The organism is Ezakiella coagulans, assembly GCF_003096635.1.
Lineage (GTDB): Bacteria > Bacillota > Clostridia > Tissierellales > Peptoniphilaceae > Ezakiella > Ezakiella coagulans.
The window spans coordinates 115,343-173,013 of record NZ_QEKV01000003.1 but is presented as its reverse complement, the minus strand read 5'-3'; the positions used below and the strand labels follow the sequence as shown (position 1 = coordinate 173,013).

At 36.8% G+C, this 57,671-nt stretch carries 48 protein-coding genes, 1 tRNA gene and 1 pseudogene (2 of these 50 running past the window's edge); 46 read left to right on the top strand and 4 right to left on the bottom strand.

Annotation, left to right across the window (positions count from 1 at the left end; genetic code table 11):
- The 34 genes and pseudogenes from C7381_RS03630 to C7381_RS03465 form a co-directional block, all read left to right on the top strand.
- Positions 1-538, top strand: partial view of a fumarate hydratase gene (locus C7381_RS03630; protein ID WP_116479922.1) — the 3' portion only. The gene continues 305 nt to the left of window position 1, outside the view; 538 of the gene's 843 nt are visible here — the last part of the coding sequence; its start codon lies off the left edge, out of view; the stop codon is at positions 536-538.
- Between the two features lie 9 nt (positions 539-547).
- Positions 548-1,105: a Fe-S-containing hydro-lyase gene (locus C7381_RS03625; RefSeq protein ID WP_116479921.1), complete on the top strand. Its 558-nt coding sequence runs from the start codon at positions 548-550 to the stop codon at positions 1,103-1,105.
- Positions 1,090-1,368 (top strand): citrate lyase acyl carrier protein, encoded by a 279-nt coding sequence (citD, locus tag C7381_RS03620; RefSeq protein ID WP_034546475.1) that lies wholly within the window; start codon positions 1,090-1,092, stop codon positions 1,366-1,368. Before C7381_RS03625 ends, citD begins: the two co-directional genes overlap by 16 nt.
- A complete protein-coding gene (locus C7381_RS03615; protein WP_116479920.1) occupies positions 1,358-2,218 on the top strand; it encodes an HpcH/HpaI aldolase/citrate lyase family protein in 861 nt (286 codons plus the stop codon). The genes citD and C7381_RS03615 overlap by 11 nt, the downstream gene beginning before the upstream one ends.
- A complete protein-coding gene (gene citF, locus C7381_RS03610) occupies positions 2,202-3,659 on the top strand; it encodes a citrate lyase subunit alpha (RefSeq protein ID WP_116479919.1) in 1,458 nt (485 codons plus the stop codon). The genes C7381_RS03615 and citF overlap by 17 nt, the downstream gene beginning before the upstream one ends.
- A 107-nt stretch (positions 3,660-3,766) precedes the next feature.
- Positions 3,767-5,209, top strand: coding sequence for an alkaline phosphatase (locus C7381_RS03605; protein ID WP_116479918.1), 1,443 nt, complete (start codon positions 3,767-3,769; stop codon positions 5,207-5,209).
- 105 nt (positions 5,210-5,314) lie between these two features.
- Entirely contained in the window at positions 5,315-6,115 is an 801-nt protein-coding gene (locus C7381_RS03600; protein ID WP_116479917.1) for a S1-like domain-containing RNA-binding protein, read from the top strand.
- Between the two features lies 1 nt (position 6,116).
- Positions 6,117-6,638, top strand: coding sequence for a TDE2712 family protein (locus tag C7381_RS03595; protein WP_034546481.1), 522 nt, complete (start codon positions 6,117-6,119; stop codon positions 6,636-6,638).
- A gap of 176 nt (positions 6,639-6,814) precedes the next feature.
- On the top strand, positions 6,815-8,071 hold the full coding sequence (gene uraA, locus C7381_RS03590; RefSeq protein WP_116479916.1) for a uracil permease: 1,257 nt from the start codon (positions 6,815-6,817) through the stop codon (positions 8,069-8,071).
- 101 nt (positions 8,072-8,172) lie between these two features.
- Positions 8,173-8,532: a NusG domain II-containing protein gene (locus C7381_RS03585; RefSeq protein ID WP_165803582.1), complete on the top strand. Its 360-nt coding sequence runs from the start codon at positions 8,173-8,175 to the stop codon at positions 8,530-8,532.
- Position 8,533: 1 nt separating this feature from the next.
- Positions 8,534-9,046: a Gx transporter family protein gene (locus C7381_RS03580; RefSeq protein ID WP_034546487.1), complete on the top strand. Its 513-nt coding sequence runs from the start codon at positions 8,534-8,536 to the stop codon at positions 9,044-9,046.
- On the top strand, positions 9,030-9,842 hold the full coding sequence (locus C7381_RS03575; RefSeq protein WP_116479914.1) for a JAB domain-containing protein: 813 nt from the start codon (positions 9,030-9,032) through the stop codon (positions 9,840-9,842). The genes C7381_RS03580 and C7381_RS03575 overlap by 17 nt, the downstream gene beginning before the upstream one ends.
- A gap of 17 nt (positions 9,843-9,859) precedes the next feature.
- Positions 9,860-10,684, top strand: coding sequence for a rod shape-determining protein MreC (gene mreC / locus C7381_RS03570; protein WP_116479913.1), 825 nt, complete (start codon positions 9,860-9,862; stop codon positions 10,682-10,684).
- Positions 10,684-11,169: a rod shape-determining protein MreD gene (mreD, locus tag C7381_RS03565; RefSeq protein ID WP_116479912.1), complete on the top strand. Its 486-nt coding sequence runs from the start codon at positions 10,684-10,686 to the stop codon at positions 11,167-11,169. The genes mreC and mreD overlap by 1 nt, the downstream gene beginning before the upstream one ends.
- Positions 11,169-14,507, top strand: coding sequence for a penicillin-binding transpeptidase domain-containing protein (locus C7381_RS03560; protein ID WP_116479911.1), 3,339 nt, complete (start codon positions 11,169-11,171; stop codon positions 14,505-14,507). The genes mreD and C7381_RS03560 overlap by 1 nt, the downstream gene beginning before the upstream one ends.
- Positions 14,507-15,547 carry a ribonuclease E/G gene (locus tag C7381_RS03555; protein WP_116479910.1) on the top strand — a complete coding sequence of 347 codons (1,041 nt, stop codon included), beginning with the start codon at positions 14,507-14,509 and terminating at the stop codon, positions 15,545-15,547. Before C7381_RS03560 ends, C7381_RS03555 begins: the two co-directional genes overlap by 1 nt.
- A 17-nt stretch (positions 15,548-15,564) precedes the next feature.
- Positions 15,565-16,179: a hypothetical protein gene (locus tag C7381_RS03550; protein ID WP_116479909.1), complete on the top strand. Its 615-nt coding sequence runs from the start codon at positions 15,565-15,567 to the stop codon at positions 16,177-16,179.
- A 221-nt stretch (positions 16,180-16,400) separates the two neighbouring features.
- Positions 16,401-16,715, top strand: coding sequence for a 50S ribosomal protein L21 (rplU, locus tag C7381_RS03545; RefSeq protein ID WP_034546501.1), 315 nt, complete (start codon positions 16,401-16,403; stop codon positions 16,713-16,715).
- Entirely contained in the window at positions 16,715-17,032 is a 318-nt protein-coding gene (locus C7381_RS03540) for a ribosomal-processing cysteine protease Prp (protein WP_116479908.1), read from the top strand. Before rplU ends, C7381_RS03540 begins: the two co-directional genes overlap by 1 nt.
- Before the next feature lie 2 nt (positions 17,033-17,034).
- Complete coding sequence (gene rpmA, locus C7381_RS03535; RefSeq protein WP_034546506.1) at positions 17,035-17,328, top strand: 50S ribosomal protein L27; 294 nt, start codon at positions 17,035-17,037, stop codon at positions 17,326-17,328.
- 105 nt (positions 17,329-17,433) lie between these two features.
- Positions 17,434-18,693: a GTPase ObgE gene (gene obgE, locus C7381_RS03530; RefSeq protein WP_116479907.1), complete on the top strand. Its 1,260-nt coding sequence runs from the start codon at positions 17,434-17,436 to the stop codon at positions 18,691-18,693.
- 2 nt (positions 18,694-18,695) lie between these two features.
- Positions 18,696-18,992, top strand: coding sequence for a YhbY family RNA-binding protein (locus C7381_RS03525; protein ID WP_116479906.1), 297 nt, complete (start codon positions 18,696-18,698; stop codon positions 18,990-18,992).
- The gene (gene nadD, locus C7381_RS03520; RefSeq protein WP_116479905.1) at positions 18,976-19,557 is read left to right on the top strand and encodes a nicotinate (nicotinamide) nucleotide adenylyltransferase; all 582 of its coding nucleotides are present in this window, start codon (positions 18,976-18,978) and stop codon (positions 19,555-19,557) included. Before C7381_RS03525 ends, nadD begins: the two co-directional genes overlap by 17 nt.
- Positions 19,558-19,564: 7 nt before the next feature.
- Positions 19,565-20,131, top strand: a complete 567-nt coding sequence (yqeK, locus tag C7381_RS03515; RefSeq protein WP_116479904.1) for a bis(5'-nucleosyl)-tetraphosphatase (symmetrical) YqeK — start codon at positions 19,565-19,567, stop codon at positions 20,129-20,131.
- A 3-nt stretch (positions 20,132-20,134) separates the two neighbouring features.
- Positions 20,135-20,479, top strand: a complete 345-nt coding sequence (gene rsfS / locus C7381_RS03510) for a ribosome silencing factor (RefSeq protein ID WP_034546513.1) — start codon at positions 20,135-20,137, stop codon at positions 20,477-20,479.
- Positions 20,480-20,512: 33 nt separating this feature from the next.
- Positions 20,513-20,884, top strand: a complete 372-nt coding sequence (locus C7381_RS03505) for a RidA family protein (RefSeq protein ID WP_034546514.1) — start codon at positions 20,513-20,515, stop codon at positions 20,882-20,884.
- Between the two features lie 129 nt (positions 20,885-21,013).
- Positions 21,014-22,231, top strand: a complete 1,218-nt coding sequence (locus C7381_RS03500) for an AI-2E family transporter (RefSeq protein ID WP_116479903.1) — start codon at positions 21,014-21,016, stop codon at positions 22,229-22,231.
- 64 nt (positions 22,232-22,295) lie between these two features.
- Positions 22,296-24,917: an alanine--tRNA ligase gene (alaS, locus tag C7381_RS03495; RefSeq protein WP_116479902.1), complete on the top strand. Its 2,622-nt coding sequence runs from the start codon at positions 22,296-22,298 to the stop codon at positions 24,915-24,917.
- A gap of 562 nt (positions 24,918-25,479) precedes the next feature.
- A complete protein-coding gene (locus C7381_RS03490; protein ID WP_116479901.1) occupies positions 25,480-36,213 on the top strand; it encodes a SpaA isopeptide-forming pilin-related protein in 10,734 nt (3,577 codons plus the stop codon).
- Positions 36,214-36,548: 335 nt separating this feature from the next.
- A complete protein-coding gene (locus C7381_RS03485) occupies positions 36,549-38,756 on the top strand; it encodes a SpaA isopeptide-forming pilin-related protein (RefSeq protein ID WP_116479900.1) in 2,208 nt (735 codons plus the stop codon).
- A 79-nt stretch (positions 38,757-38,835) separates the two neighbouring features.
- Positions 38,836-39,864 (top strand): prealbumin-like fold domain-containing protein, encoded by a 1,029-nt coding sequence (locus C7381_RS08560; protein WP_165803581.1) that lies wholly within the window; start codon positions 38,836-38,838, stop codon positions 39,862-39,864.
- A gap of 239 nt (positions 39,865-40,103) precedes the next feature.
- A pseudogene (locus C7381_RS08700) lies at positions 40,104-40,904 on the top strand (class C sortase); the annotation flags it as partial.
- Between the two features lie 1,401 nt (positions 40,905-42,305).
- A complete protein-coding gene (locus tag C7381_RS03470) occupies positions 42,306-43,226 on the top strand; it encodes a class C sortase (RefSeq protein WP_116479898.1) in 921 nt (306 codons plus the stop codon).
- A complete protein-coding gene (locus tag C7381_RS03465) occupies positions 43,219-44,103 on the top strand; it encodes a class C sortase (protein ID WP_116479897.1) in 885 nt (294 codons plus the stop codon). Before C7381_RS03470 ends, C7381_RS03465 begins: the two co-directional genes overlap by 8 nt.
- A gap of 1,004 nt (positions 44,104-45,107) precedes the next feature.
- Here the strand turns inward: C7381_RS03465 and rpsR are convergent.
- The 3 genes from rpsR to rpsF are packed head-to-tail and all read right to left on the bottom strand — an operon-like array spanning position 45,108 to position 46,109.
- The gene (gene rpsR, locus C7381_RS03460) at positions 45,108-45,332 is read right to left on the bottom strand and encodes a 30S ribosomal protein S18 (protein WP_034546575.1); all 225 of its coding nucleotides are present in this window, start codon (positions 45,330-45,332) and stop codon (positions 45,108-45,110) included.
- A gap of 19 nt (positions 45,333-45,351) precedes the next feature.
- A complete protein-coding gene (locus tag C7381_RS03455; protein WP_034546577.1) occupies positions 45,352-45,816 on the bottom strand; it encodes a single-stranded DNA-binding protein in 465 nt (154 codons plus the stop codon).
- 11 nt (positions 45,817-45,827) lie between these two features.
- Entirely contained in the window at positions 45,828-46,109 is a 282-nt protein-coding gene (gene rpsF, locus C7381_RS03450; protein ID WP_034546579.1) for a 30S ribosomal protein S6, read from the bottom strand.
- A gap of 220 nt (positions 46,110-46,329) precedes the next feature.
- Between rpsF and C7381_RS03445 the strand changes: the two genes are divergently transcribed.
- Both C7381_RS03445 and C7381_RS03440 read left to right on the top strand, forming a co-directional pair.
- Positions 46,330-46,521 (top strand): type II toxin-antitoxin system HicA family toxin, encoded by a 192-nt coding sequence (locus C7381_RS03445; protein WP_034546581.1) that lies wholly within the window; start codon positions 46,330-46,332, stop codon positions 46,519-46,521.
- Between the two features lie 29 nt (positions 46,522-46,550).
- A complete protein-coding gene (locus C7381_RS03440) occupies positions 46,551-46,940 on the top strand; it encodes a type II toxin-antitoxin system HicB family antitoxin (protein WP_034546583.1) in 390 nt (129 codons plus the stop codon).
- A gap of 407 nt (positions 46,941-47,347) precedes the next feature.
- Here C7381_RS03440 and C7381_RS03430 read toward each other — a convergent pair.
- Positions 47,348-47,434 (bottom strand) — tRNA-Leu (locus C7381_RS03430).
- A gap of 153 nt (positions 47,435-47,587) precedes the next feature.
- Between C7381_RS03430 and polA the strand changes: the two genes are divergently transcribed.
- The 10 genes from polA to C7381_RS03380 all read left to right on the top strand — a co-directional run.
- Positions 47,588-50,182 (top strand): DNA polymerase I, encoded by a 2,595-nt coding sequence (gene polA / locus C7381_RS03425; protein WP_165803580.1) that lies wholly within the window; start codon positions 47,588-47,590, stop codon positions 50,180-50,182.
- The gene (locus C7381_RS03420) at positions 50,172-50,750 is read left to right on the top strand and encodes a dephospho-CoA kinase (protein WP_116479894.1); all 579 of its coding nucleotides are present in this window, start codon (positions 50,172-50,174) and stop codon (positions 50,748-50,750) included. Before polA ends, C7381_RS03420 begins: the two co-directional genes overlap by 11 nt.
- Positions 50,725-51,390 carry a lytic transglycosylase domain-containing protein gene (locus tag C7381_RS03415; RefSeq protein WP_116479893.1) on the top strand — a complete coding sequence of 222 codons (666 nt, stop codon included), beginning with the start codon at positions 50,725-50,727 and terminating at the stop codon, positions 51,388-51,390. Before C7381_RS03420 ends, C7381_RS03415 begins: the two co-directional genes overlap by 26 nt.
- On the top strand, positions 51,380-52,948 hold the full coding sequence (locus C7381_RS03410) for an ABC transporter substrate-binding protein (protein WP_116479892.1): 1,569 nt from the start codon (positions 51,380-51,382) through the stop codon (positions 52,946-52,948). Before C7381_RS03415 ends, C7381_RS03410 begins: the two co-directional genes overlap by 11 nt.
- Positions 52,949-53,186: 238 nt before the next feature.
- Positions 53,187-54,521, top strand: coding sequence for an electron transport complex subunit RsxC (rsxC, locus tag C7381_RS03405; RefSeq protein ID WP_245893716.1), 1,335 nt, complete (start codon positions 53,187-53,189; stop codon positions 54,519-54,521).
- Positions 54,522-54,741: 220 nt separating this feature from the next.
- On the top strand, positions 54,742-55,710 hold the full coding sequence (locus C7381_RS03400; RefSeq protein WP_116479952.1) for an RnfABCDGE type electron transport complex subunit D: 969 nt from the start codon (positions 54,742-54,744) through the stop codon (positions 55,708-55,710).
- Positions 55,710-56,285, top strand: a complete 576-nt coding sequence (locus C7381_RS03395) for an RnfABCDGE type electron transport complex subunit G (RefSeq protein ID WP_116479890.1) — start codon at positions 55,710-55,712, stop codon at positions 56,283-56,285. Before C7381_RS03400 ends, C7381_RS03395 begins: the two co-directional genes overlap by 1 nt.
- Positions 56,275-56,868: an electron transport complex subunit RsxE gene (gene rsxE / locus C7381_RS03390; protein WP_034546143.1), complete on the top strand. Its 594-nt coding sequence runs from the start codon at positions 56,275-56,277 to the stop codon at positions 56,866-56,868. Before C7381_RS03395 ends, rsxE begins: the two co-directional genes overlap by 11 nt.
- A gap of 2 nt (positions 56,869-56,870) precedes the next feature.
- Entirely contained in the window at positions 56,871-57,443 is a 573-nt protein-coding gene (rsxA, locus tag C7381_RS03385) for an electron transport complex subunit RsxA (protein ID WP_116479889.1), read from the top strand.
- 10 nt (positions 57,444-57,453) lie between these two features.
- Positions 57,454-57,671 carry the start of an RnfABCDGE type electron transport complex subunit B gene (locus C7381_RS03380; RefSeq protein WP_034546135.1) on the top strand. 688 nt of this gene lie beyond the right edge of the window, so 218 of the gene's 906 nt are visible here — the first part of the coding sequence; the start codon lies at positions 57,454-57,456; its stop codon lies beyond the right edge, outside the window.

Below are 57,671 nucleotides of genomic sequence, written 5' to 3'. Positions count from 1 at the left end.
AGATGGATATTTGAGAAAGTCCGTAGTTAAGGACCCGATTCAAAGAGTAAACACAAATGACAATACACCGGGACTTATAAACTATGAAATTGTGCCGGGAGATACTTTTGAAATAACGGTTGCAGCTAAAGGATTCGGCTCTGAAAACATGTCAAGACAAAAGATGTTAAGACCGGCAGACGGACTTCAAGGTGTTATAGATTTTGTGGTTGAAACCGCAAAGCTCGCAGGACCTAATGCATGTCCGCCTATTGTTGTGGGCGTAGGTATCGGTGGAAGTTTTGACAGATCAACACTTCTTGCAAAAAAAGCTCTTATGAGAAATCTTGAATCTTACAATGAAGATCCATTTTATAAGGACCTTGAAATAAAACTTGAAGAAATGATTAACAATCTTGGTATCGGACCTCAAGGTTTCGGAGGAAAGACAACTTGTTTGAGAGTTTTAATTGAAAAGTATCCAACGCACATTGCGGGTTTGCCTGTTGCTGTTAATATCAACTGTCATGCAACTCGTCACGAATCAAGGAAGTTTTAGAGGTGTATTATGAAACATTTGACCACTCCATTTACTAAAGAAGACTTAAAAGATTTGAAGTCCGGAGATAACGTTACTATTTCGGGCGTTATTTATACAGCAAGAGACGCAGGTCACGCAAGACTTGTTGAAGATTATAAAGCAGGACGCGAGCTTCCGTTCGATCCTAAGGGAGCATGTATTTATTATGTCGGACCGACACCGACAGCACCTGGAGATGTAATCGGTAGTGCAGGACCAACATCCAGCTACCGTATGGATCCATTTTCTCCTACACTCATGGACTGGGGCGTACTCGGCATGATCGGAAAGGGCAGAAGAAATCAAGAAGTTATCGACAAGATTAAAGAAACAGGTTCTGTTTATTTTGCAGCAATCGGCGGAGCAGCGGCAATTATAAAAGATAGAATAAAAAAATGCGATATCATCGCATACGAAGATTTGGGTGCCGAAGCATTCAGAAGACTTGAAGTTGAAGATTTTCCGGCAACCGTAATTATAGATTCAAATGGAAACAACCTTTATGAAGAAGGTGTGGAGGAGTATCTTAAATGGAAAGAAAAATAGTAACCGAAGCGAGAGCAGGTTCTTACGAAAGCAACGATTTGTTGGTTTCAATAAAGCCGAATAACGAAAAAATAAATTTGGAAATAAGAAGTGTTGTTTCGGATATGTTTTACGATTCGATTGAAAAATCTGTAATGGAAGAACTCGAAGAACTCGGAGTTAAGTCTTGCGATATTTCGATTGATGACAGAGGAGCACTTCCTTTTGCAATCAAAGCAAGAGTGAGAACGGCTGTTATGAGGGGGGCACAAAATGAATTATAAGACGATGCTTTTTATACCGGGAAACAATCCGGGCATGCTTATGAGCATGGATGTTTTGGGAGCAGATGCATATATTGTTGACCTCGAAGACGCTGTTAGCCTCGATAACAAAGATGCGGCAAGGGATATGGTAAAAAGTTATTTGAATACTTTTCAAAAAGATAGACCATATGATGTTTATGTGAGAATAAATCCCCCGGACACTCCGTTTTTTAACGACGATGTCGAAGCATTAAAAGATGCAAAGATAAACGGACTTATGCTTGCAAAGGCCGATCCGGACAATATCGTACTTTTGGATAAAAAACTTGAAGGCACGGATTTAAGAATTTTTGCACTTATTGAAACTGCAAGAAGTCTTGAACTCGCTTACGAAATTCTCTCAAAAGTTAAGAGAACGGAAGGAGTTCTATTGGGTGCTGAAGACCTTACACTCGATTTGGGTGCAAAGAGAACAAAGGCATCTGACGAAATAAAATATGCCAGAGCAAAAATTGTTTCAGCTGCAAAAGCTGCAGGCGTTCAAGCGGTCGACACACCTTGGACAGACACCGACGACATTCCGGGACTAAGACAAGACACTGAACTTGCAAAAGCGATGGGAATGACCGGTAAAGCTCTCATCTCACCTAGACATGTTGACGATGTAAATGAGTTATTTTCTCCGTCAAAAGAAGATATTAACTATGCAAAGCGTGTATTTAAAGCACTCGAAGAAGCTAAAAAAGAAGGTAAAGGTGCATTCAGTCTCGACGGAAAGATGGTCGACAAGCCTATTATTCTAAGAGCTACGGATGTTTTAAAACAAGCCGGAGAATTTACGGAGGAATTAAATGGACTTATTAAATAAAGATATGAGCGCTGAATTTAAGCCTGTAAATAAACTTGAAAAAGAAAACAAGATGGTTCAAAATATTTCTGAACTTTTTGATAAGCTCGAAATAAAAGACGGAGCAACTTTAAGTTTCCACCATCACTTGAGAAACGGTGACTATGTACTAAATATGGTTTTTGAAGAAGTTAAAAGAAGAGGCATCAAAGATATCACTTTGGTTGCTTCCTCAATTTTCCCATGCCACGAACCGATTGTCCCTCTAATAAAAGACGGTACAATCAAAAACGTTATCGTTTCATATATGTCTGGACCGGTTGCTGAGGCAATTTCACACGGAGATTTAAAGGGAACTCTCGTAATGCAATCACACGGCGGTCGTGCAAGAGCAATTATGGAAGGCTCCATAAAAATTGACGTAGCATTTATAGGAGCACCTTCAACAGATATTCACGGAAATATTTCCGCAACTGAAGGAAAAGCTTTCTGTGGAACTTTGGGTTATGCAATTGCCGATTCGATAATGGCTGAAAAGACTGTTGCAATTACAGATACAATTCTTCCGCTCGAAGGAAAGACAGAAATCCCTAGCGAAAGAATCGATTATATTTTAAAAGTTGACTCAATTGGCGATCCGAACGGAATTATTTCGGGAACTACGAGAATCACAAAAGACCCTGTTGGACTTAGAATTGCACAAAAAGCTGTTGAAGTTATGGTTGCAACAGGACTTGTTAAAGAAGGCATGTGCTATCAATCGGGAGCAGGCGGAGTGAGCCTCGCAGTAACGAAATTTTTGGGCGATTATATGGAAAGAGAAGGCATTAAAGGTAAATTTGCATCAGGCGGAGTTACCGGAGACCTTTGCGATATGAAAAACAGAGGACTCTTTGACAGAATCTATGACGTTCAATGTTTCGACCTAAAGAGTGCCGAAGATATCAAAAATGATCCGAGACATATTACAATGTCCGCTGAAAAATATGCATCACCGTACAAAGATGCAATTGTAAACAGTCTTGACTTTGTAATTTTGGGAGCAACTGAAGTTGATACCGATTTTAATGTAAACGTAACCACGGGTCACGACGGTGTTATAATGGGCGGCTCAGGTGGCCACCAAGACACGGCATACGGAGCAAAAGTTTCGATTATCGTATCAAAACTTTTCCAATCGAGAATTCCTCTTATCGTTGACAGAGTTGGAGTTATCTCAACTCCGGGAAGTACAGTTGACGTGCTTGTAACTGAAAGAGGGGTCGCTGTTAATGAAAACAGAACAGACATCATTGAAGCTCTAAAGGCTCATAATATTGAAGTTATGACTATAAAAGAATTAAAAGAACTTTCAGATTCACTCACAGGCGTTCCACAAAAGAAACGCGATGAATCAAAACGCGTAATTGGATATATGGAATATAGAGACGGTCAAGTCTTGGATAAAATCTATAAAGCATAATATGATCCCGGGAGAAAAATCCCGGGATTTTTTACATATAATTAATACTTTGATCAAACCCTTTTTACATGTTGCGGATATAATAAGGTTGTAAAGAGGAGGAAGTTATGTTAAAAGAAACTACTAGAAGAATTGCAATTGTACTTGCTATTATATCAATTGCACTTATTTTTGCTCCATTCGGACAAGCAAAAACAGAAGAAGAGTTACCACTTAAATATATTTTCTTATTTATCGGTGACGGTATGGGATATTCACAAATCAATTTGGCGCAAATGATGGAAGGAAATGAAAAGAAAGGCGAAACAGCCATAAGAGAACTTAGTTTTTCTAAATTTCCATACACCGGAATTGTAAATACACACGATAAGACAAGTCTTATTCCTGACTCTGCATCAACTGCATCAGCAATGTCGACAGGAAACAAAATCCATAGTGGAGTTATTTGTAAAGATACAGATTTAATGAAATCATTCAAAACAATTGCACAAAAGTATAAGGAGGCGGGAAGAAAAGTTGGTATTTTATCCAGTGTTACACTCAACCACGCAACACCTGCAGCATTTTATGCAAGTGTCGACTCGAGAAAGAACTACTACGAAATCGGAAAGCAAATGGCTGACTCAAACTTTGATTATTTCGCAGGGGGCTCCTTAGGTCAAAGAACGGGAAAAGACGGAAAGAGTAAGGATTTATATCAAATTTTAAAAGATAAAGGATACAAAATCACTGAAACAAGAAAAGATTTTGAAAATATTAAAAAGGGAGAAAAAGTATACGCTGTTTCTGAAAGACTTCAAGACAGTGGAGCTATGCCTTATATGATGGACCAAAAGAAGGGCGATATGACTCTTCATGAAATGGTCAAAAAAGGCATTGAAGTGCTCGACAATGAAAAGGGATTTTTCATGATGGCAGAAGGTGGAAAGATAGACTGGGCATGCCACGCAAACGATGCAAGAGCAGCTTACGGAGATGTTTTGGATTTGGAACTTGCTGTTGATGAAGCAATTAAATTCTACAACAAACACCCTAAGGAAACTTTGATTTTGGTTACAGCAGACCACGAAACCGGCGGCATGAGTCTCGGCTATTATCTTACACACTACAACACAAACCTAGAAATCTTAAGAGGTCAAAAAATCAGCCAAGTTGAATTTGACAACAAAATAAAAGCCTTAGGCGAAAAGGTTAAGTTTGAACAAATCAAAAAGATTATAACTGAAAATACTTCACTTAAATTCAGCGGAGATAAAGATGATAAATTTGTTTTGAGTGAAAGAGAAATAAATCTTATAAAAAAATCAATAGAACAATATAACAAGGGTGAAAAAGTTGAAAAGGATGATGATTATACTCTCCAATACGGCGGATATAATCCAATCGCAATTACCATAACAAAACTTGTTGCAAATAAGAGCGGAATAACTTTTGGAACAAATGATCACACAGCTGTCCCAATTCCGGTATATGCAATTGGTAAACATGCAGAACTTTTTACCGGAACATTCCACGATACAAAAATTTATGAAAAAATGTTAGCTAAATAACTTTAATCTCAATTAGCCTCAGGAAGGAACCGATTTTTATCGGTTCTTTTCATTTACTCTTTTATTTTCAAATTTTAAATGTTATAATATATACGAGGTGGTTAAATGATAGCAGAAGTAAGTCGTTTTACAAACGAAGGAATGGTTGTAACTTGCGATTCCAAAACATATAGTATTTTAAGAGGCGGTTTCTCACGTGATATAAAAATCGGAGATAAAATTGAAATAACCGTAGTGGACAAGAAAAATAATATCGCTATTTTGAGCGAAAATAAGGTTGAGGATGGTCGAGTTTTAACTTTAAGAGTAAAAGAAAAATCACGTGTGGGATTTTTCCTAGACACATTCGGTGCAGACGATTTATTTATGCCATTTGCTGAAACTACAGGAAAAGTTAAGCCTGGGGACAGAGTTGTCGTAAAAGTAATGCGCGACAGAAAAGACAGGCTTTTCGGCTCAATGAGGATAAGTGATCATGTTTCAAACAGCCACAACTATGTTGAAAATGACGAGGTTATTGCCACGATTTACAGCGTGCGACAAGGACTTGGAGTTTTCGGAGTTGTCGATGAAGACATCGATGCAAGACTTGATGCAAATGAAATGACAAGGGGTTATGAAGTCGGAGATAAGGAGAAATTTCGAGTGAAATATGTGCTTCCTGACGGAAAAATCTCGCTCACAAAAAGAGAGCGCTCGCATTTGCAAATTGACAAAGATAGTGTTATTATAATGGATGGACTGATGAAAACCGGGAGGCTTTCAATCGGTGATAAGTCGTCACCGGAAGAAATTTTTGAAGTTACCGGTTTGTCCAAGCAAGCATTCAAGAGAGCTTGCGGAAGATTATTAAAACAAGGGCTCATAGAGGTTGGCCCGGTAGAAGTTAGGAGAGTTGAAGATTAATATGAAGATTAATATTAATACGGAAGTAGTTGAAATGATGATCTTCTTTTGGTCATCGGTAGCGGAAAAGGAAAAGGTTGCAGAACCTTATATTATTTCGGTTGCAGAAAGACCTGAAATGAAACTCATTTATGACGATGAATTCAAAGAAGAAGGGGTAAGAAGTGTTTTGTCTGCTATTTCCAACAGAGAACTTTTAAACGGCGGAAGCAAAAGAGACAAACGTTTTTGGAACAATAATATGTGGATGATGGAAGACTTGGGAGTTATGGAGGCCATGATTGCCCCTATGAAGCAACTTAATCTTCAAGAAGATGAAGCTAATCTTTCGACGAAATCCGGATATGACGAAGTGAACGTTATTTTTGTTCCCGGAACAACAGACTTCTTTAAAGTTGTGGGCAACAATCTTGTTGTAAACTTCTTTAAAATCGCAGTTGATATTTTCGGCGGCACCGGTGAAGTTACATTTGACGGAAAAACTTTGAAAGAAGCGATTGAAGATAAAATTAAAACCATGTAATTTTAGAGCCTTATGGCTCTATTTTTTTAAAAAAAATTTTTAGATTTTTATTGACATTAGAATTTATTTCGAGTATAATAGAAAAAATGCCCGAAGCATTCGGGAGAGTTCCGTTGGAACAAAAAAATTTTGATATCGAAGCTTTACTAAGATAAAGCGAGATGAAAGGAGAAAATATGAGAAAGGTTTATCAAGTAGACGAAAGAGTCCCGGGGAAATTATTGGTTCCGTTATCAATTCAGCACACTTTTGCTATGTTCGGAGCATCGGTTTTGGTTCCGATTATTTTCGGAATAAATCCGGCAATTGTTCTTTTTATGAACGGAATTGGCACTCTGATTTTTATTGCGGTTACAAAGGGAAAAGCACCGGCATATCTTGGAAGTAGTTTTGCATTTTTGGCACCGGGTGCAGTAATAATTAATCAAATGGGTTTTGAATACGCCGGAGGTGCCTTTGTGGCGGTCGGAATTATAGGTATGATTATAGCGGCGATTATTTACAAATACGGCACGAGTTGGATTGATATTGTTCTTCCACCTGCAGCAATGGGTTCCGTTGTTGCACTTATAGGTTTCGAACTTGTAGGACTAACAATAAGGGGTGGAGCTATAGGAGCAGAAATCTTGACCGATAACTACAGCACTAAACACTTGGTTGTATTTTTGGTAACTGTGCTTGTCGCAGTATTCGGTTCAGTTTTATTTAGAAAGCTCCTTGCAACGGTTCCAATCCTCATTGCGATAATTGCAGGATATATCACGGCAGTTGCTCTGGGCATGGTGGACTTCACACCGGTTTATGAAGCAAAACTTTTTACAATGCCGGATTTCCATTTTGCAAAATTCAACATTGAATCAATATTAACAATGCTTCCGGTAGTTTTGGTAATTTTGTCGGAGCACATTTCACACCAAGTAGTAACATCAAATATTATCGGTCGAGATCTTATTAAAGATCCTGGTCTTCACCGCTCAATCTTTGCCGATAACTTTTCAACTGCACTCTCCGGTCTTGTAGGTGGAGTTCCTACGACAACATACGGTGAAAATATCGGAGTTATGGCAATCACAGGGGTTTATTCTGTAGAAGTTATCGGAGGAGCTGCGATAATATCTATTATAATGGCATTTATTGGACCTTTGAGTGCTTTCATATCGACAATTCCGGGAGACGTCATCGGTGGCGTTACATTCCTCCTCTATGGAATGATTGGCACAAGCGGAATTAGACTACTTGTTGACCAAAAAGTTGACTACAGTGTGTCAAGAAATCTAATTTTAACATCTGTAATCTTCACAACGGGTCTTTCAGGACTCACAGTGAAATTCGGTGCGATAAATCTTTCGGGTATGGTGCTTGCATCAGTTGTAGCAGTAGTTTTATCACTCGTCTTCTACATGTGTAAAAAATTAAATTTATTAAATGAATAGCAAAATAAAAGTCTTCTCTTGTAAAATGGAGAAGACTTTTAATTTACATAATAATCTTGAATAAACTTTCGATTAATGATAAAATAAAGACGGTGATTGTATTGACAAAACTAGATTTTATAATTATATTTGCTATCATTGTTGTTTCGGTTACTGCCATTTTTACGCTCCCAAAGATTGAAGCGTCGGGCATCGAAGTAAAAGTTGATGGTGAAGTTATATATAGAAAAGATTTTCAAAGTAAACCTATAAAGAAACTTTTTCAAACGAAATATGGGATAAATTTAATTGAAATAGGACCGGATTATGTTGTTATGCTTGAGTCGAACTGTCCGAGACAACTCGCTGTAAAGCAAGGCAAGATTAAGTCGTCGGGTTCAAGTCTCATCTGCATTCCACATCACATGACTGTTACTATTGTCGGCGATGATGAGGATAAGATAGATATGATGGTGAAGTAAAATGAAGACAAATATTACAAAAATCGCACTCTTCGCACTCATTGCTGGTATGATTTCTTTTTTGGAAAATTTTTTTACGCCACTTATTCCGATTCCAGGTATGAAACTTGGGTTTTCAAATATAGTTCTTTTGGTTGGGCTAATATACTTTTCGAAAAAAGAAGTGTTTTTTATTGTACTTATGAAAAGTATTTTGCAAGCACTTATGGGCGGCTCGTTCACAAGCATAATGTATAGTTTGCCATCGGGAATTTTTGCACTTATAGGTATGATAATTGCGATGAAATTAAAACCGCGTGTCAGTTATATAGGAGTTTCTGTGGTTGGAGCTTTCTTTTTTAACTTTTCACAAGTAACCGTTTCATATCTTGTACTAAACAGTTTTATTTATTTCCACTATTTACCGTGGATTGAAATTGTAGGAACTTTTACAGGTACGCTTAATGGGTTTATTGTAAATGAACTCGTAAGAAAAAACACTTTGGGAGTTATTCTAAATGACAAAAAACAGTAATGAAAAGACTGATTTAACAGAGTTTGTGGTCGACTCAGAAAAACTTATGCCACGTGAAAAAATGATGAAGATGGGAGCAAAGAGTCTCGAGCCATGGGAACTGCTTGCTATTCTTTTAAGAACGGGAACAGTGGGTTTAAATGTATTGGAACTTAGTAAAGGGCTTCTTAAATATGGTGGTGGAACACTTTCTTCACTCGTTCAACTTGAAGCACAGGATCTGCAAAATATAAAGGGGTTCGGCGAGCAAAAAATTACTACCATGATGGCGGCTTTTGAGCTTTCAAACAGAGTTGCACTCGAAAGGGCAAAAGACGGAATGTTAGAACTGACCTCTGTAAAAAGTGCTGCAGACTACATCATGCGAAAGCTTGAAAACTACACAGAAGAACATTTTATGGTGCTTGTTTTAAATAACAAAAACTGTCTAATTAATGAAGATATAGCAAGAGTTTCAGAGGACGGATTTATTTTTGATGGCGATGAAATTTTAAAAAATGATGCGAAAAAGACTTCAACCTTTAAATTTTTAGACGAGGAAATAATATCGAAGGGCACTGTAAATCAAACCATTGCAATGCCAAGAGAAGTATTCAGACGTGCTGTAAAACTAGGAGCGACATCGATTATGCTTGCACACAATCATCCAAGCGGCGATCCAACTCCTTCGGGCGATGACATAAGGCTCACTTCAAGAATGGTCGAGTGTGGGAAAGTTCTCGGTATCGAAGTTGTCGATCATATAGTCGTTGGAAATGGAAACTATTATTCTCTGAGACAACATGGGGATATGTAATTTAGAAGAGGAAATCAATGAATTTTAACAATAAATATTTTAAAAATGTAATAATATTCCTTATTTTTGTTGCACTTGTTGTGTTTGTTTTTATAGTAGACAAAAATGTATCTAAGGATAACATTATTAGTAAAGGGATATCGACTGTTGTGAATCCCATTTCGGGATTTTTCAGAAATATTGGAAGTTCTCTAAGAGAGAAGATGGGAGGACTTTCGGACGAAGAAATTAAGGATATTGACGAGCTTAATTTGAAGGTGAAAAAACTCGAGGAAGAAAATCGAAAGCTTAGAGAAGTTGTCATAAGAAGCGAGGCACTTCAAAATGAATATGACATGATAAAGTCTTCAAATTTTGAGCTTATTGCAGCTGATATAACGTCTTTAAACAACAACTCATGGTACGATGTTTTCACTATAAACAGGGGTCTAAAGGACGGAGTCGAAATGGGTGACAGCGTGGTTATGTCCGGCGACAACACATCGGATGCTCTGGAGGGACTTGTAGGGCGTGTAACGGGTGTTTACAGCGATTATAGTGAGATTACTGCAATAACAGACGATACTGTTCGTGTGAGCATACGTGCTTTAAGAAGCGGCGATGGCGGAATTTTAAGTGGAATGAAGTCGGGCGAACTTAAAGCTTATATGTTCGATCAAAACAGTGATGTTATTGTAGGCGACGAAATTATAACATCGGGACTTGGTGGAGTTATAAAGAAAGATATTTTTGTGGGAGAAGTTTCAAAAGTTGAAACGGATGACACTGAAATGAAAAAGCTAGTTTATATTAAGCCGGGTGTAGATTTTAAACATCTAAGAAGAGTTTATGTGGTGAAATAATGTTTGCAAGAATTTTACTGGTGAGTTTGGTTTCACTTTTTATGCAAATAGGATTTTTCTCAGGACTTCTCCCTGAAGTGACGATGCCTGAATTTTTTGTGCCTATGATTATTGTTATGGCACTTGCGATTGGCAAGAAAGAAGCGATAACACTTGCGGCGATTTCAGGCTTTGTTTTGGATATCTATTTTAGACGTGCGTTTGGACTTAGAATCCTTCTTTTTGTTGCTATTGCATTTGTTCTTGGATCTATGAGAGAAAAATTTACGAGAAGATCGATATTTGTTATTTCAGTTGTAACGGCAGTGACAGGAATTTTATATATATTGTCATACGGACTTGGGCTTATGTTTTTGGGTATTGCAACAAAAACGGGAGCGGTATTTTTTAATTTATTCTCGTTTCAAATCCCGATTCAAATAGTTCTAGCCATAATTTACTATATGATTTTTATGCGTAAAAGACACAGAAAGGTGGAGTATTAATGAATAATAAAAACGACAATGCGAATATTCCACTGAGAATGGATATTGTTTTTATTGGAACAGCCATTCTTTTTGTTGTGCTTATTGTACGACTTTTTTTCATGACAATTGTAGAAGGGGATAAATATCGTGAAATTGCGGATAATAGAAGAATAAAAACCATTTATGATACGGCACCGAGAGGAGAAATAAGAGACAGGCATGGGAGACTTCTTGCCGGGAATATTCCTTCTTTTACGGTTCAAGTTTTAAAAGATGAACTCATGCGTCCTAACCAGACCAAAGAGGAAATAAAAAATAGAAATCAAAGACTTTTGACACTTATAAGACTTCTTGAGGAGGACGGCGTATTTTTCCAAGGAGAGTTTCCGCTTGACTTAAACTATTATACATTTGCAAAGGAAGAAATGTATGAAACAAGTGAGGAATCGCCACAGGAAATAATGGTTAAAAAGCTTGAAAATGAAGATGTTTTGAGACAATTTGTCGAGTCGTCAATGAATCTTGACAGATTTCCAAATCACTTTTCATTCAATGTCAAGCAACGTGCACTTAATGCGGTTCGTGAGAAATATATAGATTTTCCGGTTACTTTAAAGGACAATGTTTTTGTGGCTGATGATATTAAACTCGGCACATTTATAAAAGATAAGTCAATGAAGGCGGGATTATCGCCGGAAGAACTTGTATTTGAAATCATAAAGTCAGACATGACAATAAAAAGAAAGATTTTAAACCACCCTATTGCAAGGGCGATTCTTTTTGAAATCGCAGCGAAAAGTGGAACGATATCAAATATAAGAATGAAGCCGGTTTCAATAAGCTATCAAAATGAGCTTTTAATCGACAAGTTAAATCTAATCAAAAATTATCCGGAGCTCAGCATAAAAGATGATGCAAAGACATTTTTTACATTTCTCGGTAAACGTTATGCATTAAAGGAAATTTTAAGTTCGCTGTACGATGAAGGGAAAATGGTTCCGGGCGAAGCTTTTCTTGAAATAGTTCAAAAAAGCGGAAAGGCAAAGAATATTGAAATTTATCTTTCAGAGGACGAAACTGGAGTTTTTTACAAATATAATGATGGAACGGATTCAAAAAATCCGCTTGAAGACTTAATTAATATGGCAAGTGACACGGTCATCGATGATTTTTTACTAAAAGAAGAAATCAGACCTATTGTTCAACGCGAGCTTCTAAAGAAAAATATAAATGCAAAAATTTCGGTTTCAAAAGAAGTTGAGTTTGTTAATGACAAAAATACAAAGAACCTTTACTCAAGATTTAAAGCATATTTTAAAGACCGAGATGATGATACAAATCTTCCTGATGCGGAAGAGCTCTTAGCGGCGGCAAAAGATTATTATGCTATTTCACCGGACATCTCAAACTATGAGGCGAAGGATATATTAAACATATATGACCTTGTTTATAAGCTCGGTGAAAGGGCGTATAAGCCGGTAAACCTTGCATACGGTCTAAAAGATGATACGGTTGCAAAAATCGAAGAAAAAATCGGAGAAAAAAGCGGGATCAGAGTTTCATTGGAACCTGTGAGATACTATCCGCTTGGGCAAACTGCATCTCATATACTTGGATATATGGGAAGAATTGCTACCGACAAAGAAATTGAAAAATATGTAGAAGATAAAAAATATGATAGAAATGAATTTATCGGAAAGACGGGAGTCGAGGAAAGTTTTGAGGAATATCTTCACGGGAAGAGCGGTGAAAAAACTGTCGCTGTCGACTATATAGGAAACACGACTTCTGTTTTAAACGAAACCAAAAGCGTTCCGGGAAACACCCTTTATCTTTCAATCGATTCGAAACTAAATTCGCTTGCGGAGGAATATCTCCAAAAGACAATCGACCGCGTGAGAAGGCGTGCAGTTTATGAAAGCGAATGGGGCGACTATCAAATGGATGGAGAGATCGGAACTAAGAGACCGTTCTCTAATTGTAATGCAGGGGCCGTTGTCGCAATGAATGCGAAGACAGGTGAAGTGCTCGCAATGGCAAGTTATCCGGGATACGACCCTAACCTTTTTGCAACGGGAATAAATGAGTCGGATTGGAAAAACTTTTTCCCTGAAAATGATAATGATCCGCTTGCAGCAAGACCTCTTTACAACATCGCAACTCAAACAGCAGTTCAACCGGGCTCAACATTCAAAATGGTTACCGGATTTGCAGGACTTCAAAAAGGACTGGATCCATACGAAAAAATTTGGGATGGCGGATATGTTGAGGTTGGTGACACAAAGTTCAGGTGTCTTGTTTACACGCTTTCAAAGGCATCGCATGGCAATGTTGACCTTGCTCACGCGATTGAGCATTCGTGCAACTACTATTTTTATACGCTTGCACTTGGAAACAATCAAAGACAAGGTGAAAAGCCGATAAGCACGCATATTTCAATTGAAGATATTAGAAATGCGGCCGAAGAATTTGGGCTTAATGAAAAGACAGGCATCGAAATAAATATTCCGCCGGAAACTGTTGGTTCGGTTCCTGAGGCGGAGCAAAAGGTTTTTACAACAAAATTTTATATTGCAAAATGGCTAAGAGCTAATATAAAAAACTTCTTAGAAACGGACAAGACTGACGAGGAAGTTGAAAAGGATATAAAAGAAATTGCAAATTGGGCCGAAGAAGGAAGATCTCTTTCCAGTGCGGAACTTATAAAACGTCTTGAAAACATGGGATATAACGGCAGCACACCTGTGAAAGGTGAGAGACGCAGCTTGAGCGATGTATTAAAATTTGACTATATAAATCAAGCACCATGGAGTCTTGCCGACACATTAAACGTTACAATCGGTCAAGGCCAGTCGAACTTCACAACGCTTCAAATGGCAAATTATATTGCGACGTTAGTAAATGGTGGAACAAGGAATAAGGTAACAATATTTGACTCGGTTAAGTCATTCGACGGACAACAGGATGTACTTCTTCCGGAAAAAAATCCGGTTAAGATTGATGTAAAAAATCCGGATGGACTTAATCAAATCAAATATGGAATGGAACTCGTATCACGAGTCGGTACAAGTAGACGTGTGTTCAAAGATTTTCCGATTAAGACCGGCTCAAAAACCGGTACTGCACAAAGAGAGGGGATAAATCCGAACACAAATATGCCCTATGATGACTTTGCGTGGTTTGTTTCTTATGCACCTGCAGATGATCCGGAAATTGTTATTGCTTCTGTTCTCTTTCAAGGTGGAACGGGTTCAAATGCCGGGCCGATGGCAAGAGATTTGATGGCGGAATATCTCGGTCTTAATAGAGTGGACACGAAAAACGTCATGCCTTTTAGAAACGAGTTGATAAAATAATGAAATACTATAGACTTAAAAATGAAATTGAGACGGTCACGATTCTTTATGAATTAGACCGTCTTTATCAAATAGTTGTAGAAAAAAATGATGAGATTCCGGTTGGCTCAATTGTACACGGACGCGTAAAGAAAATCGACAAGAAAGCAAGACTAACATTTGTGGACATGGGTGAGAAAGAAGATGCGTTCTGTGCGGAAAAGACCGGACTAAAGGCGGGAGATGATACGTTTTTTAACATACGAAAGACTCCTGATGAAGAAAAGTTCTATACCGTCGACATGGATTTAAAACTCGAGAAAAACTCGAGCTTGCTCAGAATTATTCCGAAAAAATCCGGAGAATTCGAAACAAAATTCGAAAAAAGCTCGATTGGGAGTAGCTTGAAAGACGAAAAAAATAGCGGTATTAAAACGAAAGAAAATTCATGCGATGCTAAAACTAACAAAAACTTATTTGACAAAAATCTCAAAGATGAAAGAATACTTCTCGAAAAGTGGCAGCAGATTTTTTCTATGAAAAACACTCTTCCGATTCCAAAAATTGTCTGCAAAGCTCCGACAAAATCCGAAAAGATTATAGAAGAACAAAATGCGGAGTTATCAAGTGACAAAGACGAAGTGGTAGCACTACTCAAAAACGGTAAACAAAATTTCGAAAGAAGAGTAGATTTGGAAAAGGGATATCTCTATGTTGACACTCTTCCGTATATGACGATTGTCGATGTAAACTCCGGAGATTATTCGGAATTTTTTGACAGCGTTTTAAACCGTATGGAAGTAAATAAAGATGCTATGAAAAAACTCTTGGAGATAATAAAGCTTCGAAATCTCGAAGGAGTTATAATAATGGACATTTTAAAGCTTCCGGGCAATATGAATCGAGAATTTTTGGAATATCTAAAGAGTGAGTACACCGAGATAAATTTTCACGGCATAACGAGACTTGGAATGCTTGAGATGACGATAAAAAAAACAGGCGGCGAAAAAATAACGGCCGAAAAAATTTCGTCGTTGATAGGAACTTTGGAAAATATTTAAACTTATGGGGAATCGACATGAACGAAAAAATCAGAAGAATAGACACATATGACGATGAACGCTTTGATAGAGAAGTTCTTAATGAACATGGTTGTTATATTGTTCAAAATAAATATCCGGTTGAAATAAAAATTACTTCAAGTTATGAGGCCATAATAAAGGGCAATAAAGAATTTTATGACGATGTTATTGAAGAATTTCGTTTTTACTCAAAGCATATTACAACTTTCTATGATAAGGATGGAAATGTTGTAAGATGTTTCGACAGGATTGAGATTTTTAAAATTGAAATCGATAGAATTCAGCCGCTTCAATTCTTTGTTGATGAAAATAAATTAAATGCAGTAAAAACATTTGTTCGCAAAAAAGAAGATGTTATTATTCCACTTGATATATATGACGGCGAATATGTTTGTCTTGACGGACATACAAGACTTTTTCTTGCATATAAGCTCGGATTTTCGCATGTTTACGGCTATATAACGGATGGATTTGAGGGAGAAGAATTTTTTGTTGAAGAAACAAAGAAACGAGGAATAAAAAAAGCGAAGGATATGGCTTTGGTATCTCATGATGAGTATGAAATAAAATGGCACGCATTTTGTGATGATTACTATAAAAATAAAATCTGATTTTTAAATCTGAAGACCATCTTTACTGAACAATTGGTAAAGGTGGTTTTTATTTCTAAAAGTATTAAAAATAAAATTAAAATAAATAAAAAGTATATTTTTTCTTGACAAACAAAAATTTATGTGATATTATATACGAGTAATCTTCCGCTCGAGTCGGGCTTTGAATGACAACTGTCAGCCTTGACATCGGCGAGACTAAATCACTTGGAGGTGTAGATATGTACGCAATAATTGAAACTGGTGGAAAACAATACAAAGTTGAAAAAGACCAAATTCTTCACGTTGAAAACTTAAACATTGAAGAAGGCGGCGAAGTTGTTTTCGACAAAGTTCTTCTTGTATCTGGTGACGATGGGGCGATTACTGTTGGTAAACCATATGTAAAGGGCGCTACTGTAAAGGCTAGCGTTCTAAAGAATGGCAAATCAAAGAAAATCATCGTTTTTAAATATAAGGCCAAGAAGAATCAAAGAAAAAAGAGAGGTCACAGACAACCTTTCACGAGAGTTGAAATCAAAGAATTGGCTATCTAATGATTAAGATAGTGGCCTTCAGGAATAAGGAACACATTGGATTCGAAATAAAGGGACATGCTGACTACGACGATCATGGGTATGATATAGTTTGTGCGGCGGTTTCAATTTTAAGTCATACGATTTATCGCTCGCTTGTGGTCAATTTAGACCTTGAGGATGAACTTGATGTTGAAATAAAAGACGGATTCATGACCCTTTCGCTTGCAAGGCGAGGAGAAGATGTCGACTTGTTGTTCGACACATTTATTGAAGGCATAAGGAGCCTTGAAGAAGGCTATGGAGATTTTATTAAACTTACATTAGAGGAGGAATAAAGATGATAAAATTAAATTTGCAATTATTTTCATCCAAAAAAGGTGCTGCAAGTTCAAAGAACGGTAGAGACTCTATATCAAAACGTCTTGGAGCCAAAAAAGGTGACGGTCAAGCAGTTTTGGCAGGCAACATTATCGTTCGTCAACGTGGAACAAAAATCCATCCGGGCACAAATGTTGGAAAAGGAAAAGACGACACATTATTTGCAATGATTGATGGTGTTGTTAAATTCGAAAGAAAAGACAAAAAGCGCAAACAGGTAAGCGTATATCCACGCGAAGTTGTTAATGCTTAATTAGATAACTCAAGGTCACATATGTGACCTTTTTTTTATAAAAATGAACCCGCTGTTGAAAGTGGAGTTTTGATTTGATATAATTTATGTAAGAGAGGTGAAGAAATGTTTGATATTGTAACTCTTGAGCTGAAGGCCGGAAACGGTGGCGATGGACACATTGGCTGGAGACGTGAAAAATATGAACCGAAAGGCGGACCACACGGCGGTGATGGTGGCAGAGGCGGTTCGATTTATCTTGTCGGTTCCTCGAATTTAAATTCGCTCATTGACTATCGCTACAAGACAAAATTTAAGGCGACAAATGGGCAAAACGGAATGAACAATTTAAAAACGGGAAAAGACGGAGAAGATCTTTTTCTATATGTTCCGCTCGGCACCATAGTAAGGCAAGTCGGCAACGAAGGAATCCTCTATGATTTTAAAGAGGACGGCGAAAAATTTCTTGTCGTTGAAGGTGGCCGTGGTGGTCGCGGGAATTGGCATTTTAGAACCTCAACAAGACAAGCTCCGACATTCATGGAGCCGGGAAGAAAAGGTGAAGAGGCGAGCATTCGTCTTGAACTGAAACTCATTGCAGACGTTGGACTTGTTGGATTTCCAAATGTAGGAAAAAGTTCGCTCCTATCTATTATGAGTGCAGCGAAACCGAAGATTGCTAACTACCATTTTACGACGCTTGAGCCGAATCTTGGAGTTTGCATGATTGAAGAGGGAAAATCTTTTGTAATTGCAGACATTCCGGGAATCATTGAAGGTGCGTCTGAAGGTGCCGGACTCGGTTTTAAGTTTTTGAAACATATAGAAAGAGTTAAACTCTTGGTTCATGTGCTTGATGTGAGTGGCTCAGAAGGTAGAGATCCACTTGAGGACTATTTGAAATTGAGACATGAAATGGAGTCGTTCAGCAAAGAAATAGGGAAAAAAGAAGAAATAATTGTATTAAACAAGTCAGATATTATTGACGAAGAAACGCTCAACGAAAGACGAAAAGAAATCGAGGAAAAAACGGGCAGAAAGACATTTGTGGTTTCTGCAGCAACTCGAATGGGCGTAAAAGAACTTGAATACAAAATTTATGATATAAATAAGAACATACCAGATGTTGTTCTCGATGAGAAAAGAACGCATCTCATTCAAAATGAAAATCCGACAAAGGTTTGGGTTGAAGATGGAGTATTTCACGTTTCTGGTGACAAGGTTGAATATTATTTCAGGTCTACAGATTTCAGTGAGCCAGATTCAGTAAGACGTTTTGACTTATTCCTTGAAAGAGAAGGCATAAATGAAGAGCTTCAAAATCTTGGAATTGAAGATGGAGATACGGTCGACATTCTTGGGTATGAATTTTCACACATGGAGTAAATATGATAACATCAAAAGAAAGAGCATTTCTAAAATCAAAATTAAATACAATGAAGCCGTCGATGAGAATTGGTAAAGACGGCATAAAAGAGGAAACTCTAAAAGCAATTGATTTATATTTGAATAAAAATGAAATAATGAAAATACAAATTTTAAACAATTCTGACGTTGAGGTAATGGAGCTTTTCGGCGAACTTGAAGAAAAGCTCGGAGTTGAATTTTTGGCAAAACTCGGCAGCAATCTTTCTATTTATAGAAAGAGCGAAAAGAACAAATTGTTGCATGAACTTGAAAAATAAAGTCCTAATATACGGCGGCAGTTTTAATCCGCCGACAATTGCTCATGTCATTATGGCAAAATATCTTATGAATGAACTTGAACCTAAGGAACTTTTGGTTGTTCCGACGTATGATCCTCCACACAAGAAAGATGGAGGAATAAATGTTTATGAAAAGTTCGACATGGTAAAGGAAACTTTTGAAGAAATTCCGGGAGTTCATGTTACAGATGTGGAATATAAGATGAAGGGCATAAGTTACACTTATAAAACTGTCGAGACGCTAAGAGAGAAATATGATGAACTGTATCTCGTAATGGGGATGGACAGCTTTCTTTCGTTCCCGAAGTGGGTGAAGCCGGAAAGAATTTTGGAACTTGTAAACATTATAGTTTTAAAACGAGGCGGTTACGAGTTCAAGTCAAATGAATTATATGAGAAAAACAAGAATAAATTTATTTTTTTGAATAACCCTCTGCTTGAAATGTCGAGTACATTTGTGAGAGAACAAATTCATGCAGAAAAAGATGTCAGATTTTTTGTAACAGATAAGACCTACGATTATATTAATGAAATTTTAAGGTGAGGAATATATGTTTGATAGAGATAAAGCTATTGAATATCTTAAAGCACATTTGAGCGAACGTCGCGTTGGGCACTCGATTCGCGTTATGAAGATGTCGATGGAGCTTGCAAAAATTTGGGGAGTCGATGAATCAAAAGCTGAGATTGCGGGGCTTCTACACGATTCCGGTAAGTGGCAATCGAAAGAAGATGCATTGAAAAAGATTGAAAATTTTGGTATAATATTGGAAAATGAACTTGTATATGACTACAATCTGGTTCATGGAATTTTGGGTATGTACATCGCTCAAAATGAGTTTGGAGTGTATGACCACGAAGTTCTTGACGCGATAAGGTATCACATAACAGGCAGACGAAATATGACGATGCTTGAAAAAGTCGTCTATCTTGCGGACAAACTCGAACAAGGCAGAGATTATCCGCGGGTGGATGAGTTTAGAGAATTGGCAAGGAATGATATTGATAAAGCTCTTATTGCAGTCTTTGGAGACACTGTAAAGCTTTTGATAGACAGGGGCGAGTTCATCGCAACCGACACTGTAGAAGCGAGAAATTGGTTGTTATTAAAGGAGTAAATATTGGAAAACACAGATAAAAAACTTGAAATTATAAAAAAGGCAATTGAAAATAAAATCGGTTATGACACCGAAGTCATAGATATCAGGGGCAAGGCTTCGTTTGCGGATTATTTTGTTATAACATCTGCAACAAACAGTACTCAAATGTTTGCGATTGCAGACAATGTTGAGTATGAAATGGAAAAGGAAGGCTTTGAAAAATTGAACAATAGTACAGGAAAAAGCAATGAATGGCTTCTTCTAGACTATGGCGAAGTAATAGTTCACATATTCGATATCAAAGCTAGAAAGTTCTATGATCTCGAAAGACTTTGGACGGAACGCGATATAAAATCAAATAATTAATAAAGCCAAGTGCTTTTATATAAGGAGGATTATATGGAATCAATTAACACAAAAAAAGCTCCGGCAGCAGTCGGACCATATGTACAAGGAATGGTACATGACGGATTAATTTTCACAAGCGGACAACTTCCGATCAATCCTGAAAACGGCGAACTCGTAATGGATATCGAAGCTGCAGCAAAGCAATCTTTAACAAATGTTCTTGAAATTGTTAAAGAAGCAGGCGGTAAGCTTGAAAATATCATTAAAGTAAATATCTATGTAAAGGATATGAATGACTTCGGAAAAGTAAACAAAGTTTATGAAGAATTCTTCGGTAGCCACAAACCGGCAAGAAGCTGTGTTGAAGTAGCTAGACTTCCGAAAGACGGCGTAATCGAAATCGAAGCAATCGCATACAAATAAAATAGAAGACCTCTCGTTTGAAATGTTAAAATTTCAATTCGGGAGGTATTTTTTTAAGAATCTTTATCTTGCAAAAAAATTCAATAAGTAGTATAATTTAATAAATATGTTTTGTGGTGGAGGTGAATAATGGATAAACTAAATCAAGTGCTTAAAATTCAGTTGCCGAGAATGAGTCTTGAAAGCGGAATAAAAATTGCACTCATGATACTTTCTTTAATATTCGTCATGTTTGCGACATATTATATGGTAAATATCGGAAACAATTATGTCGATGATAAAAGGAAAGTGCGACTGGATTTAAGAAAAATTTTAAAATATGTTTTGATTTTTGCCGGCATCACAATAGTTGTTGCGATTTTTAAATCGTACAACAGCCTACGATATCTGTTAAACGCATTTTTGACATCTGTTGTAATAGCGTATGTCCTAAATCCGCTTGTGAAATGGCTAGAAAAAAGATATCCTAAGGTTAAGCGTCAGTGGTGGATACTAATTATATTCCTTGCACTGTTTTTAATTCTCGTATTTATGATGGTGAGCCTATTACCTCGTACAATAAGCGAATTTTCAAAGCTGATAAACAATTTTCCGATATATTTGGAACAGGCGAAAAAAATAATCATTGACCTTTCACACAAACACTTCGGGCGAGATGTTCTAAATCTTGAAAAGTTTCAAGTGCGGGATATATTTGGGAAATTAGGCATGTCAAACTTCGATTTCAGTTCCATGCTGGTCGGTGTAAAGAGTACATTTAGTAAAATCTTCATTGCAATTTTGGTTCCGATTTTTGTTTTTTATCTCTTAAATGATAAGGAAATCTTTATAAAAAAACTTAAAGAACTGATTCCGGATAAATATAGAGAACAATCCATTGAAATTGGAAAGCAAATGGACATGAGCGTATTCAAATATGTAAAAGGTAAAATCCTCATGGCAGTATATGTAGGCGTCGCAGTCGGAATATTTCTCGGAATCATTGGGGTCGACTTCGCACTCGTAATCGGAATAATAACGATGTTTGCGGACATAATCCCATACATCGGACCGTTTTTGGGACTTGCACCCGCGACGGTGTTCGCGCTTCTCGACAGCCCGACAAAAGCGATATTTGTCATAATCATGTTTCTATTCTTGCAATGGACCGAAAATAATATAGTCGGGCCGAAAATCATGAGCGATCAGCTTGGCTATCACCCGATGATTGTTCTTATAATAACGATTGCAGGTGGATTCCTTTTCGGATTCATAGGCATGATATTCGCTCTTCCGCTTGTTATTGCTATTGAAGTTGTCTACAGATACTACATGGAAAATATAAAGGCTAAGAAAAAATTAGATTAAAAGAAAATATGAGCCGTTTAAAACGAAAATCACGGCTCTTTTTATATATTAAAGGAGAATTTTTATGGAAAATATAGAGCTTCACGATATACGTGAGAAATTTTTAAAATTTTTTGAATCCAAGGGACATTTGCTCCATCCTTCATACTCATTGATACCAAAGAATGACAAATCCCTATTATTAATCGGTGCAGGAATGGCACCTCTTAAAAAGTATTTTACAGGCGAAGAAACTCCGCCGGCAAAGAGAATGACAACATCTCAAAAATGCGTAAGAACAGGCGATATAGATAATGTCGGAAAGACGCTTCGTCACCTTACATTCTTTGAGATGCTTGGAAACTTCAGCTTTGGAGACTATTTTAAAACAGAAGCAATACATTGGGCATGGGAGTTTTTGACGGAAGTTATGAAATTGCCTAAGGAAAGACTTTGGGTTTCGGTTTATGAAAAAGACGATGAAGCATATAGAATTTGGCATGATGAAATCGGTGTTCCTGCTGAAAGAATTGTAAAACTTGGAAAAGAAGATAACTTCTGGGAACTAGAAGTCGGTCCTTCGGGTCCGGACTCGGAAATTCACTATGACAAAGGTGAAGAATTCGGATGCGGCAGCCCTGATTGTAAACCGGGCTGTGACTGTGACAGATTCCTCGAAGTTTGGAACCTTGTTTTCACACAGTTTGATAAAGACGTTCATGGTGAATACCATCCTCTTCCACATCCGAACATCGACACGGGCATGGGACTTGAAAGAATCGCATGTATAATGGAAAATGTTGACTCCGTCTATGATATAAAAGCAATCAGAAAAATCATGGACAAAGTTGGAGACATTTGTGGAAAGAAATATGGCGATGATAAAAACGATGATGTTCACTTCAGAATAATCGGTGACCACTCAAGAGCAATCACATTCCTGATTTCAGACGGTGTTGTTCCTTCAAATGAAGGACGCGGATATGTTCTTAGAAAACTTATAAGACGTGCTAGCCGTCACGGAATGCTTCTCGGTATCAAAAAAGGATTCCTCGAAGCACCGGTAACGGAAGTCATTGAAAGCTGGGGCAGGGCATATCCTGAACTCATTGAAAATAAAAAAGTTATACTTGAAGTTTTAAATACAGAAGAAGAAAGATTCCAAAGAACAATTGTACAAGGAACAGAACTTTTGACACAAAAAATTGCCGATTTGAAGGCAAAAATGAAAAAAGTTCTTTCCGGCGAAGATGCATTCGTTCTTTATGACACATACGGATTCCCTGCAGATTTAACCGAAGAAATTTTGGAAGATGAGGGCTTAAGCTACGATAAAGATGGATTTAAAGAAGCGATGGACGAGCAAAGAACTCGTGCAAGAGAAGCACTTGACAAATCCGACTCAGGTTGGAAGAAAGATTCCAAAATGGAATTCGATTCGGAAATCGGAAAATTCTCCGGTTATGAATTGAACGAAACAACTACAAAAATTACAGATATTTATGTTGACGGCAAAAAAACAGATAAACTTCCTCTCAATCAAGAAGGAATTGTAATCCTCGAAGACACGCCGTTCTATGGTGAATCCGGTGGACAAGTTGGAGATATTGGAGAAATCATAGGCGACGACTTTAGACTTGAAGTATTGGATACAAAAAAGACAAAAGACGGACTGTATCTTCAAATTTGTAAAACGGTTGAAGGTGTTGCAAAAAAAGGTGAAGAAGTTTCGACAAAAATCGATGTAAAAAGACGTGATGACATTAGAAGAAATCACTCGGCAACGCATCTTCTTCATGCTGCTCTTCGTCAAGTTTTGGGAACACACGTTCATCAAGCCGGTTCTCTCGTAGATCCTGAAAGACTTCGTTTTGACTTTAGCCACTATCAAGCAATGACTGAAGAAGAAATTAAAGAAGTTGAAAAAATTGTAAACGAAAAAGTTTTGGAATCAATTCCGGTTGTAACAGAAATAAAATCTCTCAAAGAAGCAAAAGCTGAAGGAGTTATGGGACTATTTGAAGATAAATACGGAGACGTTGTAAGAGTTCTTAAAATGGGACCATTCTCAATGGAACTTTGCGGTGGGACACACGTTAGAAACACCTCTGAAATCGGACTTTTTAAAATAGTTTCAGAAACAGGAGTTGCGGCCGGGGTAAGAAGAATTGAAGCTATCACAGGACACGCATCATATAAGTATGTGCTTAAAAATGAAGAACTCATCAAGTCGATTGAAGGCAGAATGAAGACGACGAGAGAAAATATTGAGCAACGTCTCGGCGAAATGGAAAAAATCGAGAAGGAACAAAGAAAAGAAATTGAATCCATCAAAGCAAAACTTCTTGGTAACGCTGCTTCTGACATGACATCAGAAATAAAGGAAATAAACGGCGTCAAAGTTTTGGCTAAAGTTTTTGAAGGAGTCGAAGCAAATGAACTTAAAAACATTGCCGATGAAATAAGAAACAAGGAAGATTCGATACTTGTAATTCTTGCAGCCAAAAATGCCGGCGGACTCAACCTTCTTGTTGCGGCGTCAAAAGGACTTGTAAAGGAAGGAATAAACTCCGGAAATATAGTTAGAAATATTGCTAAAGCCCTTGGAGGAAACGGCGGCGGACGTCCTGACATGGCTATGGCAGGGGCAAAAGATGTTGATAAAGTCAATGACGTCTTCCAAAAAATAGCAGACTATATAAAGTAATGATAATATAAATCGAATATACTAAAATTAACAGAAAATACCCGAAAGTCCAATAGGACGTGAGGGTATTTTTTTGTGTAAAAAATCAATATAGATACAATATATTGTGGTCATATATTCTTTAAAAAACACAGTCACAGTAATAGCAACTCTTTGTAACTATTTTGTCAGAATTTGTGTACTCGAGTTGTATAGTGACTTTGAGCACACTTAGGCACATGTAATATAAAATCTGAAATTGAATAGGAATAGTTAATAAAAAGTAAATATTATTCTTGATGATGAGAATTTTGATATAAAAACAATACAAAAATGCTCGTTAATACTAATTATTTAAGAAAAACGCAACTTAAAAATATATTGAACGAAAAATAAATTAAATAAAAATACATAAAATACAGTAAAACAAAATTTTAATTAAGAAAAATAGAAAATGTTATTATTTCGATTTTTTTTTCATTTTTTTGAAACTTTTTTTAAAAATAGGTTGACACTGACCACAATAAGTTGTATAATAAATGTAATTTACAAATGGATTGTAAGTTGAAAGGAGATCATTCAAGTGAAAAGCCATTCAAAGAGAATTCTATCATTGGTTTTTGCACTTCTGATGTTATTTCAACAAGTAATGTTTGCAGCTCAAACAGTTGACTTGTTCAACCCCGAACTGGGAGCGAAAACTGTTGATTTAATACCGGGTGAAGATGACACCAATACGGTGGACTTATTGACCCCGTCGGAGGAAGATAGCACCAAAACGGTGGATCTACTAAATCCGGAACAACCGAGTGCAACGATTGAACAACAAAAACCTATAATAGAAAAAAATGAAAACAAACCGGTGGACACAATTACACCGAGGGGCGACGATATCGTTCCTGCAGAAGGGAAAAAATCGACAACGACGATTGTAGTCGGGGGAGATGAAATTGAAGAAGGAGAAACAAATGAAAATTCTGAAATTTCTCCTGAAGAAATAATTATTCCTGAAGAAAACGAAAAAGAAGAAAAGAAAGATGCATCTTTCGAAGATGAAGAACATCACGAAAATGCAGGCGTTCTTCCATGGAGCACAGACCTTGTAAAACCTTGGAGCATTTACAGAGCACCGAAAACGGTTTATAGACCTGGAGAAGACTTGGACTTAACAGAACTATTGGTTGAAATTAAAACAGGTCGCTCAGGAAGCTTGTACAACATCGAAGACTTAATCAACGATGAATTTACAATAATAACGAGAACGAGAAAGTCTGATGGACAAAAAGTCAGACTAGACGACAAGATTTACGAAGACGAAACAATGACAATCCACATGGATGGATGTCAAGATTTAACAATTGATTTTACTGTAGATGAAAATCTCAAAGACGAAGCAAAAGCTTTTGAAGCTTTCCAACAAAATTTAATAAGAGAAGAATTCCGTAATGGCTTGGATTTTTCACTTTATTTAATCAAAAAAGGCGAAAAGGAAAATCCTGTTGTAGCCTATTCACTTGATCCACACAAATTAACACCTATTGGAAACGGCGTAGACAAAAAGCTTAAAGATGGACCTCTTTTCGATTTAAAGGATATATATACATGGGATAGATATGATATCGAAACCATTGGAAAAGTAAAGGCAATTCTTGAAAGAAGTGCTGAAACAAAAGAAACTGAAAATATTAGAAAGAAACTTATAACTCAACTCGCAATTTGGAATGTAACATCCAACATCATTCCGGAAGAAATTGATGCAACAGTTTCTGAATCAACGGAAATCGCTCCGGAATTAAAACCGGCAGAGGAAACAAAAGAAAATCCGGAAGAAGACAAAAAAGATGAACCAATCGAAATAACTGAACCAACAACTCCGGAAGAAGAAACTGAAAACATTGAAAAAGAAAACGAGAAAGTTGAAGATACAAAAGACGAAACAGTCGAAATAAAAACTGAAGAAAAAGTTGAAGAAAAAGCTGAGACTGAAGAAAACAAAGAATCTGAAAAGATTGAAGAAAAAGCTCCGGTTCAAAGTTCAGTTCATAAAATTGTTTTTAACGCAAAAGAAATTGACGTTCCTTATGATGACATCGAACTATCTGATGAAGAATATGAACTCTACAAAGAACTCACATCTTTGGAAGCAGTTGAACTTAAGAACGAAGACGAAGATTTAAAAATCTATGAACCTATAATAATAGAAGAAACTGAAAATCAATATGCTGACCTCGTAACAATCGGCGAAAGCGATATCGATTCTATTGAAAGAGTTGCAACAGAAGTCACATTTGACGCAGTTGAATACTCATTCCAAAATCTATATCACACCCTCGAAACGTCAAGCATGTTGGGCTTCGGTCAACCGAGAGACTTCGACGTTCTTCTTAAAGCAACAATGAAAGCTTCTAGAAAAATCGTTAAGGGCGATAAATTCGAAGTTGAAATCCTAAGTAAAACTCTTCCTATATTAAATGGTGAAGAAGGACGTGCAAACGACATTCAAATCGACGGAAAAGTTGTTGCAACAGCTGAATACATTGCTGAAGAACACAAAATCGTCTACACATTTGTAGAAGACCTCGACACGGATAAAGTTGAAATCGAGCAAGAATTCAAACAAATCAAAGAAGAAAAAGCAGCTTTACTCAATATGCTCGACGTAAGTGAAAACTTGATAGCGGATGCAGTTCGCGGCGCTGAAGGAATTGAAGATTCTGAAGGCAATTCGGAAGAACTCGAAATTTCTCCGGAAGATGACAACAACACAATAAAATTGGTACTCGGAAATACACCGGTTCAATATAGTGGAGCTTCATTTGAAACAAAGAAATTCAGATTGAAAACAACAATGACTGCAAAAGCTATTCCGGTTTGGAAGATTCCAAAAGGATGGACATTTGATGTTAATATCGGATCATATTTAAAACCGGAATACGATAATAATTCAAAGCCGATTTTAAAACCACTATATGATCCGGATAACCCAAGAGAGGTAGTTGCCGAACCAAGTTACAATGAAGCAACTCACACAATAACTTACAAATATGTCAAAGATGTTCTTAAAACAAAGAAAATAGATATAGATCAGCTTTTGGCATTTGACACTAAAGCGATTGACGATAAAAAGATAATTGATGTAAATATAACTGTTACACCAAAAGATAACCATGAACAAAGAATGCCGACTATAACGGTAAGAAAAGATGATCCGAGAACAGAAATTCCGTCACTCTTTACTTTAGATGTTAATCAAAATGGGGAACCGAATTTAAATGATGGATACGAATTTTTTGAATATGGACCTTCATATAAAGTTTCGTTCAACGCAGATGCAAGTCCGGTTGTTGAAAATGGAAAAGTTACATCTATAAATTGGACTGTAGTTTTTGATGGTAATGGAGAAAGTTTAAATAGTAAAAATCTAAATCTTATTACAAACTTTACAGCAGTTAGAAATTCAGGACTTAAAGCAATAGAAGAAGTAAATCTTAATGGGCAAGGAGTAACCTTAACTGACAACGATTTGGGAGATAAGTTCCTTATCAATGATTCAAAATATTTTGACGGTCATAACAATTCAGAAAGTGTTTATACATTTAAGTTTAAAACTAAGGTAGATTCTGAGCAAAAAGCTTATGTTCTCGATATAGCCGCAAAGCTTCGTGGTGTAAAGAAGACCGGAGCTGTAAGATTGATTATGCCGGCTTATGAAGGTGCCAGACTTGAAATGGTTTCACCTAACGACATGACCTATTCAAACAGAACTACAATTTCTGGTAAGTTTACATCGGAAGATACTGCTGAATGGATTTTGACAGAAGAAGTTTCGTCGGGCGACAAAGGGACACTACCGCTTATTGAAAGAAATATAAGTGAAAATCAAAAACTTAATTCTTTAAATGTTGCATACTACGGTCTTTACAATAGTCCTGACAGTCCTGATGACGGTAAAATGCATCAAATAAAGGGAAAAATAGAAAAGAATAACCCTATTGCAGCCGGTAAATTAGACGGAGATAAAACATTTACTCCGGGAACAATTGCGGTTTACGAATACAAAACAAAACTTTTAAAATCAGACGAACTGCAAACTTATACACTATCTGATGGAGTTATTTCAAAATATAGAGATGTTGATGTAAATGTTAAATGGTCAAAAAGGGTCACTGACTCAAAATATCCAGGAGAAACAATTACTTTAACTTCAGATGAAAATCCGCCGAAAATTTTTTCAACAACAATTCTAAAGGAAGAAGATAATCCTGTAAAAGGAAATGAAATTGACACAAAAATTAAAGCAGTAAAATTATGGAACATTGATGCAAATGGAAAACCTAAAAAAATTGAATATAGTATAAGTCAAAAATTTGATGAAACAATCGGCACAAATCTTCAATGTGGAGAAGTTTATAAAACTTATGAAATTGCTAGAGGAAGATATGAAATTCAAAACTATATTTCTGAAAAGACAAATTTAAAGCCTGGTGAAATAAATATTAACAAACAAGATGAAAATGGCCGTCCTTTACCGGGTGCAACTTTTAAGATTTATGGATTAAAAAACAATGGTGGAAACAATTCTCCAGACAACTTTGAAATAGAAGGAACATCTGACTCATCAGGTAGTATTAAATTCACTAATATTCCACCGGGAGTTTATACTTTACAAGAGACAAAAGCTCCTGAAGGATATGAACAAAACACGAGAACAGACACTATTACAGTTAGAGATGACGGCAGTGTTGAATGGACAAAGAACCTCATATCGAATGCTGTTTCAGAGAATACAAATCAAGGTACATCATGGAAAAGTGATGTTAAATATTATAATGGCTCGTTCTCATGGCCGGGATATATGAATACACTCGAATATACAGAAGTTGACAAAAATAATAATATCACTTCGTATATCATGTTAAAACCAGATGTAAATTCTTTCGGACCGGGTGGCACAGAATATAGCTCCACAGATAGAAGTACTAGAGTTTCTATGTTTGGCGATAATTTAAATATTACGGCTGTACAAATCTTTGACGTAGGTCCAAGTAAAAGAGAAGACGTTAGAAATGCAATGTATAGCAAGACTGCAAATCAACTTTCACTCGGAAATGACATTAGTGGTATTGACAATAAAAGTGGAAAGATAGTTAAAGAAGCAAATTATACGGATGGATTTCTTGGTAAAAACGTTCACGCGATAATGATTCCTTATAAGAGATTTGGTGTACCTAATCCAAAAGAACCTATTGAGAACTTTAAAGGATGGGCTTTCTTAATAAAAATAACAGGTAAAATCAACGACCAAAATTTAAACAGCACATTTTCATACAGATGGCTAACAATGTCAGAACCTAATGTAAATGTTTTCAATACTAAATTTGATAATGCTAAAATTGAGAAACAAACAAAAATAGAAAGCGATACGCTTATTCCTGCATTAAATAAAAGAAATGCAGCATTTGCTCCGACATTTACTGTTGTAAACACACAAGCTAAAAGAACTACTTTAAATATTCAAAAGCTTGATGATAAGAATAATCAACTTTCAGGCGCTGAATTTAGTTTATATAATTCATTTGGACAAATAATAAGAACCGGAACAACAGAAGTTGGTGGTAAGCTTACTTTTGACAAATTAGCACCGGGGAAATATACTTTGAAAGAAACCAAGTCACCTGGTGGATACTATAATCCTGAATTAACATTTAATGTATTTGTAAATCCTGATGGTTCAATTATTTACGATGCCGTTGATAAAAATGGAAAACAAGTTGAAGAAGGAGATCTCTACAAAGTTGGAGAAAACAATACAGGTGGTACATCAGGCTTACAAGGAACAAAAAGAATAACTGTTATTGGCGAGCCTAGAATGTATCTTAACGAGTCCAATAATTATGGAAAGAGACCGCGCGTTTGGGAAGAAGCAGCTTATGAATCGTACTCGTTTGAAGCTCAATTTAATCTTGAGAATTGTGGGGTTGGAGATTCGTGGGTCATGGACTTTGATGATAACTGGAACTTCACACAATGGTCTGGCGAGCTTCCTGTACTGAAAGTTAACGATCAAGAAGTTGCAAAGGGTGAGATTGACTATAGAAACAATCAAATCAAATATACACTGTCCGACACAGATTATGTAAATAATCATGACAGTTTTCAAGTAAAACTTGAATTAAATAGCATAAGACCGTCAAAGTATTATGTAAAAAACAACGGAATATACAAGTTTAGAGACATAATAAATGTCGGTGAAAATCAAAAGAGGATAGATACAGAAGTTAATGCCGACTTAAAACAATTCTACGGTCAAGACGGAAATGTAAAGTATATTACTGAAAATGTCGACATATATAAGGATAGTTCGGAAAAAAGATATATGATGAGAAACATTGCGTTATTCAATGTTTTTGGAAAAAAATATTCTAATGGCGACACAGTTGCAAGAATATATTATGGTTCAAGTGTAAATAATGGAAGAGAAATTTTGTTTGGAGACAAACAAGAACCTGCTTTTGAACCAACAAAAGTGGTAGTATATGAAGTTCTAGAAACACCAAATCCAGACAATATGCCATTGTCATGTGGTATAAGACCTTCTGAAAATCCTGGCATTTATAAACCTTTAGCAACATTTGATGGCATTAAAGGTAAAAGCAACGGCAAGGTTAGTGACCATGGGGTAACTATTGACTTTGATAAAAGCAGAGTTAATATAAAAGATAAATATCACCCGCAATTATATGATACTCAACAATATCAATTTTTTGTAACATTACCTGTCGAAACTAAAAAAGAAGGTAAAGGATATGTAATTGAGCAGTTTTACGAAATTACGGATCCTACGAAATTTGAAAACACCTACACGCAAACATTTATGGCTCACAAGGCAGGCAATTATTCCAGCATGGGTATTGCTCAAATGAGACCTACATTGAATAAGGGTGCAGCTATCGGTGGAAATGTTATAATACCTCAACCAAAAAATTATGACTTAACTGTTTATAACAAGAAACAACCTGGTGAATTTATTGTAAAAAAGGTCAGCGAAGAAAAAGATAACAATGGAAATAATATTCCATTATCTGGAGCTGAATTTATATTGTTAGATTCAAACGGACGAGTTATAAGAAGAAATTCTTCCAATAAAGAAGGTATTGTTGAGTTTAAGGGGTTAAGCGAAGGAACTTATACACTCAAAGAAACAGTTCCACCTGATAAGCATAAGGCAACTTTACGAACGGTAAATGTAACAGTATCTGCTGAAGGTGTTGTAAGTTTCACAGGAGTAGAAAATGACGATGAAATCTTCCAAGTTCAAACCAATGGTCGAAGTAGAAAGGTACGAAAGACTTCTGAACAATTGAATGAAGAGCAAATGCTTTCTCACCATGGTGGTTATCCGGCTTTTATGAATATTTATTCAAAAGTAATTGAAAAAGATGGCAATCATGTAAAAACGAGAATATATTTGAATCCTGATTCTAATCCGAATTTGGGAAATGGACCAAACAAGAAGACTGTGTTAGAACTATCTGCATCAAATACAAACCAAGATATAACTACAGCTGTTTACAAAGTGCCGAGAGAATCAAAAGGAAACATTGATCAATATTTAAGAACAAATAAAACAATTCCATCGACCCAAGAAGTGAATATTATATCAAATAAAAAGATTGAATTCATGAGTGCAGGGGAACCTGGAAGATGGAACGGCGCTGCTTATGTTATAGAGATTAATGCAAGATACAAAGAACCAAATCCGGACATAGGAAAAACAATTGTACAAGACAGATATATAAACTATAATTGGTATTGTGACCCGGATTTCGGAACTTTTATGAAGGGTATAGTTGGAACACAATTAAAAGTTTCAAATACAGAAGTTGACTCATCAACACCAATTGGAGATGGAGTTGTTGAAATAAATGACTCTAAGAAAATAATCCAAGTTGTCAATAAAAAAGAAAAGATAAAAGTCACAATCATAAAAGTTGACGAAGATAATAACAATCAAAAAATAGCTGGAGCTATATTCGGACTATTTGATGAAAACGGTAAAGAAGTTAAAAGAGATGATAAACCATACACCGTAACAACCGGAAAAGATGGAAAAGCAACATTCAAAGACCTCGAACCTGGAAAAACTTATATTATCAGAGAACTTGAAGCACCTAAAGGTTATGAAAAAACTAATAAAACTTGGACAGTAGTTGTTGGAAAAGATAATACAGTTGAAGTAACAGAAAATTCAACAGTTTCTAAAACTGTGTTTGGAATAGATAATCCGAATACAAAAGCAATTGGAACTTGGAATTTCACTTATTATCAAAAACATGTTTTAGATGTTAGTCCGGTTATAGAAAAATCCGGGGATGGATATGTTGTAAATGTTAACACTAAGGGTACTTCTTATCCAAATGATAACAGATACTCACAACTGAATATGTATTTCGATACTGAGCATTTTGAATTTGAAGATAAAAATGTTAATGATAAAGCTTGGTCTGGAAAATATGTTTACTTTAACAGTGCTCCTAACACATACTCTTTCAAATTTAAACCTAAGGCAAATGTAGAAAAGGGAAGTTATAAACCGATAACCGGAATTACGTATGTAAACTTCCCGATGAGTCATGAATTCCTTCCTACATTTAATGTAAATCGGTTAGATGGAGAAAAAGAATCTAACAACGTTGAACCGAATAAAGATGGAAATGAATTCTCGTTCAATATTTCCAACAAGTACAAAGGTTACGAAGTTGAATTTAAAAAAATAGCTGAAGAAAATGGAAATGAAATAAAATTAACCGGTGCTAAATTTATCCTACAAATAAAAAATGGCGAGAATTATGTCGACTTTAATCCGGTGTATACAGCAATATCAGATGCTAAGGGTAAAATTAAATTCAGCGGTCTAAAGCCTGGAGAGTATAAAGTTGTTGAAACAGATCCACCGGCAGGATATTATGTGCTAAATAAGGATGTAAAATTATTCAAAATCGACGATGATGGAAAAGTGTTTATAATGGAGAATGGGGAATACAAACCTCAAACTGACGAAAATATAAAGATTCTTAACAGTAAACCGGGAGATGGAAAGTTCAAAATTCTTAAAACCGATGAAAACAACAAGGGTCTTCAAGGTGTAAAATTTAACTTATATAATTCGAGAGGAGATTTGGTTGGAGAATTTACAACTGATGAAAAGGGTGAAATTAATTTTACAAATCTTCCTTACGATAAGTATTATGTTAAAGAGATTTCGACAAAACCGGGATATATTGTAGACGGTGAAGTTAGAGTTGTTTTGATAGGTAAGAAATGGGAAAAAGGTACTCCAACAGGTAGAGATGTTTCGAATGAATTGATATTAAATTCTATAGAATCAAAAATGACCTCTATCATAAATGATGACTACTATATAACACCTAACAATTCAGAAGTTATACAAGCAAATCTAAAATATAAAGTAGATGAAAACGCACATATTCAACCAGGTGATACTTTCAAGGTTGTTGCAAGTGAAAATGTTGATTTGGACGGAATTGGAAGGTCTCATGATGATGAATATGATATCTACGGCCCGGCAGGTCTTCTTGCAACAGCAGAAATAAATGATGATAACAGAAGAGAAATAACTTACACATTTACAGAATATGCAAAACACTACGATATTAAAAATATTAATATTGGAATGTTGATGGCAGTAAATAGAATTAAAGTTCCGGGACATAAAGACGGTAAAGACACCATAGCTGTTTCAGTAACTGCTGGAACTTCAAAGTTAAGCAAAAACTTTAATGTTCAATACAATTATGGCGATGATGTTCAGGTAAATGCATGTTTGGTTAAATATGATGAAGACACAGATGAATTTATTGCAAATTTCTATCTTAACCATAAAAATATAAACACATATGGTAAAAAGATACAATTTACCTCAAATTCTGAGGTCGAATTTACAGATGTTCAAGTTGAGTATTTGAACAATAGAAATAGTTATCTTCCATGGTCATTTGGAATCAAAGATAGTGAGCCAAATTTATCTGATCTGGGATCGGAATATTATAGTGTTAATAAAACAAATGATGGGATGATATTGTCCTTGAATGGCAACTACTTTGATAATTTGACGTATCGTGTTATAGTTAAAGGAAAAGTAACAAAACCAAATGAAAGTAGATTTGCATTATATGGTGAGTATATTAACTACAATGAAAGAAATCAACGATACTATCAAATGGTTGGTCTTTATAAGAGCTTGAAAAAAACGAGCTCAGACGGCGACGGTGATATAGAATTAGCCTTTAAGAACTACAAAAACAAAATCGAATATACAAAGGTTGACGGTAGTATAGCCGGAACTGCGGTTGATACGAAACCGCAAGGAGCTGCAGAAGGTTCGAATGGGCTTATAGAGACTCCAAAACCGGTGTTCTCAAGTGATGGAAAGGCACTTGCAAAAGCAGAATTTAAACTTAAGAAAGACGGAATTTTTGATGATGAATCATTAAGAGTATCCGGTGAAGACGGTAAGTTTAGTTGGGAAGGACTTGCACCGGGATATTACGAAGTTTGGGAAACAAAAGCTCCTGATGGATATCCAACACCTAAAGAAAAGGTATCACACTTCACAGTCAATAAAAATGGTGAGATTGTAGATATCAAGGATAATACTACTATTATTAAGAACTACAAAAATCCGGAGATTGAATTCCAAAAGGTTGACGGAGAAAACAAGAGTGTAAAGCTTAAAGGTGCTAAGTTCACTTTATATATGGCTGAAAAGCATTATATTAGTAAAGAGTATATAAAGAAAGATGGAAACCTGCAATTTGCGATGGTTGACAGAGATTTTAACATTGTTAAGGAATATGATAGTAGACGAAATTTACTACCGGATAATCCGGACAAAGGCTACACTGTCGAATCATCAAATGAAGAAGGCACTTTTAAATTCGAGAAATTGAAGGATGGAATTTATGCAGTAAAAGAAACAACCGCACCTTCAGGTTATACAAAGCTTCTTGATTATGCTTTGATATTCAAGGTTGAAGGCGGTAAGATTTACGAGGTAAATAAAGCCGGAAATTATGTAGACAAGAATAAAAAAGTAACTGATATAGCACAAGCTAATTTGTTGGTGGATGTTGAAAGCGGTAAAGCACAAGTTAATCCAATTCAAATTGAAAACTTCAAGGCTGAATATCCTGCCACAGGTGGGGTTGGAGCACTTCCATTTGTATTCATCGGTATGATGATTATGATGGCGGGAGCATATATGTTTATTCAAAGGAGGGATGCCCTCTATGAATAATAGTATGACCGAAAGACGGTTACACGATCCGTAGTGCGAAGACGCATTTGCGGTATGGAGATTATGTGGAACGGATTTCCACGAGATTGTCGCGTCAGATATACGGAAAGGTATATTGCGACACTGACACAGTTAAATGTTCGCGAGAGCGACTTTATAATAATCAAAAACAAGATATAAGAGAACGGTGTGGAGCAAAACAATCCACGGAGAATTGTCGCGGAAAAGAATACAAAAAAGGCATGAGTCGACAATGAACAATGAACAGACAAAAACTTCAAAAAAATCAAAAACAAAACATCAGAGTAACTATATGAATTTACAAGGAGAAGATTATGAACAAAAAATTCAAATTTTTGACAGTGCTACTTGCACTTGTCATGACACTCGGTGCTTTTGCACCATTCAGTGCAAGAGCTGAAGAAGAAAGAACGGAAACAGTAACATTACACAAAGTTTTGATGGATAAGTCAGATTTAAATGTTAAAGTTTGGACTGGCGATTACAATGGACAAAAAGATGTTAGAGTAGTTATATCCAAAACTACAGTTAACGGCAATGACGTATATAAGGAATTAACAAAAAACAATCTAGATTCAAATGTTTTAAAAGACTTATATACAAAAGGTAGCGAATTATTTCCAGGTGAAATTGGTATAGATGGAACAATTTATGATGGTAATGAAATTAAGAATATGCAAGCATATTTTGGTGATTCACAAAAACCAGCAAAAGGAGTTTATTTTGTAGTTAAAAATGCTGATGGTAGCAAATTTATAAAAGAAGACGGAACAGAAACAGATGATGAATCTCAAGCATTAAAAGGATTTACAGATGAAACTGGAAAAGTTGTATTTAATACTGTAAATCTAGTTGGCAATTATCAAATTGTTGAAGACAGAACAAAATCTAAATACGACAAGGAAGATGCAGAACTATTATCCGGCAGTAAAGCAGTTCCTGTTGTAATTACACTTCCACTTGTAAATGAAGAAGGAGTTGTTAAACACGCACATGTATATCCTAAGAATACAAAGGATAAACCGGAAATTGATAAAAACTTTAAAAAAGACCACTTTAAAGATACAGATGCATATGAAGATACAAATAAAAACATTAAAGACGGTGCAAAATATGAAAATTCTGGTAAAGACAAAGCAACTGCAAAAGTAAATGTTGGAGATGTAGTTCCATTTGAAGTAAAAACAAAAATTCCTAAAGATGCAAAATATAAGAACTTAGTTTGGACAGATGAAATGACTAAGGGTTTAACATACAATAAAGGTTCATTAACAGTTGATGGAGCCGGATTGACAAAAGATGATTATATTTTGATTGAAACAGATAAGGGATTCACTTTAAATATTAAAGAAACAGGATTAACAAAAATTGAAAATGCTGTTAAAACAGCCGATATTGAAATCACATTAAATTATACAGCAACTGTAAACAAAAGTGCAGAACCTGATGTAGTAGATAAGAACAACGTTAAACTTGATTACTCCAACAAACCTGGCAAACACAGTGAACCGAAAGAAGGAAATCCGGTAAATAAACAAATAACAGTAAATAAAACATGGTCGGTAGACGGAAAAGAATCAAATGCACCAAGCGGTGTAAGAGTTGTTTATACTTTACAAGTACAGGATGGCGATAAATGGAAAGATGTAGAGTCAGTAGAAAAAACTGGAACTAATTTTAGTCACACATTCACAGGATTAGATGATAATAAAACATATAGAGTTGTTGAAACTGTTTCAGGTTACGATCCTGAATATAAATCATTTGAAGGTGGAGTTGTAACAATTAACAACAATACTGACAGCGATAACCCTAAACCACTTGAACCAACAGATCCAAAGGTTATAACTGGCGGAAAGAAATTCGTTAAGACCAACCAAGACAAATCTGAAAGACTAGCAGGCGCTGAATTCTATGTAAAGAATGCAGAAGGAAAATATCTTGTACATTCTTCAATTGTTGAAGTTGAAAAAGAGAAAAAAGAGCTTGATGATGCAAAAGATGCACGTGATAAAGCTTATGAAGAATATAACAAGATGACAAAAGCGGACCAAGAAGGCGAAGCAGGAAAGAAAAAGAAAGAAGAGATGAAAACTCTTCAAGAAAAATATGAAGAATTATTAAATAATTATTCTGATAGTTATACTTGGGGCTCAAAAGATGACAAACATGTTGTTATTTTAACATCTAATAAAGATGGACAATTCGAAATCACTGGTCTTAAATATGGCACATATTATTTGGAAGAAAAAACAGCTCCGGAAGGATATGCAAAATTAAATGCGCCTGTTGAATTTACAGTTGCAAATGGTTCATACGCAAATGGCATAAAAGACCCAATCGACTATGTAAAAGAATCAGGTAAAAATGATGCTCAATGTATTGCCAATAAGAAAGTTTCCATCCCACAAACAGGTGGTATCGGTACTGTTATCTTCACTGTAGTCGGTGTTATGTTGATGGTTGGTGCTGCATTTGCACTCAAGAGACGTAAAGAAGACGAACTCGAAGGTTTAGCATAACTTTTAGTATTGAATTAAGATTTAAAGAGTTATATAATATATATAACGACAGCTATTTACAAAGAAAAGGAGGGTCGAGATGCCGAAGTTTAATCAAAAACAATTTAAGATTCTGAATCTGATATTGGCATTTTGCCTTTTCTTTCCCTTTTTCAGGGTTCAAGCGGCAAGTGACGAGATTGAGATTGTTGTAAATCTTTATTTTGAAAATGATAGAGATGATCTTAAGGAGTCGCTAGAAGATGCTCACATTGAGATTTGGAAGGTTTCCGACAAGGATTCTATGAGTTCCGACGATAAGTTTGAAGCAATTTTCAAGCACAGTATGTGGTCGGACAAGGATCTTGAGAAGGATTTCAAGCATGTTTTGACTTCCAAGGAAGCAAACGGAACCGGAAGAATTACGGTAAAGCTTAAACCGGGAACTTATTATGCACGTGTTAAGGGCATAAAGAACGGTATCAAGTTTAACGATTTTGTGTTCTCAGTTTCAGATTTCTTGAAAGAGAAGAATGAGGACAAGATTATTATAAATCCAAAACACACTCAACCGGAAAAACCGGGAACGCCGCCGCCGGAGGTTCCGCCTCCACCTGAAACACCGCCGCCGCTAACACCACCACCGGAAACGCCACCGCCGGAAAATCCACCGGATGTGCCGCCTGAAGAACCGAAAAATCCACCACCGTATGGACATTTCTACTTCAAGAAGGTGTCCGTTGACGGTAAGCCGATTGAAGGCGTTGTGTTCAGACTCACAAAGGTGGTAGACGGTAAGCCGCAAAATTTGATGCAAGGCGAGAAGATTTTTACTCTTGTTTCAGACAAGAATGGGGATTTTGATGTCGAGCTTCAATTCGGCGACTATGAATTATGGGAAACGAAACAAGCACCGGGCTTTGAGCAGTTGACACAAAGTGTCAAGTTCACAGTTGACGGTGACGATAGTTCAAAGAGGCTTGTGGTTAAGAATAAGCCGTTTACAAGGAAGCCGCTTCCAAAGACAGGGGATTTGGTATTCCCGATGCTTTGTGCACTTGGAGCAATTCTTTTCATAACAGGCTTTGCGGTCGCAAGAAAAAATGAAAAAACAACAGAGGCAGATTAGCCTTTGGACAATAAAAGATTTGGCGGGTTCGCCCGCCGTACATAAAACACGAAATCACGGTTTCGTGTTTTCTCTTTATAGACAAATTACACGGTTGTTGGTATAATAGAGTTAGATTATTTTTGGGAGTTTGTATGGATAAGGATATTAAGAACGAAAAAGTGAATATCGAAAACAAAAAGGCTGCGAGAAAAAAGAAGAGACGAGCTTCAACTTTTCTTTTGATTGCAATTTTTTTGATGGGACTTTTGGTTTTGATGTATCCAATTATTTCCCGTCTATATTATAATGTCGAGTCGAGTTATGAGATTGACGATTTCGACAAGGAGGCTGCAAAGCTTGACGATGCGGAAGTAAAGAGAAGAATTGAGCTTGCACATGCATTTAACGATTCACTCGTGAACCATATAGACAAGGACCCATACACCGACGAGCAAAAGGCTGCGGGTCGAAAAGAGTACGCAAGGATGCTCGAGATAAACGAGAGAATGGGTCACGTTGAAATTCCAAAGATAAATGTGGACATTCCGATGTATGCGGGCACGGATGAAGAGGTGCTTCAAAAAGGTGTGGGACACCTTGAGGGCACGAGTCTTCCAGTCGGCGGCATCGACACCCACACGGTTCTCACTGCACACTGTGGACTTCCGACGGCAAAGCTTTTCACGGATCTTGAAAAGTTAAAAGAAGGCGATGTTTTTTATGTGCACAATTTGGCGGAAACTCTCGCATATAAGGTTGTGCAAATAAAGGTTGTTAATCCGGATGAGTTCGACGATCTTTTGGTTGTTAAGGGACACGACTATGCGACACTTCTTACATGTACGCCGTATATGATAAACACGCATCGTCTGTTGGTTCGCGGAGAAAGAATTCCTTATGACGCTGTGGCGGACATTGTGACGGCAAGGGAAAACAAGGAGATTTTTAAATACAAAAACAGATTCTTTATTGCACTTGGCGTGATTGCATTCTTGCTATTATTAATTTTAACGACAAGGCACAAGAAGAAGAGATATATGAAGGCAATCAAAAAGCTGTCGGCTATGAAAACGGCTGATGATTCAAACGATAAGCCTGATGACAAAGGGCCTGACGAAGGAGGAGATGACGGGGACGATGACAATCCGCCGCCGGACGGACCGAACGGCACTGCACCTGTGGAGGAAGCAATTGATGAGCCGGATATTCCAAAAGAAGACACGGTTGATGAAAATAAAGAGCCGCATAATGAATTGGATTTGGAAAGCTTTCAAGAGAAAAGCGACAATATAAAAAGCGATGAATATGTAGAAAATGGAGGAGAAGACGTGAGTTTTTTAAATAAGCTTAAAAATATTATGGTTGAACCGGATGAAGATGATTTTGACGATGAAGATTTTGATGAGTTTGAGGAAGTAAAAAATAAAAAATCAGACAAAAAGTCCGGAATAAAGGGATGGGATGACGATACGTCACCGGAAAATGATGAACCGAAAGAGATTAACATCGACAGCGAGCCGGTGATTGAAAGAAAGACTGCGTTTGACGATGCAGCTTTGAAAGCGGAAACTGAAAAGAAGCTTTTTAAGGATGAACCTAAAAAGGTTGAGTCTGACAAAAAGTCGGGTTCATTCTTCCAAAGATTCAGTAAAAAGAAGGCAAAAGAAAGCATTTTCACAGACGAGGACCTCAATATAAATCAGGAAGAAAGACGAAGAAAGGCGAAACGTCTCGCACAAGAAGCTGAAAAGAGGATTGAAAGCGAAAGGGAACACTTGAAGAAGATTGCTTCACATTCGAAACTTGTAAAAGAGAATGAAAAGCAGTCTAAAAAGAAGGTTTCAAAAATAGATGCAGCAGATCCGAAGGCACTTGAGCTTGAATATAAGCGTTTGAGAGAGGAAGCAAGGCTCGAAAACGAAAAGATGGAGAAGAATATAAAGAGTGCGGAAGTTCATGATTCGATTGATATGGATTCGAAAAAGGTGGACAAGAATTCACGTGCAAAAGAGCTCAAAGATATATCTGTGAAGAATTTGAGCGAAAGTTCGAAAGAAGCTAAAAAGAAAGCTCCTGTTAAAACGGAGACTAAAGATACAAAGCAAGAATTTGATTCTGTTTCAAATGTTCGAGTTCAAAAGTCAACAGATGAGACGATGAATTTTGAAAAGGTAAGGGAAAGCTCTCAAAAAGAAGTTTCGAAAGAAAAAAGAAAAGAGTCCGAAATAAATCCAAATCATATTATTCGTGAGGTTGAAACTGAGGCACAAAAACAAGCACGTCTTGCTGCTGAAGAATTCGACAGAATGATGGCGGCAAGAAGAAAGAACAGAACTTCGGACAAAAGTATTATAGATATGAAGCTAAACGAAGAAGAAGAAAAATTGCAAAAGTTGGCTGATTTATTTACAGGAGAAAACGATAATCAATAGAGCATTTTTCGAACAGCGGGGGAAATTATGGCGAAGAAAGAAGAAAAAAACTTGATAGTTGACGAGGGAAACTCGAAAAAGAAAAAACGCAAGCGTAATCTCGCTTTGGGCGGTGTCTTTCTTTTGGGATTTTTGATTGCCATATATCCCGTTATTTCGCAGCTCTATTATAGGCAGGTTGCAACCAGGGAAGTCGAGAGTTTCGATACAAAGAGAAATGAACTCGACGAGGCGGAACTGAAAGAAAGGCTCGAGCTTGCACATGCGTACAATCGCACGCTTGATCCGACAAGGTTGGCGGACCCGTTTACAGAAAAGGAAGAAGCGGGACGACGTGAGTATGCGAAGATGCTTGAAATCGGAGAAAAAATAGGGCATATTGAAATACCCCAAATTAACGAAGACTTGCCGGTGTATGCCGGAACGGGTGAAGAAATTTTGCAAAAGGGAGCAGGCCACCTTGAGGGCTCGAGTCTTCCGGTCGGTGGCACGAGCACACATGCGGTTATAACTGCACACAGAGGGCTTCCGACGGCGAAACTTTTCCGCGAACTCGACAAGCTGCAAAAGGGCGACGTATTTTTCTATCACAACATCGAAGGGGTCATTGCATACGAAGTCGACCAAATTTTAACGGTTGTGCCGACGAATTTCGAGCCGGTACTCGTTCAAGAAGGAAAGGATTTGATGACACTTCTCACATGCACGCCTTATATGATTAACAGCCATAGACTTTTGGTGAGGGGACATAGAATTCCGTACAAACCTGACGTGGAAATCACAAGGAGAGCGACGGGAACAAGCGATGCAAGTTATCGTGAGTATTTTATGATTACGCTTTCGATTATATTGTTCCTTGTGCTTGTACTTTTTATCGAGTATTCGAGCTTAAGAAAGTATAAGAAGATTTTCAGAGAACTAAGGAAAAAGAGAGATAAAGATGAATAAAATAAAATTGGAAAAGAAGCATTGGTTTTTAATCGGGCGACTTTTGATGATTGTCGGGATTTTGATTCCGCTTTATGCATTTCTTTCGATTACTATAAATGATTTGAAAAAAGCAAATGAGTATGAGGAGTATATCGAAAAAGAGGCGAAGCTTAGTCGCGAAGAAAAACAAATATTAGAGAAAAAAATTAAAAGATACAACAAGAGCGTGAAAGATCTTGATGCCGGAGCGGTCGACCCATTTACCGGAAACGATTTCAAGGCGAGATACAATATTGAAGGCGAAGATAAAGAGGCATTTTCTTATATAAGAATTCCAAAAATCGATGTAACTCTGCCGGTTTATCTCGGGGCGAGCTATAAACATCTTGCGATGGGGGCAGCACACGTTGACGGCACGAATCTTCCGGTTGGAGGTAAGGGAACTCGTTCTGTTATTGCAGGTCATAGGGGATTTTACAAGGACACGATGTTTTTGAATCTTCACGAACTTGAAAAGGGCGATGAGATTATTATTCGTCGCGGCACGGAAACGCTTATTTACAAGGTAACGGACAGCGAGGTTATAAATCCGTATGATTGGGACAAGCTTGACCCGATTGAGAATGAAGATATATTGACGCTGCTTACTTGTGACCCGATAAGGCCACCGAGCCCGTATCGTCTGATTGTGAATGCGAAGAGATATGAGCCACCGAAAAAAGCGGGAATTGAAAACGAGGTTTTAAAGATTGAATCAACTCCGGTCAAAAGGGAAGTCAAAACCGTGAACACATGGATTTATGTGGGAACAGTACTCTTGTCGATTTTGTTTTTATATGTATTGGTAAGTACAGTTGTGAAATACGGGAAGATTAATAGAAAAGCAGAGGAATAGGGAACGTTTTATTTGCGGTCTATTTTGCAATCTGCTTGCAAACTGCAATTATTTGATTGCTCGGAGTGCAAGTAAGCACACCTGTGCAATCAAAAATTGAGTTTACGGTGCATCTCATCAAAATATCCTCGCAAATTTGGAATATATGTTGCGAGGGGAAATTATATAACGTTAAAAAGGGAAGGATAAACAACGTTAAAAATATATCGTTGTTGGTAATAATATATATTCCATATACACAAAAATGGGCGGCGCAATGTAATGCGCCGTTACGTTTTGGGAGACACACAATGATGGGTGGATTTATATATTGCATAGATTTTATACGACGTAAATACAACAAGGTGAATATGAATATATGTATGGCTTTTTGTATTGTATAAGATGACAGAATTTGTAGCGTCGCGATGCACAGTCGACGTCTTCTACTCATTTCTCCTATTCGTCGAAATTTCGTCGGACGTCTTTGTATAAGACCTACCATCGTGCTTTTGATTATTCAAATCAAAAGGCACGGGTTAGGTCTATAACATTGCGACGCATGAGATAGAAATACGAAAGCGATTTTAAGCTTTTGTGTTATATGGGGTTTTATGGGTTTTATATTCTATGAACACACCGTTGTTGGTTGTGACATATATTACATATACACACAAATGGGCGCGAGGATTCACAGAACCGTCGCGCTACAATGCGTTTGCGAATATATACAATTATAAAATTTATCAGCGCGGAAAATATCTGCACGTTGCATTTTTAGAAAGATATTTTACAGACACACCGATAGTTGTATGTTGTTATAACAACGAAAGTCATATATGGCGGGAGGACATCGTTGTTCCTTACGTCACAACGTATGCCGTCCCGCTACAACGCGTACATGAACGTATACAATTGTAAAAACAAAATAATTATATAAATTTTACATGACTATATGTATTTCCAAAAAACATTCACAACAAACACAAAAAAATAAAGCTCCGGGCGAACCGGAGCCTTTTTTATTAGTCTACTACATATGGCAACAATGCCACTTGTCTTGCTCTCTTGATAGCAAGTGAGATTTTTCTTTGGTGCTTAGCACATGCGCCTGTTACACGGCGTGGAAGAATTTTACCACGTTCTGTGATATATTTCTTGAGCTTTTGCACGTCTTTATAATCGATTGTTTCGTTTTTGTCTGCACATTGTTGGCAAACTTTCTTTCTTGGACGAAATCTCTTTTGCATGTTTTTCTCCTTTCCTTAATTAGAATGGAATATTTTCATCATTTCTAGGTTCGAAACCTTTGAAATCATCATATCCACCATCGAAGCCGTCGTCAGCCGGGGCATTGAAACCTGTACTTCCGGAAGAATGATTTTGATCTCTGTCCTTCCATTCGATAAAGTCGACATTCGAAGCTACAACTTCTGTCCACGTTCTCTTGTTGCCTTGTTTGTCTTCATAATTTCTTACAGACAAACGGCCATTGATCGCAATAAGGTTTCCCTTGCCAACAAAATTGTTGACAACTTCAGCCATTTTGCCCCAAACGGCAATATTGATGAAGTCAGCTGTTGCCCAGCCTTTTTGTTCATATTCTTGTTTTTTGTCTTTTGAGAGTCCCTTATCAACTGCAATTGTAAAAGTACAGTTTGCAGTATTTGTGTTAGGTAAATATCTTAACTCAGGATCTCTTGTTAATCTTCCAATCAAAACTACATTATTCATAGCTTACACCTCTAGTTTTCCTTTGCGATTGTCATGTAACGTAATAGAATGTCTGAAATACGGCATACACGTGTTATTTCTTTGATTACATCCGGTTCAGATTTGAATTCAATTAATGAATAGTATCCTTCAGGATAATCATTGATTTCATAAGCGAGCTTTCTTAATCCCCAATTGTCAACTGAGAATTGGCTGCCTTCGCCGATAACACTTTTCAATCTTTCGATGAGTGCTTCACGCTTTTCGTCTTCAATGTCAGGACGAAAAACAAGCATTGTTTCGTAATCGTTCATAATTACACCTCCTTTTGGTCTTACGGCAAGAGTGTTTCACCCTTGCAAGGAACAATTAAGTCCACGAGATATTATAACATAATGAGTTAAGTTTTGTCAACGGTTTTTGTGGGGATTTTTTAGAAAGTCTGCGGGAAAAAGGTAAGAGTAAATATTTTTAAAATGTATTTGACACAATTTATTTATACGTGTATAATATACGTGTAAGGAGGAAATGTTTATGGCCAAAACAAAGCCTTACAGAAAAGTTGTTAAAGTTATGAAAGCAAATGGCTGGAAGCTTGACCATACAGAGGGATCACACGAGATTTACATCAAAGATGGTTACATTTGTCCTGTTAAATGCAACAAGAAGGATATTCCTTCGGGAACTTTAACAAGTATTGAGAGGATTACGGGACTAAAATTTTAGCCCCTCTCTCTTTAAAAAAGGAGGTTTTTATGAAAAAGCTTATATATCCTTGTGTTGTTCGAAAAGAAGATGACATCTATTATGCAAATTTTCCGGATTTTAACGCCTGCTTTACAGACGCAGAAAGCATTGATGAGCTTTTTGCGAATACAAAAGAAGTTTTAAACGGCGTTATTTTTACTATGCTAAAAAATAAAATGGATTTGCCGAATGCTAGCGAAAATATTAAGTTAGAAGAAGGGGAATTTCTCATTTTAGTTGAATCCCCTGTTGGAGCTATTAAAGATAGGATAAACAATATGGCTGTTAAGAAAACATTGACATTGCCCTCTTGGATGAATGAAATGGCGATGGAGCATGATATAAATTTTTCTCAAGTGTTGCAAGAGGGACTCAAGAGAGAGTTGAATATTAAATAAAGTTTTAAGCACACGCAATTGTGTGCTTTTTTATTGGGGTTATGTAAAGTTTTTCTTTTACGGCGGTACCCTTTCCGCGTTCAAATACGAAATCGTAGATTTCTTTTTCACGCGGTTGGGCACAGGCAGTACTATCGTTGTTCCTAACGTCACAACGTATGCCTGCCGTTACGGACGGTGCTGGTAATATCATACATTTTAAAAGATTTATCGCTGAAATCAACGCAAACACCCCCAAATTTGCGAGGAATTTTCGATGAGAAACGCTTAGATGAAATATTTTAGGAGTGCGACGTACTGGCAAGTACGTCGCAGCGACTGAAATATTGAATCAAGTGTTTCTCGCGAAAATATCCGCAAATAAAAAATTATAAAAAAATAGACCCACACAGGGTCTATAAATACTTTGGTGCCGGAGAAGGGACTTGAACCCTTACGATGTTGCCATCGCTGGATTTTGAATCCAGTGCGTCTGCCAATTCCGCCACTTCGGCTCATCAAGTGAACATTCTTATTATAACAGATAAATTTCCCGATTGCAAGGGGTTTTTATATTTTTTTTTAATTATTTTAAATTTGTTTTATAAATTTTGCGTTTCTTGAAAATGAGACGCTTATCATTTATAATAGACAGTAAGGGGGACTTTATGGATAATTTTTTAATAATAGATGGGTCAAGTTTGGTTAATCGTGCTTTTTACGCAATGCCACCGCTTTCCAATAAAAAGGGTATTCAAACAAATGCTATTTTCGGTTTTGTGAGAATGCTCGATAAATTAATAGATACTTATAAACCTGCACGCCTTGCAGTCCTTTTTGATGCTAAAGGACCGAATTTCAGGAAGGAGCTTTATAAGGATTATAAGGGGACGAGGGATAGTTTTCCGACGGAGCTTTCACTTCAAATCACACTTCTTATAAATCTTTTGGAGACTCGAGGCATCAAGACCTACGAGGAGGTTGGACTTGAAGCCGACGATATCGCCGGTTCACTTGCGAATAAGTTCAAGGATAAGTTTAATGTTTTGCTCGTTACCGGCGACAGAGATTATTTGCAACTGGTCGATGACAAGGTGAATGTACTCTATACAAAGAAGGGGATTTCCGACACGGTTACATATGATGTAGCTCAGGTGGAAGAGGAGTATGGATTTGGTCCGGAGAAACTTGTAGATTTGAAGGCACTTATGGGCGATCAGTCGGACAATATTCCGGGGGTTCCGGGCATCGGTATCAAGACGGGTAAGTCTCTCATTGCCGAGTACGGCTCTCTTGACGGTGTTTATGAAAATATTGATAAGATAAGCGGTAAGTCCAGAAAGGAAAAGCTCGAAGAAAATAAGGATTTGGCATATCTTTCTTACAAGCTTGGTAAAATCAAGACGGATGCTGAGATGCCGGACGAAGACGAGTTTAAGATAAAAGAGCCGGATTTGGAAGAATTAAATAAAATTTATCGTTCCCTTGAATTTAATGATTTTATAAAAGAAATTGATATAAAAGATGATTTTAAGCCTATAGAATATTCAATTATGAAAGAAGACGATCTCGATACATTCGAAGGTAAAGCGGTTTCTTTGAAATTGTTTTTTAAGGATACTTATCATCACGATGAGCCGATTGTGTTTGCATTCTATGATGGCGAAAAAGCGTATATTATAAATAAACCGACGGAATATAAAAAGATTTATGACTTTATGATGAAACAGAAAGATCTTGTCGGGTTTGATATAAAAGAAGATCTTTACACTTTATTTGACGATCCGTTAGAGTCGCCGTTTAAGTTCGACGTTTCTTTAGGAATGTATCTTATGGATCCGACCACAGACACGTCGAAGCTTTCGCAATATTTTGCGAGAAAGCATAAGTCTATAGAGACTTTCGACACCTATATGGAAAAGAATAAGAGAATAAAAGATGTGGACAAGCTTTTGACGGACGATTTTTATGCAGCAGTCTCAAACACTTTGTATATTTTAAATGTGCTACACGAAGAACTCGATATGGAGCTCGAAATGCTTGAAATGGAGCATCTTATGTATGACGTTGAGATACCACTTACGGTTGTGCTTGCCGACATGGAAAAAACGGGAGTCTTAATTGACCGTGAAAAACTTGTGAGCCTTGGAGACGAGTTCGAGTCGAATTTAAAGAGTATGGAAGAACAAATTTACGAACTTGCCGGCGAAGAGTTTAACATAAACAGTCCGAAACAGCTCGGTGAAATTTTGTTTGACAAACTTGGATTGCCGCCGGTAAAAAAGACGAAGACCGGTTATTCGACGGACAAGGAAACGCTCGACAAGCTTTCCGAAGACCACGAGCTCCCGAGACTTATCACCGAATATAGAGAGGACACAAAGCTCAAGAGCACTTATGTCGACGGAATTTTGGATTTGATTGACGACGACGGAAGACTCAGATCCACTTTCAATCAAACGATTACAGCAACCGGTAGAATCAGCTCAACTGAGCCGAATCTACAAAATATTCCGACAAGAACCGAGAAGGGAAGAGCACTCAGAAAGGTGTTCGTAGCTAAAGATGGTGCGGAGCTTTATGATTTGGACTATTCACAAATCGAGCTCAGGCTCATGGCTGCGATAAGCGGTGAAACGAAGATGATTGAAGGTTTTGAAGGTGAGATGGACATCCACAGAAGAACCGCTTCAGAAGTTTTCCATGTGCCATACGATGAGGTTACAGCACTTCAAAGGTCGCACGCAAAAGCAACGAACTTCGGAATTATTTATGGCATAAGCGACTATGGTCTCTCAAGGCAACTTGATATTCCAAGAAAGAGTGCGAAGGAATATATCGACAAATATTTTGAAGAATTTCCGCACATAAAGAAATATATGAATGAAATTGTGAAAGATGCGAAAGATAAAGGATATGTTACAACGCTTTTCAACAGGCGAAGAATGGTTCCGGAACTAAGGAGCAACAACTTTAATATCAGAGGTTTCGGCGAAAGAATCGCCCTCAACACTCCGATTCAAGGAAGTGCTGCGGACATTATAAAGATTGCTATGGTTAAGGTTTACAATTATCTTAGAGAAAACGGATATAAGACCAAGCTTATACTCACAATTCACGATGAACTCATTTTTGAGGTGCCGGAAAATGAATTTAATTTGATTAAGGACGACATCAAGGAAATTATGACAGACAGTTTCGACATTGGAGTTAAGCTCAAAGTTGAAGGCAGCAAAGCTAAGAGTTGGTTCGATGCAAAATAGAAAAATCGTCATCACCGGAGAAATCGCATCGGGGAAATCGACAGTTTCGAGGTTTATACGAAAATGTGGTTATCCGGTATTTGATGCGGATTTTTATGCGAAGAAAATTATGGAGTCGCCGGAAATTTCGGGAGAAATTTTCGATAAATTCGGGATTTATTACGGAACAAAAGAGTTCAAAACGGAAATGTTTAAAAATGAAGAACTTCGAGATTTTGTGGACAGAGTTGTTTACAAAGAACTATACACTTTTTTCTCGAATGTGAACTGTGGAACAGTATTTTTTGAAATTCCGCTTTATTTTGAATCAATAGATGCAGCGAGAAAATCGAAATTTATTCCCGATTGTGTTCTATATGTTTCCGCAAATAAAAATATTAGACACCGTCGCATGAGATGTGTGCGAAAGATGACAAATAGAGAAATTTTAGAAAGAGAAAAGTATTTTTTGGATGCAAATTATAAAGAAGATATGTCGGATTATGTTATAAAAAATTGTGGCAGTATGAATTTGCTTATAAAGAATACGAGGAAATTTTTGGATGAAGAAATTAAAAAGGCTTATTAAAACAATAATATTTTTGGGATTTATTTTTCTTGTATTTAATTTGTATTTGATTTATAGAGTTCCTGTAAAATATGAATACTTTGTGGACAGCGTTTCAAAGGAAACGGGTGTTGACAAGGCTATTATTTTGGCACTTATAAAAACTGAAAGCAGATATAATCTTTACAGTCTTTCGCCTAAAGGAGCGTTTGGACTCATGCAAGTTATGCCACGCACGGCGGAGTATGTTAAGACGAAGTATAATATTTCAATTGATGACAAAGAGCAATTTTTTGACCCATATATTAATATAAAAATAGGTACTCTTTATTACTCGGAGCTGTATGAAAAATTCGGAGACGTTGGACTTGCTGTTGCGGCATATAATGCAGGACCGACGATTGCAAAAAAGTGGGTTGATGAAGGAATTGTTTCAAAAGCTGATGAAACTTACAAAAATATTCCGTACACAGAAACGAGAAATTATGTCGACAGAGTTTTAAAAGCACGTGAAGATTATGCGATGCTTATAAAATACAAATATAGAGTTCCGAAGTTTTTGAGCGATTTAGTTTTGAATTTTGCACACAAGAGCACGGACAAGATTAACACACTCAAAAAATTTACCGGATATTTAGATGGAGTAATAAATGCGATATAGAAAAATTTTATTGTTAATATGTTGTGTACTTTTTATTTTAGGTTGTAGGGGAACCGAGGACGTAAAAAAGGTCGACAACGAGTACGGTTTTTTGGTCGCAGAGTCCGGAGAGGTTACAATACCGTTGACGCCGTTTGACTCTTTAGATCCTTTGACAACTTCGAATATGAGTTATTTTTATCTTTGCGGACTTGTTTACGACGGACTTTATAGTTTGGATAAAAATTACAAGCCGGTAAGGGAGCTTGTAGAAAGTGAAGAAATTGAAGGACATTCAGTTATATTGAAGCTTAAAGATGCTGTTACATTTCACGACGGATCCACACTTACCGCAGGAGATGTTATAACTTCACTCGATCATATAAAAAATGCAGGAAAAGGAGCGTATTTTGATTTAATAAGAAATCCGTTTAACGGTGAACTTAGTCTTAAAGCAATGGCACTTGACAACAAGACAATAAAGTTTACGTGGGACGGGCCGGGACCTATGCTTCTCGAATATTTAATATTTCCGATCGTAAAATATAAGGGTAACAAACAATCAATGCCACTTGGAACGGGACCATTTAAATTTGATAGATACGAAACCAAAAAGGCAGTATATCTTTCGAGATATGAATATTATTATGACGAAATGCCGTCAATAACAAAGGTGACGGGTATTGTTCACGAGGACGAGGAGCTCATTTTTACATCGCTTGAAACCGGAAGAATCAACGTTTCAACCGCATGGACAAGCGAGTATGGAAGATTTTACAACAACGACAAGTTTTCTGCGGATGTTTTCCCCGGAAATAAGCTCACATTTATGCTCTTGAATCCGAATGGTTTACTTCAAGATGAAAACTTGAGAAAAGGCATTTGCTATGCGATTGATAAAGATGAACTTATAAAAAACTCGGTCAAAGATAGGGGAGTAAAGACATCGAGCTTTTTGAATCCGAAAAGTTATTACTCGATTTCAATAAACGATGAAACAAATCCGGAAAAAGCTCAGCAGATTTTTTCAAAAAACAAACCGACGTTTAGACTATATTTTTATTGGGGCGACAAGGAACAACTCGAAGTTGCGAATAATATAACGGCGGCTCTAAAAAATGCAGGAGCGGAAGTTCATATAATTGACGGCGAGGGTGAGGATTTTGAAACTTATCTTCAAAAGGTAAAAGATGGGAACTATGATATTTTAATTTCTCAAATGAACACAGACATAGTTCCGACTTATCCGATTTTTTTGAACAGTGGGATTTTCCCAATAGTAGACGAAGAGTTCAATCATATAATATCTAAAATCAAAAATTCTTACAATTCAAGAGATTTGGTTCAAATCAACAAGGAACTGGAAAGATATGTGTTAAATAAAAAGGTTTTCGTGCCGCTTTTCTTCAATCAAAATGCGATGATATATTCAAATCAAATTATTTCTGAATATGAATCGAACAATATTTTTCCGTATAAGTCTTTAAAGCGAGCATATTTCACAGAAAAGCACGATGGAAAAAGGATTGATGAACCGGAAGTTAAAACCGATGAAAAAAATGCGGATAAAACCGAATAAGATTTATAAATTTAGGCTGAAAATTCAGCCTTTTTTTATTTCAATTTTTATGATTTACATTAATTATAAAATATTTTTATGACTATGTTATTTAATTTACATTTTTTGTGTGAGTGTAATCACTATTAACGAAGAAATTTATAAATATGTAAGCAAAATCGTTAAAATCTCGATATTTAGATTGACAACAGGCCCCAAAAGGGTTATACTGTAGATACAAATGTAATTTTACATAGGGGTGATATTATTGAAGTTAGACAATTTAACATTTAAGGGCGGACTGCACATTCCGGAATTTAAAGAATTATCGGAAAAATGTAAAATTACAAGTCCGTCGGAAGTTGAAGAAGTAATCATTCCTCTTAGTCAACATGTAGGTGCTCCGTGTGAGGCACTTGTGAAGGTTGGAGATGAGGTATTGATGGGACAAAAAATCGGTGATAGCAGTGCTAATCTTTACGCTCCGGTTCATTCGAGTGTTTCAGGCACAGTCACAAAGATTGAAGAAAGATTTTTACTTGACGGAAGCAAAGCTACATGTGTTTATATTAAAAACAACCATAAAGACGAACCGGCATACAAGATATTGAATGACAATCTTGATTCTTTAACAAAAGAAGAAATTATTGCAAGAGTTAAAGAAGCGGGAGTTGTCGGTATGGGCGGTGCTGCTTTCCCTGCACATTCAAAGTTAAACGGTGCACTCACAGGTGTTGATTCAATTATTTTAAACGGTGCTGAATGTGAACCTTATTTGACATGTGACCACAGAATGATGCTCGAATGGGGCGAAAAAATCGTCGAAGGTTTGAGAGTCATTATGAAGGTTACAGGTGCAAAGGACGGCTATATTGGAATCGAAGACAATAAGCCTGATGCTATTGAAAATTTGAGAGCTATTGTAAAAAATTATCCAAATTTACATGTTGCGTCAGTCAAGACGAAGTTCCCACAAGGTGACTCATACAGAATGGTTGACTCCATTTTGGGTAGAAAAGTTCCTGAAGGCGGAAGAACAGGTAATGTCAATACGCTCGTAACGAATGTTGGAACTGCTGCAGCTATTGCAGATGCAGCTCTAAGAGGAATTCCTTCATACGAAAGAGTTGTTACAGTTACCGGAGACGGCGTAAAGAAACCTACAAATGTTTTGGCACGTGTTGGAACAAAAATCAGCGATTTGATTAAAATGGCTGACGGATTTAACGGATCCCCGAAAGCTATTGTTTCCGGAGGACCTATGACCGGATATTCACAATTTGACGGAACAACACCGGCTCAAAAGAATACATCGGGATTAATTGTTCTTCATAAGGACACTGCTACAGAATACGAAGTTTCACCTTGCATCAGATGTGCAAAGTGTGTACACGCATGCCCTGTTCATCTTTTACCTTTAAATATTGCAGCATACGCACTTGCAGGCAGATTTGAAGATACTGCGAAGTACCATGCAAACGCATGTATCGCATGCGGATCATGCTCATATATATGTCCTGCTCACAGACCGCTTACAGAGCTTGTGACAGCTTCTAAACGCGAACTTAGAGCGAGCGCAAAGAGGGCTAGATAGGAGGTTATTTATGGCTGAAAATAAAGATATGAAAGAAAATATTAATAAAACGGACGTAAATGCCGAAGTTATCCGTAAGAAAGAGCAAAGCGAAGCAACCGGTATCAATGCTAATGCAGGAAGCTCAAACGGACCGAAAGTTATTACGGCTACTGAAACAGTTGATAACAAAGTTCAAAACAACGATCCGGATAATACAAATCTAAAAGGATTTGACGATATGAATCTTGAGGAACTTGAAGTTGAAGAAGCTTTCAAGGCAAGGGACAACAAGTGGGCTGTAAGTCTTGCACCGCACTTAAGAACAAACAATACTACACAAAAAGTTATGCTGAGCGTAATCATTGCTTTGGCACCACAACTATTTTATTCAATTTATGCATTTGGATTTAATGCAGCACTTTTAATAGCATTATCAATTATAAGTTGTGTATTTTTCGAAGCAGCAACACAAAAAGCATTTAAGAAGCCGATTCTTGTCGGGGACTTATCTGCAGTTGTAACAGGTATGCTCTTGGCATTTAATATACCGGCAACAGCACCATGGTGGCTTCCGATAGTCGGCGGATTTTTCGCAATCGTTATTGCAAAAGAATTCTTCGGCGGAATCGGTCAAAACTTTGTAAACCCTGCACTTGCAGGAAGAGCTGCACTCATGATAAGCTGGCCGACAATCATGACAAATTACTCAAATCCTGACGGAATAACGGGACCTACTCCACTTCAAATAATGAAGGGAAGCGAAGGCGTTCTTCCAAGCATAAAGGATATGCTCATCGGTAATATCGGCGGTGTTCTCGGAGAAACTGCAACAATTTTACTTATCATAGGTTTCTTATATCTTGCAATTAAAAAGATTGCAGATTGGAAAATCACTGTTATCTATATTTTATCCACAATGTGCATGCTCTTTATACAAGGCATCAGAGGAGAAGCTTTACTATATCACCTACTCGGCGGCGGATTGATTTTGGGTGCATGTTTTATGGCAACCGACTTCGCAACTGCACCGATAAGCAATTTGGGCAGAGCTATATTTGCTATTGGATGCGGGGTTCTCACTGCACTAATAAGAGTTAGAGGCGGTATGGCTGAAGGGGTCAGTTATTCAATACTCATTATGAATACATTTGTTCCTTTAATTGACAGACTCACAAGACCAAGAATTTTCGGGGAGGCTAAAAAATAATGAAAGAAACTATTAAATTAGGTATTATCTTACTTTTGTTTTCTGTTTTTGCGGCTGGCATTCTTGGATTTACAAATAAAGTTACAGCCCCAATAATTGAACAAAGAGAAAAAGAACAAACTGAAAGAGCATACAGAGAATTGATTGAAGATGCCGACGAATTTGTATCTATCGAAGCTGACAAATTGGCTGAACTTCAAAAGACAAATAACAAACTTGTGGATGTTGTTAAAGCTGAAAAAGGCGGAGCTACTGTAGGTGTTCTTATCACGACAAACGGCGGCGGATACGGTGGAGATATCACAATCATGACCGGTGTTAAAGAGGGCAAAATCGTTGCTATAAAAGTCTTAAAACACAAAGAAACTCCTGATATCGGTACAAAAATTGAAAATGAAGATTTCCAAGCCGAATTTAATGATTTAAGTGCTACTGAAAATGTTAAGTTGGTTGCAACAAAAAAAGATGCTCAAGATGTTGAAAAAATTACGGGTTCAACCGTCAGCAGCAGAGGTGTAATCGCAGCTGTAAACTTAGCTATTGACACATACAAGGAGATTGAAAATGAATTATAAAAAGATTATAAAAGATGGTATTGTTAATAACAATCCAGTTCTTGTTCAACTTATAGGTTTATGTTCAGTTCTTGCTGTTTCAATAAATATTCAAAACGCAATCGCAATGGGACTTGCAGTTATATTTGTTACAACATTGTCCAACTTGACAATTTCTCTCATCAGAAAAGTTGTTCCAAGCAAGATCAGAATTCCTATTTACATTGTTGTTATCGCAACTTTCGTTACACTCGTAGATATGTTCTTAAACGCATACGTTCCGGCAGTTTACGCATCACTTGGACTGTTTATTCCTTTGATTGTTGTTAACTGTTTGATTTTGGCAAGAGCTGAAAGCTTTGCATCAAAGAATACAATTTTCCCATCAATCGTTGACGGATTCTCAAACGGATTCGGATATTTAGTGGCAATTGTAATTCTAGCATTCTTCAGAGAATTAATCGGCTCGGGAAAACTTTTGGGATATACTGTTCTTCCGGGATTCAATCCGATGAAACTTTTTGCAATGCCACCGGGAGCATTCATCATTTTGGGACTTATGATTTTTGCACTTAATGCATTTAAACAAAGGAAAGAGGCATAAGTATGAACGCATTTCAAATTATTATTTCAACAATTTTTGTAAATAACTATGTATTCAGTCAATTTTTGGGAATATGTCCATTCCTTGGTGTTTCTTCAAAAGTTGAAACTGCAACCGGTATGGCTGCAGCTGTAACATTCGTTGTTACAATTGCTTCTGTCATCACATGGGGCATACAAAAAGCAATACTTGACGTATATAACTTGCAATATTTGCAAACCATTGTATTTATTCTTGTCATTGCAAGTTTGGTACAATTTGTAGAAATGGTTATAAAGAAATTATCACCTGCACTTTATCAAGCAATGGGTGTTTTCTTACCACTTATTACAACGAACTGTGTGGTTCTCGGTGTTGCAATCATAAACATTCAAAATGACTATAGCCTTTTCAAAACCGTTGCAAACGCACTCGGTGCTTCAATCGGTTTCGGACTCGCACTCATTCTTATGAGTTCGCTCAGAGAAAGACTTGAACTTATTGACGTTCCAAAGCCACTAAAGGGATTCCCTCTTGCACTTATTGCTGCAGGTCTTATGAGTATCGCTTTCACAGGCTTTGCAGGATTAGTATAGGAGGTTTATAATGGAAATTTTAAAACCTGTTTTAGTTCTTGGAGTTTTGGGCTTATTGTTCGGTGTTTTATTGTCGATTGCATCAAAGGTTTTTGCAGTTAAGATGAATCCGGTTGTCGGAAACATTCTCGGTGTTTTGCCAGGTGCAAACTGTGGTGCTTGCGGATTTCCGGGATGCGAAGGACTTGCAAACGCTATAGCAGAAGGGAAAGCCCCAACAAATGCTTG

Coding starts and splice junctions, on each gene's coding strand:
- C7381_RS03400 (WP_116479952.1), top strand. CDS start 54,742: ATGAATCTTGAGGAACTTGAAGTTGAAGAAGCTTTCAAGGCAAGGGAC.
- uraA (WP_116479916.1), top strand. CDS start 6,815: ATGAGAAAGGTTTATCAAGTAGACGAAAGAGTCCCGGGGAAATTATTG.
- obgE (WP_116479907.1), top strand. CDS start 17,434: ATGTTTGATATTGTAACTCTTGAGCTGAAGGCCGGAAACGGTGGCGAT.
- polA (WP_165803580.1), top strand. CDS start 47,588: ATGGATAATTTTTTAATAATAGATGGGTCAAGTTTGGTTAATCGTGCT.
- C7381_RS03455 (WP_034546577.1), bottom strand. CDS start 45,816: ATGAATAATGTAGTTTTGATTGGAAGATTAACAAGAGATCCTGAGTTA.
- alaS (WP_116479902.1), top strand. CDS start 22,296: ATGGAAAATATAGAGCTTCACGATATACGTGAGAAATTTTTAAAATTT.
- C7381_RS03595 (WP_034546481.1), top strand. CDS start 6,117: ATGAAGATTAATATTAATACGGAAGTAGTTGAAATGATGATCTTCTTT.
- rpmA (WP_034546506.1), top strand. CDS start 17,035: ATGATAAAATTAAATTTGCAATTATTTTCATCCAAAAAAGGTGCTGCA.
- rpsR (WP_034546575.1), bottom strand. CDS start 45,332: ATGCAAAAGAGATTTCGTCCAAGAAAGAAAGTTTGCCAACAATGTGCA.
- C7381_RS03395 (WP_116479890.1), top strand. CDS start 55,710: ATGAAAGAAACTATTAAATTAGGTATTATCTTACTTTTGTTTTCTGTT.
- C7381_RS03600 (WP_116479917.1), top strand. CDS start 5,315: ATGATAGCAGAAGTAAGTCGTTTTACAAACGAAGGAATGGTTGTAACT.
- C7381_RS03540 (WP_116479908.1), top strand. CDS start 16,715: ATGATTAAGATAGTGGCCTTCAGGAATAAGGAACACATTGGATTCGAA.
- C7381_RS03580 (WP_034546487.1), top strand. CDS start 8,534: ATGAAGACAAATATTACAAAAATCGCACTCTTCGCACTCATTGCTGGT.
- C7381_RS03575 (WP_116479914.1), top strand. CDS start 9,030: ATGACAAAAAACAGTAATGAAAAGACTGATTTAACAGAGTTTGTGGTC.
- C7381_RS03625 (WP_116479921.1), top strand. CDS start 548: ATGAAACATTTGACCACTCCATTTACTAAAGAAGACTTAAAAGATTTG.
- C7381_RS03555 (WP_116479910.1), top strand. CDS start 14,507: ATGAAATACTATAGACTTAAAAATGAAATTGAGACGGTCACGATTCTT.
- C7381_RS03465 (WP_116479897.1), top strand. CDS start 43,219: ATGAATAAAATAAAATTGGAAAAGAAGCATTGGTTTTTAATCGGGCGA.
- C7381_RS03615 (WP_116479920.1), top strand. CDS start 1,358: ATGAATTATAAGACGATGCTTTTTATACCGGGAAACAATCCGGGCATG.
- C7381_RS03440 (WP_034546583.1), top strand. CDS start 46,551: ATGAAAAAGCTTATATATCCTTGTGTTGTTCGAAAAGAAGATGACATC.
- C7381_RS08560 (WP_165803581.1), top strand. CDS start 38,836: ATGCCGAAGTTTAATCAAAAACAATTTAAGATTCTGAATCTGATATTG.
- C7381_RS03470 (WP_116479898.1), top strand. CDS start 42,306: ATGGCGAAGAAAGAAGAAAAAAACTTGATAGTTGACGAGGGAAACTCG.
- yqeK (WP_116479904.1), top strand. CDS start 19,565: ATGTTTGATAGAGATAAAGCTATTGAATATCTTAAAGCACATTTGAGC.
- C7381_RS03560 (WP_116479911.1), top strand. CDS start 11,169: ATGAATAATAAAAACGACAATGCGAATATTCCACTGAGAATGGATATT.
- mreC (WP_116479913.1), top strand. CDS start 9,860: ATGAATTTTAACAATAAATATTTTAAAAATGTAATAATATTCCTTATT.
- rsxE (WP_034546143.1), top strand. CDS start 56,275: ATGAATTATAAAAAGATTATAAAAGATGGTATTGTTAATAACAATCCA.
- rplU (WP_034546501.1), top strand. CDS start 16,401: ATGTACGCAATAATTGAAACTGGTGGAAAACAATACAAAGTTGAAAAA.
- citF (WP_116479919.1), top strand. CDS start 2,202: ATGGACTTATTAAATAAAGATATGAGCGCTGAATTTAAGCCTGTAAAT.
- nadD (WP_116479905.1), top strand. CDS start 18,976: ATGAACTTGAAAAATAAAGTCCTAATATACGGCGGCAGTTTTAATCCG.
- C7381_RS03420 (WP_116479894.1), top strand. CDS start 50,172: ATGCAAAATAGAAAAATCGTCATCACCGGAGAAATCGCATCGGGGAAA.
- C7381_RS03445 (WP_034546581.1), top strand. CDS start 46,330: ATGGCCAAAACAAAGCCTTACAGAAAAGTTGTTAAAGTTATGAAAGCA.
- C7381_RS03485 (WP_116479900.1), top strand. CDS start 36,549: ATGAACAAAAAATTCAAATTTTTGACAGTGCTACTTGCACTTGTCATG.
- C7381_RS03525 (WP_116479906.1), top strand. CDS start 18,696: ATGATAACATCAAAAGAAAGAGCATTTCTAAAATCAAAATTAAATACA.
- C7381_RS03410 (WP_116479892.1), top strand. CDS start 51,380: ATGCGATATAGAAAAATTTTATTGTTAATATGTTGTGTACTTTTTATT.
- mreD (WP_116479912.1), top strand. CDS start 10,684: ATGTTTGCAAGAATTTTACTGGTGAGTTTGGTTTCACTTTTTATGCAA.
- C7381_RS03505 (WP_034546514.1), top strand. CDS start 20,513: ATGGAATCAATTAACACAAAAAAAGCTCCGGCAGCAGTCGGACCATAT.
- citD (WP_034546475.1), top strand. CDS start 1,090: ATGGAAAGAAAAATAGTAACCGAAGCGAGAGCAGGTTCTTACGAAAGC.
- rsxA (WP_116479889.1), top strand. CDS start 56,871: ATGAACGCATTTCAAATTATTATTTCAACAATTTTTGTAAATAACTAT.
- C7381_RS03605 (WP_116479918.1), top strand. CDS start 3,767: ATGTTAAAAGAAACTACTAGAAGAATTGCAATTGTACTTGCTATTATA.
- rpsF (WP_034546579.1), bottom strand. CDS start 46,109: ATGAACGATTACGAAACAATGCTTGTTTTTCGTCCTGACATTGAAGAC.
- C7381_RS03500 (WP_116479903.1), top strand. CDS start 21,014: ATGGATAAACTAAATCAAGTGCTTAAAATTCAGTTGCCGAGAATGAGT.
- C7381_RS03550 (WP_116479909.1), top strand. CDS start 15,565: ATGAACGAAAAAATCAGAAGAATAGACACATATGACGATGAACGCTTT.
- C7381_RS03415 (WP_116479893.1), top strand. CDS start 50,725: ATGAAGAAATTAAAAAGGCTTATTAAAACAATAATATTTTTGGGATTT.